General features: G+C 37.2%; 47 protein-coding genes, 1 tRNA gene and 7 pseudogenes (1 of these 55 running past the window's edge). 26 read left to right on the forward strand and 29 right to left on the reverse strand.

All coding sequences use genetic code 11. From position 1 onward, the window contains the following. The 5 genes and pseudogenes from BN67_RS11700 to BN67_RS06085 all read left to right on the forward strand — a co-directional run. Positions 1-240, forward strand: a pseudogene (locus tag BN67_RS11700) (DNA adenine methylase); the annotation flags it as partial. Positions 241-501: 261 nt separating this feature from the next. Next, positions 502-1668 (forward strand): M23 family metallopeptidase, encoded by a 1167-nt coding sequence (locus BN67_RS06065; protein ID WP_019223253.1) that lies wholly within the window; start codon positions 502-504, stop codon positions 1666-1668. 394 nt (positions 1669-2062) lie between these two features. Beyond that, a complete protein-coding gene (gene yajC, locus BN67_RS06075) occupies positions 2063-2488 on the forward strand; it encodes a preprotein translocase subunit YajC (protein ID WP_019223255.1) in 426 nt (141 codons plus the stop codon). A gap of 472 nt (positions 2489-2960) precedes the next feature. After that, positions 2961-3347: an Mth938-like domain-containing protein gene (locus tag BN67_RS06080; protein ID WP_019223256.1), complete on the forward strand. Its 387-nt coding sequence runs from the start codon at positions 2961-2963 to the stop codon at positions 3345-3347. Positions 3348-5279: 1932 nt separating this feature from the next. Beyond that, a complete protein-coding gene (locus BN67_RS06085; RefSeq protein ID WP_019223257.1) occupies positions 5280-6140 on the forward strand; it encodes a phytoene/squalene synthase family protein in 861 nt (286 codons plus the stop codon). Between the two features lie 775 nt (positions 6141-6915). Here BN67_RS06085 and BN67_RS06090 read toward each other — a convergent pair. Continuing rightward, positions 6916-8805, reverse strand: a complete 1890-nt coding sequence (locus tag BN67_RS06090; protein WP_019223258.1) for a peptidyl-prolyl cis-trans isomerase — start codon at positions 8803-8805, stop codon at positions 6916-6918. A gap of 153 nt (positions 8806-8958) precedes the next feature. On the opposite strand from BN67_RS06090, the gene tpiA reads away from it, so the two are divergent. From tpiA to BN67_RS11710, 8 genes and pseudogenes are all read left to right on the forward strand, one after another. Beyond that, on the forward strand, positions 8959-9723 hold the full coding sequence (tpiA, locus tag BN67_RS06095; RefSeq protein ID WP_019223259.1) for a triose-phosphate isomerase: 765 nt from the start codon (positions 8959-8961) through the stop codon (positions 9721-9723). Between the two features lie 81 nt (positions 9724-9804). After that, positions 9805-10251, forward strand: a complete 447-nt coding sequence (gene secG / locus BN67_RS06100; RefSeq protein ID WP_019223260.1) for a preprotein translocase subunit SecG — start codon at positions 9805-9807, stop codon at positions 10249-10251. Between the two features lie 127 nt (positions 10252-10378). Next, a complete protein-coding gene (locus BN67_RS06105) occupies positions 10379-12007 on the forward strand; it encodes a CTP synthase (RefSeq protein ID WP_019223261.1) in 1629 nt (542 codons plus the stop codon). A 37-nt stretch (positions 12008-12044) separates the two neighbouring features. Next, on the forward strand, positions 12045-12881 hold the full coding sequence (gene kdsA, locus BN67_RS06110; protein ID WP_019223262.1) for a 3-deoxy-8-phosphooctulonate synthase: 837 nt from the start codon (positions 12045-12047) through the stop codon (positions 12879-12881). A 67-nt stretch (positions 12882-12948) separates the two neighbouring features. Then, the gene (gene eno / locus BN67_RS06115) at positions 12949-14217 is read left to right on the forward strand and encodes a phosphopyruvate hydratase (protein ID WP_019223263.1); all 1269 of its coding nucleotides are present in this window, start codon (positions 12949-12951) and stop codon (positions 14215-14217) included. Between the two features lie 100 nt (positions 14218-14317). Continuing rightward, on the forward strand, positions 14318-14734 hold the full coding sequence (locus BN67_RS06120; RefSeq protein ID WP_019223264.1) for an NINE protein: 417 nt from the start codon (positions 14318-14320) through the stop codon (positions 14732-14734). A gap of 896 nt (positions 14735-15630) precedes the next feature. Continuing rightward, complete coding sequence (locus tag BN67_RS14845; protein WP_244427039.1) at positions 15631-15741, forward strand: hypothetical protein; 111 nt, start codon at positions 15631-15633, stop codon at positions 15739-15741. 321 nt (positions 15742-16062) lie between these two features. Next, positions 16063-16848, forward strand: a pseudogene (locus tag BN67_RS11710) (DnaB-like helicase C-terminal domain-containing protein); the annotation flags it as partial. Positions 16849-17275: 427 nt separating this feature from the next. Here BN67_RS11710 and BN67_RS06135 read toward each other — a convergent pair. The 4 genes from BN67_RS06135 to BN67_RS06150 form a co-directional block, all read right to left on the reverse strand. After that, positions 17276-17351: transfer RNA gene (locus BN67_RS06135), tRNA-Thr, on the reverse strand. Between the two features lie 217 nt (positions 17352-17568). Further along, entirely contained in the window at positions 17569-18927 is a 1359-nt protein-coding gene (gene accC / locus BN67_RS06140) for an acetyl-CoA carboxylase biotin carboxylase subunit (RefSeq protein ID WP_019223267.1), read from the reverse strand. Positions 18928-18941: 14 nt separating this feature from the next. Next, positions 18942-19433 (reverse strand): acetyl-CoA carboxylase biotin carboxyl carrier protein, encoded by a 492-nt coding sequence (accB, locus tag BN67_RS06145; protein WP_019223268.1) that lies wholly within the window; start codon positions 19431-19433, stop codon positions 18942-18944. A 242-nt stretch (positions 19434-19675) separates the two neighbouring features. After that, complete coding sequence (locus tag BN67_RS06150) at positions 19676-20545, reverse strand: DsbA family protein (RefSeq protein WP_019223269.1); 870 nt, start codon at positions 20543-20545, stop codon at positions 19676-19678. Between the two features lie 327 nt (positions 20546-20872). On the opposite strand from BN67_RS06150, the gene glpD reads away from it, so the two are divergent. From glpD to cobT, 3 genes are all read left to right on the forward strand, one after another. After that, entirely contained in the window at positions 20873-22405 is a 1533-nt protein-coding gene (gene glpD / locus BN67_RS06155) for a glycerol-3-phosphate dehydrogenase (RefSeq protein WP_026088196.1), read from the forward strand. A gap of 476 nt (positions 22406-22881) precedes the next feature. Then, on the forward strand, positions 22882-23862 hold the full coding sequence (dusA, locus tag BN67_RS06160; protein WP_019223271.1) for a tRNA dihydrouridine(20/20a) synthase DusA: 981 nt from the start codon (positions 22882-22884) through the stop codon (positions 23860-23862). 396 nt (positions 23863-24258) lie between these two features. Then, complete coding sequence (gene cobT / locus BN67_RS06165; RefSeq protein WP_019223272.1) at positions 24259-25266, forward strand: nicotinate-nucleotide--dimethylbenzimidazole phosphoribosyltransferase; 1008 nt, start codon at positions 24259-24261, stop codon at positions 25264-25266. A 31-nt stretch (positions 25267-25297) separates the two neighbouring features. On the opposite strand, the gene BN67_RS06170 is transcribed toward cobT, so the two are convergent. The 10 genes and pseudogenes from BN67_RS06170 to topA form a co-directional block, all read right to left on the reverse strand. Further along, positions 25298-25789 (reverse strand): Lrp/AsnC family transcriptional regulator, encoded by a 492-nt coding sequence (locus tag BN67_RS06170; protein WP_019223273.1) that lies wholly within the window; start codon positions 25787-25789, stop codon positions 25298-25300. A gap of 16 nt (positions 25790-25805) precedes the next feature. Next, the gene (locus BN67_RS06175; protein ID WP_019223274.1) at positions 25806-26441 is read right to left on the reverse strand and encodes a uracil-DNA glycosylase family protein; all 636 of its coding nucleotides are present in this window, start codon (positions 26439-26441) and stop codon (positions 25806-25808) included. Between the two features lie 50 nt (positions 26442-26491). Continuing rightward, on the reverse strand, positions 26492-27037 hold the full coding sequence (locus BN67_RS06180; RefSeq protein ID WP_019223275.1) for a thermonuclease family protein: 546 nt from the start codon (positions 27035-27037) through the stop codon (positions 26492-26494). 364 nt (positions 27038-27401) lie between these two features. Beyond that, positions 27402-27569, reverse strand: a complete 168-nt coding sequence (rpmG, locus tag BN67_RS06190) for a 50S ribosomal protein L33 (RefSeq protein ID WP_019223277.1) — start codon at positions 27567-27569, stop codon at positions 27402-27404. Positions 27570-27612: 43 nt separating this feature from the next. Further along, positions 27613-27933: a hypothetical protein gene (locus BN67_RS12735; protein WP_083871977.1), complete on the reverse strand. Its 321-nt coding sequence runs from the start codon at positions 27931-27933 to the stop codon at positions 27613-27615. 53 nt (positions 27934-27986) lie between these two features. Continuing rightward, positions 27987-28540, reverse strand: a pseudogene (locus tag BN67_RS12740) (phage integrase central domain-containing protein); the annotation flags it as partial. Between the two features lie 353 nt (positions 28541-28893). Continuing rightward, complete coding sequence (locus BN67_RS14850) at positions 28894-29043, reverse strand: hypothetical protein (RefSeq protein ID WP_244427037.1); 150 nt, start codon at positions 29041-29043, stop codon at positions 28894-28896. Positions 29044-29070: 27 nt separating this feature from the next. Then, entirely contained in the window at positions 29071-29307 is a 237-nt protein-coding gene (locus tag BN67_RS14855; RefSeq protein WP_244427038.1) for a hypothetical protein, read from the reverse strand. Positions 29308-29837: 530 nt separating this feature from the next. Further along, positions 29838-32117, reverse strand: coding sequence for a ribonuclease R (rnr, locus tag BN67_RS06225; RefSeq protein ID WP_019223278.1), 2280 nt, complete (start codon positions 32115-32117; stop codon positions 29838-29840). 3 nt (positions 32118-32120) lie between these two features. Next, positions 32121-34708: pseudogene (gene topA / locus BN67_RS12750) on the reverse strand (type I DNA topoisomerase). A gap of 240 nt (positions 34709-34948) precedes the next feature. Here topA and BN67_RS14860 point away from each other — a divergent pair. Next, entirely contained in the window at positions 34949-35155 is a 207-nt protein-coding gene (locus BN67_RS14860) for a hypothetical protein (RefSeq protein ID WP_083871978.1), read from the forward strand. Here the strand turns inward: BN67_RS14860 and dprA are convergent. Genes dprA through BN67_RS06250 form a run of 4 tightly spaced genes read right to left on the reverse strand, consistent with a single transcriptional unit; the run spans position 35085 to position 39171 of the window. Next, positions 35085-36299 (reverse strand): DNA-processing protein DprA, encoded by a 1215-nt coding sequence (gene dprA, locus BN67_RS06235; protein ID WP_019223279.1) that lies wholly within the window; start codon positions 36297-36299, stop codon positions 35085-35087. The genes BN67_RS14860 and dprA overlap by 71 nt on opposite strands. Next, positions 36289-36909, reverse strand: a complete 621-nt coding sequence (gene plsY, locus BN67_RS06240) for a glycerol-3-phosphate 1-O-acyltransferase PlsY (RefSeq protein WP_019223280.1) — start codon at positions 36907-36909, stop codon at positions 36289-36291. Before plsY ends, dprA begins: the two co-directional genes overlap by 11 nt. Next, on the reverse strand, positions 36902-38209 hold the full coding sequence (locus BN67_RS06245; protein ID WP_019223281.1) for a dihydroorotase: 1308 nt from the start codon (positions 38207-38209) through the stop codon (positions 36902-36904). The genes plsY and BN67_RS06245 overlap by 8 nt, the downstream gene beginning before the upstream one ends. Continuing rightward, positions 38206-39171, reverse strand: coding sequence for an aspartate carbamoyltransferase catalytic subunit (locus BN67_RS06250; protein ID WP_019223282.1), 966 nt, complete (start codon positions 39169-39171; stop codon positions 38206-38208). Before BN67_RS06250 ends, BN67_RS06245 begins: the two co-directional genes overlap by 4 nt. Before the next feature lie 125 nt (positions 39172-39296). On the opposite strand from BN67_RS06250, the gene BN67_RS06255 reads away from it, so the two are divergent. Next, positions 39297-40913, forward strand: a complete 1617-nt coding sequence (locus tag BN67_RS06255; protein ID WP_019223283.1) for an acyl-CoA dehydrogenase family protein — start codon at positions 39297-39299, stop codon at positions 40911-40913. Here BN67_RS06255 and ruvX read toward each other — a convergent pair. Beyond that, positions 40898-41377 (reverse strand): Holliday junction resolvase RuvX, encoded by a 480-nt coding sequence (gene ruvX, locus BN67_RS06260; RefSeq protein ID WP_019223284.1) that lies wholly within the window; start codon positions 41375-41377, stop codon positions 40898-40900. The two genes, BN67_RS06255 and ruvX, sit on opposite strands and share 16 nt — an antisense overlap. 130 nt (positions 41378-41507) lie before the next feature. Between ruvX and gatC the strand changes: the two genes are divergently transcribed. Together gatC and gatA are read left to right on the forward strand one after the other, a co-directional pair. Further along, positions 41508-41795 carry an Asp-tRNA(Asn)/Glu-tRNA(Gln) amidotransferase subunit GatC gene (gatC, locus tag BN67_RS06265; RefSeq protein ID WP_019223285.1) on the forward strand — a complete coding sequence of 96 codons (288 nt, stop codon included), beginning with the start codon at positions 41508-41510 and terminating at the stop codon, positions 41793-41795. 30 nt (positions 41796-41825) lie between these two features. Further along, positions 41826-43310 carry an Asp-tRNA(Asn)/Glu-tRNA(Gln) amidotransferase subunit GatA gene (gene gatA / locus BN67_RS06270; protein WP_019223286.1) on the forward strand — a complete coding sequence of 495 codons (1485 nt, stop codon included), beginning with the start codon at positions 41826-41828 and terminating at the stop codon, positions 43308-43310. A 2458-nt stretch (positions 43311-45768) separates the two neighbouring features. On the opposite strand, the pseudogene BN67_RS12755 reads toward gatA, so the two are convergent. Continuing rightward, positions 45769-46336 (reverse strand): annotated as a pseudogene (locus BN67_RS12755) (helix-turn-helix domain-containing protein). 164 nt (positions 46337-46500) lie between these two features. On the opposite strand from BN67_RS12755, the pseudogene BN67_RS12760 reads away from it, so the two are divergent. Both BN67_RS12760 and BN67_RS11745 read left to right on the forward strand, forming a co-directional pair. Then, positions 46501-46756 (forward strand): annotated as a pseudogene (locus BN67_RS12760) (helix-turn-helix domain-containing protein). A 40-nt stretch (positions 46757-46796) separates the two neighbouring features. Beyond that, positions 46797-47471: a DNA adenine methylase gene (locus BN67_RS11745; RefSeq protein WP_019223295.1), complete on the forward strand. Its 675-nt coding sequence runs from the start codon at positions 46797-46799 to the stop codon at positions 47469-47471. Between the two features lie 289 nt (positions 47472-47760). Here BN67_RS11745 and BN67_RS06315 read toward each other — a convergent pair whose 3' ends face one another. The 5 genes from BN67_RS06315 to BN67_RS06335 form a co-directional block, all read right to left on the reverse strand. Further along, positions 47761-48471 carry an ABC transporter ATP-binding protein gene (locus BN67_RS06315; RefSeq protein ID WP_019223297.1) on the reverse strand — a complete coding sequence of 237 codons (711 nt, stop codon included), beginning with the start codon at positions 48469-48471 and terminating at the stop codon, positions 47761-47763. Continuing rightward, complete coding sequence (locus BN67_RS06320) at positions 48458-49240, reverse strand: ABC transporter ATP-binding protein (protein ID WP_019223298.1); 783 nt, start codon at positions 49238-49240, stop codon at positions 48458-48460. Before BN67_RS06320 ends, BN67_RS06315 begins: the two co-directional genes overlap by 14 nt. Continuing rightward, the gene (locus BN67_RS06325) at positions 49237-50295 is read right to left on the reverse strand and encodes a branched-chain amino acid ABC transporter permease (protein ID WP_019223299.1); all 1059 of its coding nucleotides are present in this window, start codon (positions 50293-50295) and stop codon (positions 49237-49239) included. The genes BN67_RS06320 and BN67_RS06325 overlap by 4 nt, the downstream gene beginning before the upstream one ends. Continuing rightward, positions 50295-51371 (reverse strand): branched-chain amino acid ABC transporter permease, encoded by a 1077-nt coding sequence (locus tag BN67_RS06330; RefSeq protein WP_019223300.1) that lies wholly within the window; start codon positions 51369-51371, stop codon positions 50295-50297. Before BN67_RS06330 ends, BN67_RS06325 begins: the two co-directional genes overlap by 1 nt. 143 nt (positions 51372-51514) lie before the next feature. Beyond that, positions 51515-52657, reverse strand: coding sequence for an ABC transporter substrate-binding protein (locus tag BN67_RS06335; RefSeq protein ID WP_019223301.1), 1143 nt, complete (start codon positions 52655-52657; stop codon positions 51515-51517). A gap of 301 nt (positions 52658-52958) precedes the next feature. On the opposite strand from BN67_RS06335, the gene BN67_RS06340 reads away from it, so the two are divergent. The 4 genes and pseudogenes from BN67_RS06340 (at position 52959) to BN67_RS06350 (ending at position 55864) form a co-directional block, all read left to right on the forward strand. After that, positions 52959-53534, forward strand: a complete 576-nt coding sequence (locus BN67_RS06340) for a cold-shock protein (RefSeq protein WP_019223302.1) — start codon at positions 52959-52961, stop codon at positions 53532-53534. Positions 53535-53850: 316 nt separating this feature from the next. Further along, positions 53851-54242: pseudogene (locus tag BN67_RS14865) on the forward strand (DUF192 domain-containing protein); the annotation flags it as partial. Positions 54243-54254: 12 nt separating this feature from the next. Next, on the forward strand, positions 54255-55028 hold the full coding sequence (locus BN67_RS06345; protein WP_019223303.1) for an alpha/beta fold hydrolase: 774 nt from the start codon (positions 54255-54257) through the stop codon (positions 55026-55028). 623 nt (positions 55029-55651) lie between these two features. Beyond that, entirely contained in the window at positions 55652-55864 is a 213-nt protein-coding gene (locus BN67_RS06350) for a DUF3126 family protein (protein ID WP_019223304.1), read from the forward strand. Between the two features lie 43 nt (positions 55865-55907). Here BN67_RS06350 and radC read toward each other — a convergent pair whose 3' ends face one another. The 3 genes in view from radC to sfsA are tightly spaced (at most 17 nt apart) and all read right to left on the reverse strand, a layout consistent with a single transcriptional unit that may run on beyond the window. Continuing rightward, positions 55908-56702, reverse strand: coding sequence for a RadC family protein (gene radC / locus BN67_RS06355; protein WP_019223305.1), 795 nt, complete (start codon positions 56700-56702; stop codon positions 55908-55910). 17 nt (positions 56703-56719) lie between these two features. After that, entirely contained in the window at positions 56720-57550 is an 831-nt protein-coding gene (gene map, locus BN67_RS06360; protein ID WP_019223306.1) for a type I methionyl aminopeptidase, read from the reverse strand. Beyond that, on the reverse strand, positions 57543-57671 hold the 3' end of the coding sequence (gene sfsA, locus BN67_RS06365) for a DNA/RNA nuclease SfsA (RefSeq protein ID WP_019223307.1). Its footprint extends 588 nt past the window's final position; only the last 129 of its 717 coding nucleotides appear in the window; its start codon lies beyond the right edge, outside the window; it ends in the stop codon at positions 57543-57545. Before sfsA ends, map begins: the two co-directional genes overlap by 8 nt.

Raw genomic sequence — 57671 nt, forward strand, 5'->3', positions numbered from 1 at the left:
GAAGAGGATTTTGTCCATATGGCAAAAGTTCTCAATGGGCTGCGAGGCAAGTTTGTTTTAAGCCTGAATGATTGTGATGCGGTGCGAGATATCTTTAAGGATTTTGACTTTTTAGAAGTTGAGACAGTTTGGATGGCAGGTATGGCAAAAAAAGCTCCTCGAAAAGAGCTGTTAATTCACAATAGTCTTTGTGATTCTAACAGTTGTGACTTATTTAGCCGCGTATGCTTGGCGCGTTAGAGAATGTTTTTTGCACTTAAAAATATGGGTCAGTAAGGGCTAGGGTCTATGATTCTTTTCCTCTAAAACGAGTAGCCAAAATGTGGTTACGGAGTATAGTATTCAAAATCCTATTCCCAAACGTAAACTTAGAAATCCCAAACTTCTAATATATATAAAGAAAACAAAAAATTATATTTCGTGTAATGTGGTATTTTAACCCTTAAGTAATATTAAAAAGTTTTAATAGGGTGAATTGAGTATTGGTAAGTGGGCAAAACTATGTATTTAAAAGTTTTGGGTAGTTTCTTTCTGTGTTATTTTCAGAGAGTGGCTTTTTTAGTGGTGGTTACGGTTTTGGCGGGCTGTAGTTCTGGTACGCAACGTTTTTCCCATATTTTTCCTAATCGTTCGGTTTCTACACGGTCGAATATGCCTATGGCTACAGATCCACAAATGTTATCGTATGGTGGTGTGATAGAAAGCACTGAATTGCCACCTGTGGAGCCCAGTGATGATTCATGGATTGATGATAATGCTTCGTATAACTCTTCACGACAAAATGAGATGTTTGCTACTGATAGTCGAATTATGGGGGCACCACCAAGGAATCTTGGAACACTTTCTCGCTCACAAATGGATAACTCTCCTGTTCTCCAGAAAAATTCTTACATTGTGCAGAGTGGGGATACGCTGTTAAGTATTGCACGGCAAATAGGAATAAGTGTTGAGGCATTAAAATTAGCAAATAATATAGGTAACGATTCCATTTATATTGGTCAGGTCCTTATGGTCCCAAATAGGCGTACAGTAGCTTCTTCGAGCCTCTATAGTGGTCATTTAGTGGCCTCAACGGCAGAATCTTCCCTCCAATCTCAAGCTACATCTTCCGTAAGGCATAAGGTTAAACCTATCTATAAAGCTCCTGTAACAAGCACACCTTCTGCAAAAACAAATAAGCAAAATATTGAAAAAAACTCTTCCAGACAGATGATACAGTCGAATCATAGAACTGATTCGTCAGGTATTATTACAAATACAGATAATGGTATTCTTCCACAAGCTACGGGTATTTCTAAGATGCGTTGGCCAGTGCGAGGGCGTTTATTAAGTCAATTTGGTCAAAAACAAGGGATAACAACGAATAGAGGAATAGATATTGCTGTGCCTGAAGGGTCATCGGTAAAGGCGGCAGAAAATGGTGTGGTTATCTATGCGAGTGATGGGTTAAAAGAGCTCGGTAATGTTGTGATGATTCGACATGAAAACAATATTATTACTATTTATGGATGTAATAGTAAGCTTGTTGTAAACAAAGGGCAGAGAGTGCGACGTGGTGATGAGATTGCTAAATCTGGTATTTCAGGAAATGTGAATACTCCACGCGTTTATTTTGAGGTGCGTAAAAATTCACTCCCTGTTGATCCTATTAAATATTTAGAAAACTAGTTTATGATGCCTTTATTTTAAAAATCTATAGTGTATTTTTCAAAAAAACAAATAATGTCATTAAAATCAAATGGTATTCAGCAAAAAAAAATCACTTCTTTGAGTGAGTGTGATGAGTTTGGCTTTATGAGAAGGAAGAAAATTGTTTTGTATTATTTATTTTCCGATGTGTGAGAGTGCTCATATTTATGCTATATCAGAGAAGAAATGGATCTATTTTCTGCGTTCTTTCTTGTTGCTTTCTCGCTCTTAAGGAGGTTTATTACCTTTCTTATAAAATTATGAGTACAGTGTGTAGCTATCACTTTGTATAAGTGGTTCTATGGGATTTTTTGAGCTGAAAATTTATTGAAGTAGAGTGAAATATTTGAAGTTTAGTCTATAGGAGATTAAAATGTTTAATACGAACGCTTATGCTCAAGCTGCAGGCGGTGTTTCTAATGGGTTCTCACTTGTTAATTTTGTCCCATTCATTCTGATTTTTGCAATTATGTATTTTTTTATCATTCGTCCACAGCGCGCACAAATGAAAAAACGTCAGGAAATGCTTAATGCTGTGCGTCGTGGTGATACTGTTATTACAGGCGGTGGTGTTATCGGTAAGGTGACGAAAGTTTACGATGAAAGCGGTGAATTAGAGGTTGAAATTTGTGAAGGTATGCGTATTCGCATTATCCGTTCAACATTGTCTGAGGTTCGTGTTAAAGGCGAACCCGTTGCAGAAAAGAAGTCAAAACCAGTAGTTAAAACAAAAGCAGTGCAGAAGTCGAAGTCTAAAACCACAACAGAAAAAAATGTGAGTGCCTCTAAAGAGGAATGAAGAGACATCAAAAAAGAGCCAATCTTAAGCTATAATTACGGTTTTATTATGTCCTTTTATAATGAGTTATATACAAAGGGGGGATAAAAGTTATTTCACTGTATGAATGGTGTGAGAGTTGATGAACGGACGTGATCATTTTGTTTTTATAGAATTAAAGAACAGTTATTTCCATAGGGGGTGATGGTTGTCTGTTTGTTTTGTATAAGAGAGGTTTCTTGTTTTTAGAGAATAGGCAGAGTTCGTTAATTCAATGGACGAGAGTATGAGATTGCATTTTATTCATAATATCTCAGATAACTTTTATTGAGTGCTTATTGTGTTTTAGAGTGATATTCTTGTATGAAAAGAGTTGTAGTTAATATTGCTATGTGGGTTATTATTGAGATACCAATGCTTGTGACTGTTTTTTGCTGATTTTGATCGATGGAGAAAAAACGCAATTGAATTTAAAATGAAGGATACTTAATTTATGTTCCATGCAATTCAAGTTCGAGAGGCACATTTTCCAAGGCGTGCACCGATTGATGCTTATGGAAATGGCGGTTTTCGTTTTGCTGATATGTCACATAGAGGTTCTATTATTTGTGTACCATCAGGTATTTATGGTATCGATATGGTAAGGCCTATTCCCACGAAAGAGGATATGTCTCGTATTTTAGCAGAATCATCTGAGATTGAGGTTTTGTTAATAGGTACTGGTGTTGAATTATTGCGATTACCCGAAGAGTTACGGGTGCTTTTAGGGGAAAAGCGTATTTCATCAGATACAATGAGTACGGGAGCTGCAGTGCGGACATTTAATGTTTTGCTTGCTGAAGATCGTGCAGTTGCTGCATTATTATTTGCGGTAGAATGATGGATCATTTAATGAAATGAATCTCCTCATTAAAACGAGGAAAATTGAATGGCCATTAGGTGCTATTGAATTTTATCTATGTTTTTAATTTTGAGGGCTTTTTATTCTCTAGCGATTCTTTTGATCAATCGTCTTAAAGAAATTCCATAATTTTCTGGAAAGATGGAGTTTCATGACGATCTTGTATGGCAATAGTAACTTTGGAATAATTACTGCTTGTTTAATGATTTTGCTAAAAAATATTTTAAATTCATAGCTTAGGGAGCAGAAAGTATTTCATTCACCGCTGTAAGTTTTTGTCTTTGTTTTTATCTAAAAGGGGATGTTATGGCATAACGGTACTTGATACAAATATACATCATCAAGATCAGATTTGCTTCTCATAAGATACCTTGGATTTCAAGAGGAATATTTTTCATTGGTGATATTGTTGTTGTCAATCACAAGACGGCTCTTTTTTATTTGATTTTTGCTAACAAATTTTGTTTCCGTCATGTTAAAATGAATTTTTTATACTTTGTGAATTAAACGAGACTTTGTCATTTAAAGTCTTTCACTTCTAAAGCGATATCATATGTTGTTTTTTTAAGATAAGATATTGATTTATAATCATAGTTTATTGTTTTTCATATTGAAAGCGAGCTTCAAACGAAGTACTTTTTTTCATTTCTTCTCTTATGATACAATAATCAAAATTATTTTTTATATTTTAAAAAGAAGGCTCAGTGTGTGGGTAAAAACATTGAAGAAAAGAATAAACGCCTTTTGTGAATGATCTTAATGTAAAAGCTGTCATAGCATTGGAGTTGACAGATATAATCACCGGCTTGCAGATTAGAAAGAAACAGAAATTGAGAAGGAGATAATAAAGAAATCTCTATATATTGAAAGCTATTATAGGATTGGGAGCGATATTATCACATTATACCATATGCAGAAAATGCAAACATGGTCTCATAATTACGATTATGAAGGTGTTTTGCCGCAAACAGGCTTTTGTTAATCACATGAATTTCAATATAATAAAATACCGGCTAGTGGTAGGGGAAAGTTTAATATGGGGATGCTAGGAGTATACTCAAAAAAGTAACTTATTGAAAGCAGTTGGTATGAGATTTTTTTTTGAGGGCTACATAGTGGAAGATATAAGAGAAGAGTTATAAGAAGGAATGAAATTCTGTTAAATGAAAAGAGAGGAAATAATGAAAATAAGTCTTAAAAGGTTTTGCATTCTTTAATGTGAGCATTACAGTTCCCAGTTCCCAGTTCCCAGTTCCCAGTTCCCAGTTCCCAGTCTAATATTTAGAAGGTGGATGCGATAATGTTTCAGTGACAGCCTTTTTGTGATCAACAAGTTTGATAACGTTTGAAGAGTATTTATCTTTTGCCGCGTTTTTTATTTTGTGTACATTGTGTTTGAGTTACTCTGAACAAACAGGTAGCAGTATATTGGACTTTTAAATCATGAAAGAACGCATCAGTATTTTACTTCGTTTCTTCATAACGTTATAGTACACGTTTATTGGGCATGGTGACTTTAAAAAGCAAACAGCTTTCCTTATGAATATATAAAAATATTGTATGAATAAAATTTGACGCATGTAACTCCACGCATTTCAAGATAATCACTGTTCATTTTAGTAGAAATATGTGTGTGAACAATAAACTTTTATAACTATTTATTCATTTATAAGCCTTCACGATTAAGTACTTATACTATAGTTTAAAGATGGTTTTTTAGAAGTATAATGTTTTCGTATATTGGTGTGCATAAAATGCACCTAGAAAATAAGCATTAAATTATAATATTTGTAAGAGGATGAGAATAGGTTTGAAAATGTTATTCCAGCTATGTTGGTTCATCACCCATTTTTAAATGTGCAGAAAAAGAGAAGATGAAGCGCTAAAAGGGAACCCCATAGGTATTGTAGAATGATACACTCTCTTCCTTATTGTTTTGATATTTTACGTGTTGCAGATCGTGATCGCTATATATCAGTTTTATTCGCACCTAAAAAAAAGCGCAGAGCATTGGCTGCACTTTACGCTTTTAATGTAGAGATTGCGCGTATTCGTGAAACTGTACACGACCCACTTATTGGCGAGATACGATTACGTTGGTGGTATGATACTATCGCGAGTGGTAAAATACAAGATGGTATAAATAATCCGATTTTAAGTGATTTATTTACAGCAATGCAGCGGTTTAATTTACCTAGAGAAAGCTTTTTACGTTATTGTAATGCACAGATTTCAGATCTTTATCACAATCCAACTGCAACGCTTCATGATCTTAAAGTTTACTGTAGAGAGACAGCGAGTATAGTTTTACAGCTTTCGTGCCAGATATTAGATCCTGATACTGCAAAAGATTTTACAGATATTTATAAAGATGGAGGAATTGCTCAAGGGTTAAGCGGTGTGTTGCGTCTTTTATCATTCATACAATCACGATACCAATATTATTTGCCTGATGATATGCTCAAGACTGTAGGAGTAGGTAGGGAAGAGTTAGAGACCAATCGTGTGAATGACAAACAAAAATGCAATATTATTGAAGTGATGGTAGCGTTATCGCAAGATCATTATAGCAAGTTTTATGAGCACTACATGACGATACCTAAAACGCTGAAACCAGCATTTCTTCCATTGGCAGTTATACCTGCATCTCTTCAAAAAGCAGTACAGTTGGGAGCAATCGTTTTTCAAGAAAGCGCAACCTTATCATTGCTTCATCGCTATTGGTTGATAACAAGAGCAGCAATAAGCGGTCATCTTCCAAAGATAGGATAAAAGAGTATTATAAGAAACGAAAACACAGATACATCTGTTGGAGGCAATGGAATGTTATGAATCCCAATTCTTCTTTTTATTTGACAAATATTGCTTATGTGTTGATGATACCGGACTTAGAGTCGTAAGAAATCATTCTCATAAGATAAATGGCGTCGTATATTTTCTTTATTGATGATGCATTTTATTATTGAGTGCTTTGTATTCGTAATCTTATGTGCGCTTCTTAGTAAAAGGTAAACAAGATATACAAAAAAATCCATTGCAGAGAGAGCGCGCACTTGCTCAAGAGTTTTGAGTGACTTTGATTGAGAGAACACAATACACCGAATAAATCTGCAAAATACCTTGCTTATTTCTGATGGTATTGGTTTTTATGTTCACTGTTTTAACAGATCAATGTTACATAATCATTTATAAAATATAACTCCTCTCTTTATTAAGAAAAGTCTACTTCTAATGGTTATAGAAAAATCTGAATTTTGAGATAAATGTTTCCTGTATAGACTTATAGAATGATACATCATTGCTGTTTGTGATGATAACATCATAGAGGTTAGGGCCGTTTATACAGGTTACCTTATTTTATATACTTCTTTCAATCACATCTTATTATTTTCTGCAAACTCGTAAGTTTGCAGAAAATATTATTGTTTATACAGCTGTTGTTCACTTTGATGTGAACAAAAAAGAAGTCTCATTTATTTTTTAATCGTAAAAGAAACTTTTATGACGATTTTATCATCTAAAGAGCACAACGCATTTACAACATTGTTTACTGAAGAGTGTTGACGATTTGATTATAAAGAGTGCTATTAATTTCTAAAGGGTGTTCTTTATGAGCCACTTGCAGCATTTCTAATTTTAGATCTTCTCTTATCATCATATCTATATTGGTACGGATATCAGGCGAAAGAGTATGAGAAGTGATATCGTTAGGCACGGTTATGGTTTTTATTTGATAAATGATGCGGTTTGTTGCAACTGGGCTTTTGACTATACCATAATGATTTTTAGGATGAGAAAATAATGCTTTCATACCTTCAGTTCCGAGAACTTCAGATGAATCTTGGCGCCGTAAAGCCTGTGTTGTTTGTTTTGTGATACCAAGAGCATGGGCGAGGGAAACAAGACTTTTTCCTTCATGAAGTTGTTTGAGAATATCTTTGGCTTTTTCATCAAGAAGGCGTTGGGTTTCTTCATTTTTCCACTGAGAAAGTACATCTTGCTTGGCTTCTTCAAGTGTTTTATCACGAGCAGGAATAATTTTGTCTACTTTATACCAAATATATCCACCTTGCTGAAGAAAGAGTGGATCAAGATCAACCTCTTCCTTTGCTTGATAAAGTGCATTGAGCAAAATATCCTTCTGAGGTAAATCCGTGAGTATCATTCCTTCAATTGTTTTTCCTGTGTTATCAATAGTGATTGTACGCAGAGATAATTTATACTGATCAGCGATTTCTTTGAGAGAAGCGCCCTCAAAACGTGCATTTTCAATTGCTGTATAATCGTTACGGATCTCATCCATAGCACGATTTTTTGCAAGTGTTTGGCGAATATCTGCTTCTACCTTTTCAAAAGGAATGGAGGTTGAAGGTTCAATATGGGTTACACGAACGATAACAGGACCTTGTAAATCATTGATCACATGACTGATTTGCCCTTGTTTAAGTTCAAAAATCTCAGAGGCAAGATGATTAGGAAGTTCACTTTCTATGAAAGGCCCTTTTTTGATGTCATCAAGAGTCTTTTTTTCAGCTTTAACCAGTTCATCAAAATTTAATCCATCTGCTATTTTTTTTGCTGCATGATCAGCAGCTTCGCGTGTAGGGAAGCGTAGCTCTTCAATAGTACGTTTTTCAGGAGTTACAAAACGCAAAGTATTTTGGGTATAATAAGCTTTAGCCTCATCAACTGAGATATCATTGGGTTTTATAATATCTTTTACTGTCATAGATAATAAAGAGACGGTACGGTATTCAGGAGTCCGAAATTCATTGTGATGCGTTTCAAACCATTTCTGTAATACTTCTTGATCGGGGTCGGGAATTGTTTTCTTCTCTTTTAGATCAATAACGAGATAATCAGCAATGCGTGTTTCTTGTTGATAAAGAGCGAGTGCTTTATAAAAGAGGTCTGGTGCTTTCATTCCGGATAGTGAAGCTGAAATGAGCTGGTGACGCTTCTGTTTTTGGGTGTAATAATGCAGGAAATTATTTTCGTTAACACGTAAATACTGAAGATAGTTGCGAAATAAATTTTGATCAAAAGTGCCATTCATTTGAAAAATATGATCAGTCCCAAGAAGACGCGCTATTGTATCTTTTGAGAGGCCAATTTTCATTTTACGTGCTTGTTCATCAAATAAAACATTTTGTTGTAACTGATTGAAAACAAAGGCGGGAATTCTGTATTGCTGGATTTCATTTGTTGTGAACATCCGTCCAAGGTGAGAGGCAAATGCTAAACGTGTGCTTTGATCAGCGAGTGCGAGACGATAATTATCGACAGTGATAGTCGATTTTCCAGAAGTAATCAGATCTCTTTCACTTTTTGTATGTAATTGTGGGATTCCCCATAAAAGGATGAAGCATAAGAGTAAAATAGCAAGAAAAATCCTGGAAATCCAAGAGTTTGTGGCATTTCTTATGATGTCAAGCATCGTTTAATTCCATTTTTTATCATGAGTTATCATCAAAACAGTAACAGAATTTGCAATAAAGATACGAAAGATGCAAGTTTAAAGACTTGCTTTCATTTTATAATTTGATAGCTAAAGATAAACAATATGATGGATCATTTTTGAGGTGAAGATATGTCTCCAAATATTCGGCCTTTTATCGCTGGAAATTGGAAAATGAATGGAACAGGTGAATCATTGGGAGAGTTGCATGAAATTGCTTTTGGTATTCGCTCGGATTTAGACCGTTTTTTTGAAGCACTTATTTGTGTTCCAGCAACACTTTTATCGCGTGCTTTTGATACACTTGGTGAGGAATCTCTTCTCTTAGGGGGGCAAGATTGCCATTTTGATGATTATGGTCCTTATACGGGAGATATTTCAGCTTTTATGCTGAAAGAAGCAGGAGCTAGCCATGTGATTGTTGGGCATTCAGAACGTCGCATAATTTATCAGGAGAGTGATGTGCTTGTTTGTGCTAAAGTGCAGGCGGCGTGGCGGGCAGATCTTGTTGCGCTTGTTTGTATTGGTGAAACATTGGAGGAGCGTAAAAACAAGAGCGTATTGGATGTGCTCACACGGCAGCTTGAGAGATCTTTACCAGATGGTGCAACAGCACAAAATATCATTATTGCTTATGAGCCTATATGGGCTATAGGGACTGGAAATACGGCTACTTCAGCAGATATTGCAGAGGTACACAGTTTTATTCGTGACAAAATACGTTCTCGTTTTGGCGATGAAGGAAACAAGATGCGACTGCTTTATGGTGGTTCAGTCAAGCCATCCAATGCATTTGAGCTTTTGAGAACGGAGCATGTTAATGGTGCTTTGATAGGAGGGGCAAGTTTAAAAGCAGTCGATTTTTTAACAATTTGTGATGTTTGTCACAAATTGTAACAGAAGAATCTTGGTTCCCCCTTGGATTATGTGTTATTTATGTGTAAATAGCCGTGAATATCTATTTGAAGAGCAGGGTTTATGCAAACAGTACTTATCGTTATCCATTTTTTGATTGTTATTACTTTGATCGGTGTTATATTAATTCAGCCTTCAGAAGGTGGCGGGCTTGGTGTGAGCAGCGGTTCAGGATTAATGAAAACACGTGGGACCAAAAATCCGTTAACCCGTTTTACGGCTATCTTAGCATGTTGTTTTTTTGCTGTGTCTATTGGACTTACCGTGGTAGGGAGTATATCGAACTCCAGTTCTGATATTCTCAAGCGTGTTCCAGTGAATTCAAAACAAACGACAGAGAAAGGGGCTTTAGAATCAACGCCACGATCAGAGAGTGGGGCGCAACCTTCTATTCTTGAGCAATTAGGAGATGTTCCACCTCAAGATCAAGATAAGGCTACGGATTTTGAAATTGAAAACCCAGTTCCACCCGCCCTTGAAAATCCAGTGCCAGAGAGTGATGCAAAATAGTTTTTTAAGAAAGTATAGATTTGAAAAAGGTGTTTTTTACACCTTTTTTATTTTGGAAAAGAAAAATTGTTTCTTTTTGCATTTTTTTCTGGAAAAATCATTATAAACGACTTATCATCGTAATCCCATGGCACGTTATGTTTTTATTACTGGTGGTGTGGTTTCTTCTCTTGGAAAAGGCATCGCAGCTGCGGCGTTAGCTGCATTATTGCAAGCTCGTGGCTATCGCGTACGGCTTCGCAAACTTGACCCTTATTTGAATGTTGATCCAGGTACGATGTCACCCTACCAACATGGTGAGGTGTTTGTCACCGATGATGGTGCAGAAACGGATCTTGATCTTGGTCATTATGAACGTTTTACCGGGCGTTCTGCGAATAGCCAAGATAATATTACGACGGGGCGTATTTATCAAAATATTATTGAGCGAGAACGACGTGGTGATTATTTAGGCGCTACAGTTCAAGTTATTCCTCATGTTACCGATGAAATTAAGAGATTCATAACTAAAGGAAATGACGAGTTTGATTTTGTTTTGTGTGAAATAGGCGGAACAGTTGGTGACATTGAGGCAATGCCTTTTCTTGAAGCGATTCGTCAGATTCATAATGAATTACCAAAGCAAAGTGCTGTTTATGTGCATCTGACCTTAATGCCTTATATTCATTCGGCTGGTGAATTAAAGACGAAACCAACACAACATTCCGTCAAGGAATTACAATCAATTGGTATTTCTCCTGATATTTTGCTGGTGCGCGCAGATAGGCCTATTCCGGAAACAGAGCGGGGAAAATTATCACTTTTTTGTAATGTGCGTCCAAGTGCTGTGATTCAGGCATTGGATATGCCAACAATTTATGATGTGCCCATAGCATATCATAAAGAGGGACTAGATTCAGAAGTTCTTTCTGCTTTTGGAATAAATCCTGAGCGTGAGCCCCAAATGGATCGTTGGAAAGATATTTCCCATCGAATTCATCATCCCGAAGGGGAGGTTACAATTGCTGTTGTTGGGAAATATACCGGACTGAAGGATGCTTATAAATCTCTTATCGAAGCAATTGCACATGGTGGTTTAGCCAATAAAGTAAAGGTTAATATTGAGTGGATTGATTCAGAGCTTTTTGAAAGAGAAGATCCTGCTTCTTATCTGCAAAAAGTTCATGGCATTTTGGTTCCTGGTGCTTTTGGATCGCGTGGCACAGAAGGTAAAATTCAAGCGATTCAATTTGCACGTGAACGTAAAATTCCGTTTCTAGGGATTTGTCTTGGTATGCAATTGGCCTGTATAGAGGCTGCACGCAATATTGCACATATTGAGAGTGCTTCATCAAGTGAGTTTTATGAGACTCAAAATCCGATTGTGGGCCTCATGACAGAATGGCTGAAAGGGGATGTTCTTGAGACGCGTACAAAATGTGGAAATCTTGGTGGATCGATGCGTCTTGGTGCTTTTGTAGCCAAACTAGAGGAAGGCAGCCATATAGCAAAAATTTATGGAACAACAAAGATTTGCGAGCGGCATCGTCATCGTTATGAAGTCAATACTGATTACAAAGATATGTTGGAAAAATGTGGTTTAATTTTTTCTGGTATGTCGCCTGATGGTGTTTTACCAGAAACAATAGAATATGCAGATCACCCTTGGTTCATTGGTGTTCAGTATCATCCAGAGTTAAAATCACGCCCATTTAATCCGCATCCACTTTTTTCTTCTTTCATTGAAGCCGCTGTGGAACAGAGTAGATTGGTTTAATGTATAATTTGGGTTATTTGCTTTTTTGAGGGATAAAATGTCGAAACCAAATGCTGTTGTGAAGGTAAAAAATGTTGCTTTTTCAAATGAATCTCCTCTTTCATTGATTGCAGGACCGTGCCAGATGGAAAGTCGTGATCATGCTTTTGAAATGGCTGGCAGGATTAAGACGATTGCAGATCAGGTTGGCATTGGATTTGTTTATAAATCCAGTTACGATAAAGCCAACAGAACGTCCTTGAATGCAGCACGTGGTATTGGTCTTGAAAAAGCAATGGCTATTTTTTCTGATCTGAAGAAGGAATTTGGTTGTCCAATATTGACAGATGTGCATACAGAAGAGCACTGCGCGATTGTTGCCTCCACGGTTGATGTTTTACAAATACCAGCTTTTTTATGTCGTCAAACGAATCTCTTGGTGGCAGCAGCAAAAACAGGGCGTATTATTAATATTAAAAAAGGTCAATTTTTGGCGCCGTGGGATATGGAGAATGTTTTAAGAAAGGTTACGCAAAACGGGAACTCTAATGTTATGCTTTGCGAACGAGGAACATCATTTGGTTATAACCGACTTATTTCTGATATGCGTTCATTGCCTATTTTGCGTTCATTTGGGGCGCCTGTTATTTTTGATGCGACGCATTCTGTTCAAGAACCTGGTGGTCAAGGTGATTCCTCTGGGGGACAGCGCCAATTTGTGGAAGTTTTGGCGCGTGCAGCTGTTTCTGTTGGGGTGGCAGGTGTTTTCTTAGAAACGCATCAAGATCCTGATAATGCACCTTCTGATGGGCCGAATATGATTAAAATTGATCATCTCCAAAGATTGCTTGAGACTTTAATGGAATTTGATTATCTGTCGAAAAAAATGAATTGAATAAAGAAAATGTTTCATCCTCATTGCATTAAGATGAAGTGAGATTTTTGTTGGATAGGAAAAGCACATGACGATAATTGTTGATATCATTGGACGTGAAGTTCTTGATAGTCGAGGGAATCCAACAGTAGAGGTTGATGTTCATTTGGAGGATGGAGCTTTTGGACGCGCTCTTGTTCCTTCAGGAGCCTCAACAGGGGCACATGAAGCCATCGAGATTCGTGATGGAGGTCCGCGCTATCAAGGAAAAGGTGTTGAAAAAGCGGTTGCTGCAGTCAATGGCGAAATTCTTGAAGAACTTGGTGGGTGGGATGCAAGAAATCAGATCGCTATCGATCAAGCGCTGATTGCTTTGGATGGAACGCCAAACAAAGCGCGTCTTGGTGCCAATGCACTTCTTGGTGTTTCATTGGCTGTTGCAAAAGCGGCGGCAGAATCATTGAACTTGCCCTTATATCGTTATATTGGTGGGACACAAGCACATGTTCTTCCAACACCAATGATGAATATCATTAATGGTGGTGTTCATGCTGATAACCCCATTGATTTTCAAGAATTTATGATTATTCCAGTTGGAGCACCTACTTGGAAAGAAGCCATTCGTTATGGTGCTGAAGTTTTTCATACGTTAAAAAGACGTTTAAAAGATGCCGGGCATAATACCAGTGTTGGTGATGAAGGTGGTTTCGCACCGCAATTTAAAAGTGCCGAACAGGCAATCGACTTTATAATGGAGTCTATAATAGCATGTGGCTATAAACCAGGTGAACAGATTGCTCTTGGTTTAGATTGTGCTGCGACCGAACTTTATAAAGATGGTTCGTATTTTTATAAAGGTGAGGGAAAGTGTCGTGATGTTGGGGAACAGGTCGATTATTTGGCGCAGTTGATTAAGGCCTATCCTATTATTACAATTGAAGATGGGATGGCTGAAGACGATTGGGATGGTTGGAAGTTGCTTACGGATTCGATTGGTCAACAGTGTCAGCTTGTTGGCGATGATTTGTTTGTGACAGATTCCGTGCGGTTGCATGATGGTATTAAAATGGGGGTGGCGAATTCTATTCTTATCAAAGTGAATCAGATTGGCACATTGAGTGAGACACTTGATGCTGTAGAAACAGCACATAAAGCAGGCTATCGTGCGATTATCTCTCATCGTTCAGGTGAAACAGAAGATTCTTTTATTGCAGATCTTGCAGTTGCAACCAACTGTGGGCAGATCAAGACCGGTTCACTTGCACGCTCAGACAGATTAGCAAAATATAATCAGCTCATTCGTATTGAAGAAATGCTTGGAAAACAAGCTCGTTATGCTGGTAATTTGCAGCGTTGATAGTTAAGAATCGTAAGATTTTTAGATTGTTGTATTCATTATGGATTATATGATTCAGTTTTTGTGTGAATATATGAAGTAGATTTTGTAGGTGTTAAAGATGAAAGGTATAATTATTAGTCAGGATCAAGGGACTTATCTCGTTTCTGGTGAGGATGGTAAGCGTTATCAGTTTGCGACTTGGGATTGGTTAGGCAAGAAGCCACCTAGAGTTGGGGATTCCGTTGATTTTGTGTGTGAAGGAGATTCTGTTAGTTCTGTTTTTCCATTATTGCAGCAAGAATCGATGACTTCATCTGGAACTTCAAAAGCGATGCTTGCACTCATTTGTTGGGTTGCTGGTCTATTTGGTGTTCATCGCTTTATGGTTGGTAAAACTGGCACTGGTGTTTTGATGCTTGTTCTATCCTTAACACTTTTTGGGTTGATGATTACGGGGATTTGGGTAATTGTTGATTTTATAGTTATTGTTGCGGGGAAGTTTACGGACAAGGACGGGAATCAAATTACAAATTAGTAAAAATATACATTCAATACAAAGTATATAAAGTAGGTCATGTGGTCTACTTTATACTATAAGTGTGTAATGCCATATGGCTGAGATATATTTATTTTACGATTATAGGTTCATAAAAATAGAGAGTGCAGAGTTAGGTAAAAATATTGCAAGAGATTGTGCTATTTTCCTATTAACAGGATAGAGATATGAATCGATAAAGGTGTATTTTGTATCTTTGTTTATAGAAGTGGGGAAATTGGACCATTAGGGGCAAGCTATTTTAATTTCACATTTATCACGGTGAGTACCAATTGTATTTATGCCGTGGCATTCATTAGCATATTATCAAATAAAAAATAACTTCTTTATAGGTGGCATGTTTTTTTATATAAAATAACCGCTTTATTTGATATATCGAAGAGCAGTGTGTTGATAAAAATCATGCATAGTTGATAAAAAATGAATGCCTATGTTATTCTGTATGGATAAAATAAAAGTCCATATCAATTAAAGTTTTACTTATTTTATAGTAGGGGAAGTTTTAATTAATGTGTTTATGATGGTGAATACATCTTGTATTTACGCAGTATGTTTTATCAATACATTATCGAATGAGAAGAAAAGCTTTTTTATGTATAACAATTTTATAGCTTCTGAAGGTAAGAAGTAAAATTATTGGTCAGAGCAAGAGACTTATCTTGTTTCCGGTGATGATGGTAAGCGTTATGGGTTTACGACTGCGGCTTGGTTAGGAGAAACTGCACCTAAGGTGGGGGGTGTCATCGGTTTTGTATATGAAGGTGATACCATTAAATTCATCACCTCTATTTCTCTTGCAAATCGATCAGAGCAATCAAGAAGGACGCTAGCGGTTGTTTGTTTTTTTGGGAGGAGTATTGGGTATTCACCGTTTTATGGTCAACAAAGTAGGAATAGGTATCTTAATGCTTCTTTTAATTACAAGCATTTTGGGGGCTTATATATCTGTTCCTTGGGCATTTATTGATTTTATAGTTGTAGTTTGACAGTAGGTTTTGCAGTAAGTGAGAAGAGGTGGGATTAGTTAGGAATAGGTGGTAATTTGTTGTTTTTATGTATAATTTTTACCATTAAATGCGTATTTTGTCAAAATAGATTTTGATACCTAAAATTGGAAAAAAATGCGAAAAATGATAAAAATTGCAATTTTGTAGCAAAAATGAAAGAAGGCTTTGAAAGGTCTTTGAAAACCCTTTGAAAAAAATCAATTCAAAAGTTCAATTGATGCCAAAATCAACCCAAAATGCTCCAAAAACAAAAAAGATTTTCACCTATTGATGATTATCTATTTTTAGAGGCAATATATAACAGCCATTGCAAAAGCACTGAACATGGCGAGCGCTGCTAAAAAGCGCTCCTCAAGGCTTTCAGGATTAGCGACCCATATAAAAACATTGGATGAAAAAATGGGAGGGTTGCAGCCATCCGATTTGATTATCATAGCTGGGCGCCCAGGGATGGGTAAAACTGCATTTGCTACCAATATTGCCTTTCATATTGCCAATGCTCATTATCGTAGTGAGAAAATCAAAGATCCCTCGCAAGACCATGAAGGAGGGATTATTGGCTTTTTCTCATTGGAAATGTCATCAGAACAACTTGCAACCCGTATTATCTCTGAACAAACAGAGGTCTCTTCTTGTGATATTCGACGAGGCAATCTCTCAGAAGAGCAATTGAGCAAAATTATTCGTGCAACGCATCATTTACAAAAAATACCCCTTTATATCGACCAAACTGGTGGTATCTCCCTTGCCCAATTATCCGCCCGTGCAAGGCGTCTCAAACGCCAACATGGTTTGGGTGTCTTAGTCATTGATTATATCCAGTTAATGACAAGTAGCGCAAAACGTTCTTCAGAAAACCGTGTTCAAGAAATCACAGCGATTACCATGGGGCTTAAAACTTTGGCAAAAGAACTCAATATCCCCATCATTGCTCTTTCACAGCTCTCACGCCAAGTTGAAAACCGAACAGATAAACGTCCCCAGCTTGCCGATCTACGAGAATCAGGTTCCATTGAACAAGATGCCGATGTTGTGCTGTTTGTTTATCGTGGAGAATATTATCTCAAAGGTGATTTTGTTGAAGAGGATTTTGTCCATATGGCAAAAGTTCTCAATGGGCTGCAAGGCAAGTTTGTTTTAAGCCTGAATGATTGTGATGCGGTGCGAGATATCTTTAAGGATTTTGACTTTTTAGAAGTTGAGACAGTTTGGATGGCAGGTATGGCAAAAAAAGCTCCTCGAAAAGAGCTGTTAATTCACAATAGCCTTTGTGATTCTAATAGTTTTGACTTATTTAGCCGCGTCTGCTTGGCGCGTTAGAGAATGTGTTTTGCACTTAAAAATGTGGGTCAGTAAGGGCTAGGGTCTATGATTCTTTTCCTCTAAAACGAGTAGCCAAAATGTGATTATGAGGTACAGTATTTAGAATCCTATTCCCCCACTTTTATTCGGGAATCCCTCACTTCAAAAAACATATGGAGAATCAAAAACTTAATAGAAATATAAAAGCATATGGTGCCCCCAGAGAGACTCGAACTCCCGACCCCCTGATTACAAATCAGGTGCTCTACCAACTGAGCTATAAGGGCATGAACATATAGGAGGTAGCACAAACTTATCAAAAGGAAAACAGAAAATTATCAGTTTTTGTATATATTTTTAAAAACTTACGTTATAAACTGTAAAAATAATCAATTCCTTTCTCTTTTTCAGTCTCATTTATACTCCTTCCATGTTGTTTCTGATAAAAGCTTTGATAAAAATCTATCATTTTCTTATCAGGTTATGAATCTGATAGCGCTCTGGCTACAAATCTAAAGATTCTGATTGACGAGAAAGATATTTTTCTAGCCAGTGGATATTATAATTACCATCTGCAATATCCTGATTGTTAATAAGATCGCAAAAGAGAGGTAATGTGGTTTTTATCCCATCAACGACAAATTCATCTAACGCACGTCGTAAACGCATCATGCATTCTAAACGGGTTCGTCCATGAACAATGAGCTTTCCGATCATACTATCATAGTAAGGAGGGATGCGATAACCAGAATAAACACCTGAATCGATGCGAATTCCTAAACCACCAGGCGTATGAAAATGTGTAATGATTCCGGGTGATGGTGTAAAATTAATAGGATCTTCTGCATTGATACGGCATTCAATAGCATGGCCAGAGAAGCAAACATCATCTTGTGCAATTGAAAGTTTGCAGCCTGAGGCAATATGAATTTGCTCATGCACTAAATCTATACCTGTAATCGCTTCAGTTACAGGATGTTCAACTTGTAAGCGTGTATTCATCTCAATAAAATAAAATTCACCATTTTCATAAAGAAATTCAATGGTGCCCGCTCCGCGATATCCAAGTTGTACACAAGCATTGGCAACAATATTCCCAATTTTTTTTCGTTCAGTTTCATTCAGTGCAGGTGAGGTCGCTTCTTCCCATACTTTTTGATGACGTCTTTGAAGTGAACAATCGCGTTCTCCTAAATGAATAGCATTCCCTGTTCCATCACCAATAATCTGAATTTCGATATGGCGTGGTTTTTCTAAGTATTTTTCAATATAAACGGAACCATCTCCAAAAGCTGCTTTTGCTTCTGAACGTGTTGTTTTGAGGGCCATAGCAAATTCTTGTTCGGAATGGACAACTTTCATACCACGTCCTCCACCACCGGCAGAGGCTTTAATAATAACGGGATAGCCAATTTCATGAGCAGTGCGCAAAGCCTCTGATTCTTCCGTGACAGCGCCATCTGAACCAGGAACTACTGGAATTCCAAGTTTTTTTGCTGTTTTCTTTGCTTCAATTTTATCGCCCATGATTCGAATATGTGCAGCCGTTGGGCCAATGAATGTAATATTGTGGGCTTCTAAAACATCTGCAAATTTTGCATTTTCGGAAAGAAAACCATAGCCAGGATGCACGGCATCGGCTCCAGTAATCTCACACGCTGCAATAATTTGATGGATACTCAAATAAGAATCACGTGCTGGAGGTGGACCAATACAAACACTCTCATCCGCTAAGCGAACATGCATGGCATCAGCATCAGCAGTGGAGTGAACAGCAACAGTTTTTATGCCAAGCTCTTTGCAAGCTCGTAGAACACGAAGAGCAATTTCTCCCCGATTAGCAATGAGGATTTTTCGAATCATAGCTGCCCCTCGCTTTACTCAACAACAATCAGTGGTTCACCAAACTCAACAGGTTGACCATCCTTAACCAAAATAGTCGTCACCGTGCCGGAACGTGGTGATGAAATTTGATTCATTGTTTTCATTGCTTCAATGATAAGTAAAGTGTCTCCTTCAGAAACACTTTGCCCGACCTCGACAAAAGGCTGTGCGCCTGGAGAAGGTGCAAGATAGGCTGTTCCAACCATTGGAGATGTCACTGCGTTTTTTGATTTGTCTTCTTGTGTAGAAGTTTCGGTTATTGGGGCAGGGGAAGAGGTTACGGCAACAGGAGGGGCGGAGACGGGAGCATAAATTGTCTGCTCGGGAGCAGTAGATGTATTTTGACGTGAGACACAAATACGAAGTCCATTTTGTTCAAGTTCAATATTCGTTAAATTTGTATCATTCAAAATTTCAGCAAGGTCGCGGATAATTCCCGTATCAATTGTGGTATTCTCTGTCGCGTCCATTTTTTGGGTTGCCATTTTATTTCTAACTCCTTGATCAATGAAGATTTTCATTATTTCTATAATTGAACATCTCTAGACTACGGCTGCCTTTATTTTGAAGGCTCTAAAATCTGTTTACTTTTTTAGAAACCTATTTTGCAATTTAAAATCGTTATCTGTTACGCGAGATCGCATTTATAAGCTTGTTGTCAAAAAAGAGAAAGCACAAAATGACTCCGTTTACAGTGCTCTTTATAAAATTGGCAAAATAAAAAGATTTATTCCATATTTTCCAATGCTTCTTCTAGAATATCTTGCTTTGCTGCTCCAACGAACACTTTATCTTTGATAATGTAAGCGGGAGTACCGGTAATATTGAGTTGAGAGGCAATTTGAATATTCCTTTCAAAGGAGTTTTGAAGATTAGGATCTTTTATCATATCGCGCAATTTTTTTTCATCTGCTCCCAGTGAAACCGCTATTTTGATGGCTTTAGCTTCATTTGCACGTCCTTCACTGGTTAAAAGCGTTTCATGAAACTGCGGATATTTTTTTGGAAATTGTTTCCGAAAAGCATAAGCAACAGTATGGGCAGCTATAGAATCATGTCCTAAAATGGGTAAATCTTTTATAATGACCCGTAGGTCTGGGTATTTTTTAATTAAGTTTTCTATGTATGGATAGGATGTTTTACAATATCCACAATTGTAATCGAAAAAATCAACAAGCACCTTTTTACCATTGGGATTCCCTAAAACAGCGTCATACGGAGAGTGGAAGATCTCTTTTTTAAATAAATTGAGGATAAGAGCTTGCTCTTGAGATTTTTTTTCATTTTGCTTTTCTATTTTTTCTTGAAGAGCAAGCTGCATTTCAATCAGAATTTCTGGGTGAGACAGCAGATACTCTCTTATAATCTTTTGGATAGCATGATGATCAATGCGTGGTGTGATCTTTTCTTCAAGCTTTGATAAAAAAGTAGGATCTTCTAGAAGTTGTGTTGCGACGGGTGTTTTATCGCTTGATTTTGCGTGTGATAAATCTGTGAGTAATAAAAAAGAGGATACAAAAATGAGAATGCTCACTATAAATTTTGCTGAAAAATCTGTTATGAGCATTGTTTTGGAGTGCTGAGACTGATGGGTCATTAATACGTCTTCATATTTCTATTGTAATATTGGAAAATGATATGAGAACTATTGCTTATACGCAATAAAATATTCAACTTTAGCTTATAGGTTGCAGAGCCCCCCCTATTTTTTCTTTAAAGAAAACTTCATATAACGCATTTTTACGATGATTATCATTTTTTATAGCTGAATTTTTTGTCAAATATTGTTTTCATGTATAGTGGAATGAGAAGCTTTTTGATTCCTATTTTATTGTGGAAAAAATACGTTGATAATCCAATTAAGAGTGTTTGTATTGATTTTCTACGGTTTCTGTATTGAGCACTGTGGAACAGATTAAATTGAATGATGACAAGTAAAATGATGAAAACCACAACACATTATGATCTGTTTATTATTGGTGGAGGGATAAACGGATGTGGGTTGGCGAGAGATGCAGCTGGGCGCGGATTTAAAGTGGGGTTGGCTGAAATGAATGATCTTGCCTCAGGGACATCAAGTGTCTCGACGAAGCTTATTCATGGTGGTCTTCGTTACCTTGAACATTATGAGTTCAAATTGGTTCGTGAAGCGTTAAAAGAACGTGAGGTTATTTGGCGTATGGCTCCCCATCTTGTACGTCCTTTGCGTTTTCTCCTCCCTTATCATAAGAAATTGCGTCCTGCTTGGATGTTGCGCGTGGGGCTTTTTATTTATGATCATCTTGGAAGCTGGAATCAAAAACTGTGGCGCAGTAAAACGGTTTATTTTTCAAAGCAGTTTGCCTCTATACTTAAGGAAGAGTATAAGATAGGTTTTGAATATTCTGATGCGAGAGTTGATGATGCGCGTTTGGTCATTGCGAATGCTCGTGATGCAGATATGCGGGGCGCTGATATAAAAGTACGGACAGAAGTTCTTTCTTTAAAAAGGGAAGATAAGAAATGGCGTCTCATTCTTCGAGACAAATTAAGTGGCAAAGAATATTGCGTAACGGCTGCTTATATAGCAAATATGACAGGTCCTTGGATTAATCACATTCTAGCAGACATATTGGACTGTAAAAAGCATTCGCCAGTACGACTTGTTAGGGGATCTCATATTTTGGTTCCCAAGCTTTATTTCCATGATCGCGCTTATATTTTTCAAAATGGTGATGGGCGTATTATATTTTCCATTCCATATCAGGAAGAGTTTACATTGCTTGGAACAACCGATTGTGATTATCAAGGGGATCCTGCCGATGTCCATATTACGGATACAGAGATTGATTATCTTTGTACAGCAGCAAGTGCGTATTTTATACAACCCATATTGCGTGAGTCCATTGTTTGGACTTATTCTGGTGTTCGGCCTCTTTATGATGATGGAACTTCAAAAGCACAAGAAATTACGCGTGATTATGTTCTCAAAGAAATGGGGACAGAAAGTGTGCCGCGGATTCTTAATCTTTATGGTGGTAAGATCACAACCTATCGCAAATTAGCAGAAGATGCCATGAAATTTGTTGAAAAGGCTCTTGGGACAAAAGGAGCGCCATGGACAAAAAAATCAACACTTCCTGGAGGTGATTTTCCATATAATAGGTTTAATATTATTGAAAGTAAGATTGCTCTTTTGCTTCCAGATCTCAATGCTTTTACACACCGCAGACTTGCACGGTCTTATGGTTCTGAGGCATTGATGATATTTCAAAATGGTACGGCAGATAAAGGAAAAGATTTTGGTCATGGACTCACTGAAATAGAAGTCAAATGGTTAATAGAAAAGGAATGGGCGAAAACATGTGAAGATGTGTTGTGGCGCCGTTCAAAACTTGGGCTTTTGTTTAATGAGAAAGAGGTTGATACTCTTTCTGCTTATATGCAAAGCCAAAAAAAATGCGAACAAAATTTATGATACCCTCAGTTTTACTAGGATGTTTAGTGTCTGTTTATGTCAAAAATTGAAAAACATTTTTTGAAAAAAATGCGTTATAATGATGTGCTATAATGAAATGGGTTACGGAGTATTCTCATTTGTTGTTTATCAGACTGGCAATATTTAGATCCTTTCTGGATAGGTGCATCTGTGGCTTTTAAAGGTAGCATATGAGTGGTAAAAAAGACCATTCAAACAGATTTTTTACATTTCATATCTTCTAGAATCATATAGTCAGAATATTTGGTTGTTGTTGCGTTATAGCAGTCTCTTTTGTCTTTTCTTGGTATTTGTATTGGTTTTAATAGCATTTTAGGTCAATGGAAAAGACAAGAGGAGAAAAACCATTTGTATAATAAAATGGGCAGAAAGTAAGCTTTTTGTGAAGTAGAAAAAGCAAAAATTTGTATGTATGAATGAGAAATGTTTTAATGGGGATATAAGAGTAATACTCTATGATATTTTATAATCCTCCATCGCCAATAAAATTTGCGGTTGCACCAATGTTAGATTGGACAGACCGGCATTGTCGATTTTTTTATCGTCTTTTAACAAAAAAGGCACTTCTTTATACTGAAATGATTGTTGCTGATGCTGTCATTCATGGTGTTCGTAAACAATTACTATCTTTTAACCACGAAGAACATCCCATTGCGTTACAATTAGGGGGAGCTGATCCGAAAAAATTAGCAGAGGCAGCGCGAATCGCTGAAGATTTTGGTTATGATGAAATTAATCTTAATGTTGGTTGTCCATCAAATCGTGTTCAAGCGGGTGTTTTTGGTGCTTGTCTCATGCTCCATCCCGGCATTGTAGCAACTGCTGTGGAAGCAATGAAACAAGTGGTTGCTATCCCTGTGACCGTTAAATGTCGCGTTGGTGTGGATGAGCAAGATGAAGAATTAGCTTTAGATTCTTTTGTTCATCAAATTTGGAATGCTGGGTGTGATGCACTCTGGATACATGCACGCAAAGCATGGTTACAAGGATTAAGCCCAAAAGAAAATCGTGATATTCCTCCACTAAATTATGAAAGAGTTTATAAATTAAAGCGTAAATATCCTCATAAATTCATTGGGATAAATGGTGGAATTAAATCAATTAATGAAATTAAAGAGCATTTGACCTGGTGTGATGCTGCCATGGTTGGTCGACAAGTTTATCATGATCCAGCTTTGTTAAAATATGTTGATTTTGAAATATACGATGAGCAACAAAATGATCTTAGTGATCATGATCTTATTGAAGCTATGTGCGATTATATTATGCGACATACCGCATCAGGAGGGCGTCTTTCTCATGTGACACGTCATATGATTGGTTTGTTTCACAGTCGGAATGGGGCGCGTCAGTGGCGGCAAATATTATCCAATGAAGCAACAAAAAAAGATGCAGATGCCTATGTTTTAAAAAAAGCGTTTTCTACTCTCTCTTAAAAATAGTTTTACAAGATAACATGTGTTATAGTTTTCACTTCCTCAAGTTTTACGTCTTTCGAAATTTGAAATAATCTCAAGGCGTGAATTTTTCTAAAATTATTTTCATCTATCATGAAAAGCATATTCGCTACACGTATGAGGATAATATGTTGATGAAGACGACAAAATTCTCATTTAATATATAAAGTTTTATGAGACAATAGTTTAAAGAGTTAATTTAAAAATAGAATATAATAGTTTGATAAAAGTTGTAAATTTAATATAGTACTTCTCATTGTTATTCTAAATAATATTTAATGCTTTTAGAATATAGCTAAACAAACAATGAATCGTTCATATCCTATGAATATAGTGCAATTTTACGATACAGTGCAGATTTGAAAAGGTGTTTTCATGACCGTTAGTCCATTTGATGATTTTCGTGCTTTACTCACCAATTTACCTGTTGCCGATGCGTTTTCTATAACTTTAGCAAAAAAGCGGCAAGCAGAATTAACGAAAACTCAAGGAACCTTAGGAAAATTAGGAGATATCGCAGTTTGGTACGCAGGATGGAGAGGAGAAGAAAAGCCTCTTGTAACGCGTCCTTTGGTGGCTATTTTTTCTGGTAATCATGGTATCACCGATGAAGATGTTACGCCATTTCCACAGTCAATGACGCAAAAAATGGTACAAAATTTTGCTGCTGGTGGTGCTGCTATCAATCAAATTTGCATAGCTTATGATCTTGGATTAAAAATTTTTGACTTAGCGCTGAAATATCCAACAATCAATATTACCAAGGATGCAGCAATGGATGAGCGTAGCGCAGCCGCTACTATGGCATTTGGAATGGAATCCATTGCTGGTGGAATAGATCTCTTGTGTATCGGTGAAATGGGAATTGGAAATACAACCATAGCTTCAGCTTTATGTTTAGCATTATTTGGTGGAGAAGTTGAAGAATGGACAGAAAACGGTATGGAATCTGAAGGAGATTTTTATCAACGTAAAATAGCTGTACTCAAAAAAGCAGTTTCTTTACATAAAGATCATTTTCATGATCCTTTCGAAATTATGCGTCGCTTAGGAGGACGTGAAATTGCTGCTATGGTCGGTGCTATATTAGCCGCAAGAATGGAAAAAATACCCGTTATTTTGGATGGTTTTGTCGCAACAGCCGCAGCAGCAGTGCTTTATAAAATGCATCCAAGAGCACTTGATCATATTCTTGTTGGACATGTTTCTTCTGAATCAGTGCATCGTAAACTGCTGGCAAAAATTGATAAAGAACCGCTTTTAGATTTGGGGATGTGTTTTGGTGAGGGAACAGGTGCAGCCATGGCGGCTGGTATTGTCAAGGCTGCTGTTTTAACACACGCAAAAATGGTGACTTTAGAACAATTAGATCTGACTGCCTAAAGATGCTAGAAGATTAAAAATAAAAAAAACTTTAAGATTCTTGTTCGCTCATTTTTTCGCGCAATTTTATGTAATTGAGTGGAAGTTCCGTTGTATATTTAATCTGTTCCATTGCGAAAGAGGACGAAACATCACGGATATCAATTTTAGCGATTAATTTTTTGTAAAAAAGATCATAAGCTTCGATATTAGGAACAACAACACGTAATAAATAATCGATATCTCCGCTCATTCGATAAAATTCAATGACTTCACGAAATTCCTGCACAATTTTTGAAAAACGCTTAAACCATTCATGGCTGTGTGTGTTGGTGCGAATAGAAACAAAAACCGTAACATGTGCGTTTACTTTTTCTGGAGAAAGAACAGCAACACGGCGTTGAATAACACCATCTTCTTCAAGTTTTTGAATTCTGCGCCAGCAAGGTGTTGTTGAAAGCCCAACTTTTTTAGCAATATCAGCAACAGAGAGTGTTGCATTTTCTTGCAAAAGATGCAGGATTTTTCGGTCAAGTCTGTCCATATTTTTTCAACATTCCTTATAAAAATTGACGCACTAAACGACGAAGATAGACAATAAGTTCATCGTTAAACCATGGATTTTTTTGTAACCAAGCAGTATTTCTCCATGAGGGATGAGGCAACGGCATAACATTATATCCTCGAGGTTGACATACGGAAAGAATGTTTCTCCAATCACTAACGGTTTCTGAAACTGTTTTATGTTTTAATTCTGTAATATGCCACTTTTGTGCATAACTTCCAATAGCAAGAACAAGCTTTATTTGTGGCATAGCTTGAAATATTTTTTCATGCCATATTTCACGACATTCACGTCTTGGCGGTAAATCAGATTTATTTTTATCATAACCTGGAAAACAAAACCCCATAGGAACAATAGCAAAAAGAGATTTATTATAAAATTCATTCTTTGTGACATCAAGCCAATCACGCAATCTTTCACCAGAACGATCATTAAAAGGAATGGAACTTTCATGTACACGCAAGCCTGGTGCTTGCCCTGCGATTGCAATCAAAGCTGTGTGAGATAAATAAACAACAGGGTTTGGTTCATGGGGAAGGGGAGGGGGATAGTGTGGTTGTTGGATACAAATACGGCAGGAATAAATTTTCCTTTCAAGTTTTATAATTTGACTGCAATGCGGTTGTTTCATCAAAAAAATAGGTGATTAAAGAAATATATTATTGAAATAAGATATTTTTCTTATTCTGTTCTAGGGTGTGCTTTTCGCCATTTTCTCGGTTTTTGAAAATTTGACTGCCATATCCCTTTTTTTTGCTTTCTCGCTTCTTTTTCTTCTTCAGGATAATTATAATAACTTACTGCCCAACCATTACGGACAAGTGTTGCATTAATATTGCTTACTTTTTTTGTTCTACATGTTGCAAGAATACGGTGATATTTATCTCTTTTGTGCCAACGACATGTAACAGGCTGATTTCCTATGAGCTGTTCTAAATATTTTTTTGCTTCAAGTCCACACGGATATTGTGCTTTCTTTGTACCACAAGATTGTTGAAGTTCCGGAGCGTCAATTCCTACAAGTCGAATCTTGACAGAAGAAATCATAATGGAATCGCCATCAATAATAAGTGCCTGACCTTTAATGGATCTTTTAGAAATAAAATCTGCCTCATGAGAAGGGACTTGAGTTCGTTTAAGATAAATGATGACAGCGACAAAAAGAGCAGCAGTGGCAAAAATGCTAAAACTGATAGTCTTTGGATTAAAATGAGATTTCTTTTTCATAAAATAAAAAAATGATAACCAATCAATTATTTGTTTTAAAGAATTATTTATTTTTTACAAAAAAGCTTTCTTCTTCTCAATCAAAGAACATTTCCTTAATTTTATGAGGGAAACCTTCTATTCTTATCTTTCAGAAGCAAGCATTCTGTTCTACAAAAGTAATTTCGCACAATATCACAATTAATAATTTAGGATGATGAGGAATAAAAGCAATCGAAAAAGCAAGTCCTCTAAAACATACAAAATATATGGATGAAAGATGCATAATCTTCTTCTAAAAGAAAACGCGCTCCAGAATATAATTTTGGAGAGTAAAAATCATACTTTTGGTTTGCAGAAGCTGTCAATGAAATGGCAAACTCATTTATTTGATTTTTGTTTCTTTAAATTCGACATGTTTTCTTACAACTGGATCATATTTACGTTTGCTCATTTTGTCTGTCATTGTACGGCTATTTTTCTTTGTAACATAGAAAAAACCAGTATCTGCTGTCGATAAAAGCTTAATTTTAATGGTCGCTGCCTTAGCCATAATTTAGGAATCCTATTTATATTGAAACAATATCATCTTGTGATCAAAATTCACTTTTAGTGTAATCAGATTTTCGAGGCAACACTACGGATGTTCTAAAAAAAGTCAAGAGCTGATTAATTTTCTCATGAGTTGAACAAAGAGCAAAAGAATATATAGCAAAAAAACAAGCTATTGCTATCGAAAAAACAAATGGTTTAAAGATATCCATGGTTTGTCCGATAATGGTCGGACCAGCAAGCATTCCAATTTCATAGCAAAAGATAGTAGCAAGTTCATGTCCTTTGAGGCGGTTCCCTAGGTGAGCAAGTCTGATTGTATAAAGGCCGGCAGATACATCCCCAAGCAGAAAAAGATCAAACATGATGATCCATGGATACTGAGTGATCCATGGTATTATAAAAGTTCCAAGAAAGCCCAAGATGGCACATCTCTCCAATCCATTGCAGGTCTGTTAATAGCTTTATGGGGTTGTTTACCTAAAAGAGCGTGTGCTTTGGCTGTGACTTGTAAATCAACATCTATTCCCAATGCAGCAGCATGTTTGAAACAAGGATTAAGACGGTTTAGCGCTTTCTCTGCTGTTCCTGCTTTTGTATGTCTGGATGGCAAGCGTATTGCGTATATCTGTTTGGGTAATCTCTGAAACGGGTAGACAGCCTAATTTGGGAAGAATGTAAAGATGCAAAGGTAAAAACCAATGTTCATCTTTAACATCTCCTTTTAATTCGGCTTTACGGCTTTCAAAAGCATCCACAGCAATGTCTTTAATAATGAAGATTGCGCATTGCCTCACACTTTTATTTCTCACGTTTTTTAATGGGGGCACGACCTTCACGAAAAACAGAACGCCACCGTGTTGCAGTTTCACGGGCTTGTTTTAAAGAAACATCTCTCAAGGCACCATCATTATATTTACCAGCACCCAATGTTGCGACAGCCCTTGCATTAAGGCGATTCATGAGAGGCATTTTTCCTCCTTTTCTTATTAATTTTTATCCACATGCCAATCCCGCTTATGGTGTAAAACCAAGTGAATAAAATTGATTCAATATGAAGTGATTTGAGATGAAAGAGTCTTACAATACTCGGGAGTGTAATTCAAAGTGAGAAACGATAAAAACTCTTATGAATCAATGTGTTGATATAAAGTGTGCTGTCTCATTTCCGTTGTATCCAATGGAGAGATTAAAAGGCGTTATAAGAGTCAATGCCCCATTTGGATAGCACCATAAACAAGTACTGCCATCATGGAGCTTGGGACTTGGAAAAGGTAGGAAATAAACGGTGTATATTGATCTTCTTTAAATTCTGGGCTTAGTTTTCAAGCAGCAAGAATTGGTATAGCAGCAAGCACAATAAGAACACAGCTTGTGGCAAAAGGCAAAAAACCTTGTGTTTCTACTTTCGTTAATAGCATTGGACCTATCGCGAATGCTAATCCTAATGTAATAGCATAAATGGAAAGTACCAAACTACGTTTTTTATGGGGTGCATACTGTTAATCCAAAACTCCGATAGGATAAATGTCACACATCATAGTGAAATGTAAGATAAATCTTAAAACAAACCAAATCCATATTGCTTCGAAAAAATAAAATCCTAAAAAGCTCAAATATCCTATAGCCATCATAAACAATAGTGTTTTAGCAATCTCTAAATGTAAGGCGATTCGAGCAGTAAAAATGGCAGCGATCATTGTCGCAATTCCCCCAACTGTTCCACTATAGCCGATCATACTATTTGAAATACCTTTTTCGGCCATCAGAAGTGAGACAAGCTGTGTTTCCATTCCCTATGCTATTCTAACGGTATCAATCGTTGTAATAACTGCAATGATTGCGCGAAAAGAATTATTTTGAGAGTTTAAAGACTTTTTTATCATGAGAATGGCTTACTATCATCTATTTAAACTGATGAAAAGTTGATTTGAAATAAAAAAACGAACCTGCTTCTTACAGATTTTCTCATTTATTTCATATAGGAAGTTTTTAGATTTTTTATATGATTATTATTGCTAAAATAACAAAACATGTGACGTATTTATATAATAGAGAAAAATGATATTGTATACATAAAATAACAAAACGACTGTACATGATAAGTTTTTTTAATTTAAAATTATTTTTATCTTGTGTTTTTATTATGCATCTTTATCCTAAATATAATTAAAGACAATTCTATCGTTTTTTTATAAAACTTTTTAATGACTTCAAATAAAAAGCAATGCAATAAAGCTATTAAAAATGGTTTTAATTTTCGTTTCTATTATTTCCTACCATAAGAAAGATGTTTTCGTTTCTTATCCATAAATTTGCTTTTATGGTAGGATGTCGGTGAAGAACTTATCGGGCGAGGTTTAGTCAAGAGCTCAAAGCACACGGCTCCAGCAAGAGGCTGTACTGTTATAAGCTTTGCCTCTACTTTATCACTCAGCTGATAGCCTTTATGGCTACGTTTTCCTATAAGAACATGTTGTAGTTCGTCAAAGTGATAATAATCATTTTTAAGTGTAGAAATATGGACAAAACCATCTGTATTGAGTTTGTCAAGTGAGATGAAAAGCCCGGCTTTTGTGACTCCAGAAATACGACCAGTGAAAATACGACCGATTTTGTTGCTCAAATAATGTGCAACAAGCCGATCAATCGTCTCTCTTTCAGCCATCATTGCACGACGTTCATAGAGAGAAATCTGTGTAGCAATTTCTGCAAGATTTTGTTCTTGTATTTCTGTTAATGGATCACTTCCCAATTTTAAGGCTTTAATAAGAGCACGATGAATAATAAGATCAGCATAACGACGAATTGGTGATGTAAAATGTGTATAATTTTGTAAATTCAACCCAAAATGTCCAATATTTTGGGGATGATATTCTGCTTGAGACTGTGAACGCAGAATAACTTGATTGACCAATTCTTGCTGTTCAGTGTTCATGACTTTTGCTAAAATATTGTTGAGACGTGCTGATGTGAATTCTGCACCGCGAGAGAGCGATATTCCCAAACTTTGGAGAAAACTTCGCAATACTTCTTGTTTTGCAAGAGAGGGTTTATCATGAATACGATAGATGAGGGGGTGATGATACTCTTTTAATGTTTCAGCAGCAGCAATATTTGCTTGTATCATGAACTCTTCAATCAAACGATGTGCTTCTAAATGTTGTTCACTGACAACATCTTTAATGCTTCCACTTTGATCAAGAATAATCTTTTTTTCCGCTATTTCTAATTCCAGTGGCTGTCGACGATCCCGCGCGTTTTTAAGGCACTGATAAGCTTCCCATAATGGCTGTAATGTGCTCTCAAAAAGGGGAGAGATTTTCTCATTTATCTTTCTTTCAATTGCTGATTGTACTTCTTGGTAAGAAAGCTTGGCTATCACACGAATTATAACACGATGAAAACTGTGTTTTTGTTTGTTCCCATTTGCATCAAAAACCATACGAACAGCTAAAGCTGGTCTTTCTTTTCCTTCACGCAGAGAACATAAATCATTAGAAATCCGTTCGGGCAACATTGGCACAACGCGATTAGGAAAATAAACAGAGTTTCCTCGTTTTAATGCTTCTTTATCTAAAGGGCTTCCCGTTTTTACATAGTAAGAAACATCTGCAATTGCGACCGTTACAATCCAACCACCACTATTTTCAGGGGACTTATCCTTTGTTGCATAAACGGCATCATCATGGTCTTTTGCATCTGGTGGATCAATTGTAACAAGCGGTAATTGCCGCCAATCTTCACGATTATCTGCGTTGGCAGGTTTTATATTTTTTACTTGTTCAAGAACATCTTCAGGAAAAATATAAGGAATGCCTTTTGAGAGAAGAGCAATCACTGACAATGTTTTTTCATTATCAATATGTCCTAAAATATTTTTGATTTGTGCAGTTTTCAGCCCATAGCCAGTGTTTTTTTTAATTTCAACTTCGACAAAATCACCAGATTTTATCTCTATTTTTGAAGATGTCTCAGAGAGTTCAAGAATTAATTCGTTCGTTTTTCGGTCTATGGGTTCAAGCCGCCATTGATTTGTTGTTAATTTTCGTACAATACCAAATGCACTTTTGGGAGATGCATCAACTTTACGAATAACACGCCCTGTATAAGAGTCGCTTTGAGACGCTTTATTTCTAAAAACTTTTATAAGAACATGATCTCTAACGCCAACGCTCTCTCCTTTTATGCGGTGAAAAGAGCGTATTTCAATATTTGGTTTTGAATCATCATCCCACTTCAAAGGTTGTGCAATTAAACTGCCATCTTTGTTGCGTCCAATAATTTTTACCAAAGCAACGGGTGGTAGTTTTCCTTTATTTTTTGTCTTTTTACGCTGTTTTGATATGAGATCTTCATTTTTTAATTCGCGTAATATATCTCTTAACCAAATACGAGAATCGCCCTTTAAATTAAAAGTTTTGGCAATTTCACGTTTACTTGATCGGTCAGGATTTTCATGAATAAAGGAAAGAATTGCATCCCTATCGGGCAATCGTTCCCTATTGAACGATTGGAAATGTTCTGTTTTTTTTTCGCCTTTAGCCAAAACTTATGTCTCTTTTCCTTTGGAAGAAGCTCTTTTTGTGGTTCCCTTTTTACGAGAAGTTTTTCCCGTTCCTTTTTTACTTGATTCTTTTGCAGATATCAGTTCCAAAGCTTCTGAAAGTGTTACACTAATTGGTTCTTTCTCTTTTGGCAATGTTGCATTAATTTTGCCCCAATTAACATAGGGTCCATAACGTCCATTGCGCACTGTGACAGGTCCTCCATCAGGATGCTCTCCTAATGTTGCAAGGGCAGCAGATGTTGTTCTAGCTTGCGTGGTTTTATTTTCTCGCTTTTCGGCAAGCACTGTGACAGCGCGATTGATGCCAATGTCAAAAACTTCATCTGCGTAGAGCAGAGGGGCAGACTTGCCATCATGTGTAAGATAGGGACCATAGCGCCCAATGGTTGCTGTGATGACTTTTCCTGTTTCAGGATGAATACCAATTTCACGGGGGAGAGAGAGTAAAGCTAAAGCTTTATCGAGAGTTACATTTTCTGCTTTCCATTCTTTTGGTAGTCCTGCACGCTTATCTCCTTTACTTTCGCCGAGTTGAACATAGGGGCCAAAACGACCCTTGCGAAGAGAAATCTCTTTTCCTGTTTGAGAATCGACACCAAGCACAACAGGCTCATCACTCTGTATGGCTTCATTTTCTTCTCCTGTGTCTGTTCCAAGTTGGCGCGTATATTTACATTCAGGATAATTAGAGCAACCAACAAATGCACCATAACGCCCTAGTTTTAATGATAATTCCCCATTTTTACAAAGAGGGCAGGAGCGAACATCACTTCCGTCTTCACGAACAGGGAAGGCAAGAGGTGCTAACGTCACGTTTAAAACATCAAGGACATTGGTTATACGCAGTTCTTTGATATTGGTAATAGACGCGTTAAATTCATCCCAAAAATCACGCAATACATCTTTCCAAGAAAGTTTTCCATCTGATATAAGGTCAAGTTTTTCCTCAAGGTTTGCTGTAAAACCATATTCTACATAGCGATTAAAGAAATTTTCAAGAAATGCTGTAACGATACGTCCTTTAGCATCAGGAATAAGTTTTCGTTTATCAATAGCAATATACCCACGATCACAAAGTGTGGATAATGTGGAGGCATAGGTTGAAGGGCGACCAATTCCCAGTTCTTCAAGCTTTTTAATTAAGGAAGCTTCAGAATAACGGGGGGGGGGTCTGTCGTATGTTGTAAAGCTTCAACTTTTTCTTTGGTAAGCGTTTCGCCAGTGTTTATTTGTGGCAAACGCGTTGTTTCCTTTTCTTCACCTTTTTTTTCTTCTCGTTGATCGGCGTGAACAGAAATAAAACCATCAAAACGAATAACAGAACCTGTTGCACGTAAATTTGCGTGACTTTCTCCCTGTTGTGCTTCAATTTCAACAGTTGTGCGTTCAATGTCGGCAGAACGCATTTGACTGGCAATAGCGCGTTTCCATATCAATTCATAGAGTTTTGCTTGATCTTTCTCGAGAAAATGGCCCATTTGATTGGGGAGGCGTTGAAAATCCGTTGGGCGGATAGCTTCGTGGGCTTCTTGTGCGTTTTTTGCTTTTGTTGCGTAAAAATGTGGCTTTTCAGGAACATAGTTCTTGCCAAAGGATTCATGAATCACTTTTCGTGCTGAATCGATAGCTTCTGGTGCCATTTGTACACCGTCGGTACGCATATAGGTAATAAGACCGGACATTTCCCCATTAATTTCAACACCTTCATAAAGTTTTTGTGCAACTTGCATGGTACGAGAGGCCGAAAATCCTAATGTTGAAGAAGCTGCTTGCTGTAAAGTGGAGGTGGTAAATGGAGGAGAAGGGTTTCTCTTTGTCGGTTTTGCTTCAACACTGAGTGTGCGGTATTTTGCATCCTCCAACATAAGGCGAATTTGATCGGCTTGTTCTTGAGATTGAATATCAAGCTTGCCAATCTTGTTGTGGTTAAACATTGTTAATCTTGCTTGAAAACTGTCATTTCTTATGGTTTTCAAGTCTGTTGTAATGGACCAATAATCTTCTTTGATAAAATGTTCTATTTCTGATTCACGGTCACAAATAATCCGTAAAGCAACAGATTGAACACGACCAGCTGAACGTGCGCCAGGAAGCTTACGCCACAAAACAGGTGAAAGTGTAAAACCAACCAAATAATCAAGAGCACGACGTGCAAGATAAGCATCCACGAGTGACGTATCAATATCTCGCGGATTATTCATGGCATCAAGCACAGATTTTTTGGTGATAGCATTGAAGACAACGCGTTTCACCGGTTTGTCTTTTAAAACTTTTTTTTGACGAAGAACATCCAGAATATGCCATGAAATAGCTTCTCCTTCACGATCAGGGTCTGTTGCTAAAATAAGGCTATCGGCTTCTTTAACTGCTTTTGCTATTTCATTCAAACGTTTAGCAGAGGCAGAATCGACATCCCACTTCATAGAAAAATCTTGATCAGGAAGAACAGAACCATCTTTTGCAGGCAAATCACGAACATGTCCAAATGATGCGACTACTTTATATTGAGATCCAAGATATTTATTAATTGTTTTTGCTTTTGCTGGAGATTCAACGATGACGATATTCATAATTTTACCCGAATGTTGAAATAAAAAACTTTTTTATAAACCCCTTTCACGCGAATGGCTAATAGCAATTGGTTAAGAGCACATAAAAAACATTAATTATACAAGTGGTGATTGTTATTATTAAAGTACACCCTATATGGAATTATACTATTTATTTTCCACAGTTAATACAAAGTATACGGCGAAATACTAAGATGACGTCTATTGAGAGGTGGGGAGATTACTCAAGGATAGAAGGTTATGTTTATAAATCATTTAAAAGTTATCCAATATATCACAGATATGTCAAAACAGATGAACCAGATGGCTCGCCAAGCACATAGTCCTCTTTTAGCACTCCTTTTAGATATGGTCGCCAAAGAAGGACAAAGCATTATTAATAGTGCTGAGACTCTTGGAGAGGATTCGGACTCGACAATGACACATAACCACCAGAGTGTCGAATAAGCTTTCCAGCAAGTTCGAGTTCTACCAGCAAGAGGTAGAGGTTTTGTAATGAAACGCCTGAATGGGTGCTGAGTGTGTCTAAATCTATTGGGGTTGTTGAGAGGACGGAGAGAACAGCTACGCGTTCTGCATCATCTCCAGGTGAAAGTGGAATAGAGATCTTTGCATCAGAGGAAGAGAGGCTCTCCTTTTCAAGTTGAAGAAAAGGTGGTTCTTCAAAAAAATCGCGTTGAGAATATGTAAATGGTGAGATTAAGGGTGTAAGTGTTTCTATGATGTCAGAAGGATGTGTGGTGAGCAGGGCACCATCTTTGATGAGATTGTTTGTTCCAACGGATCTTGGATCAAGGGGAGAGCCAGGAATGGCAAAAGTTAACCGTCCCATTTCAGCTGCTTGACGTGCAGTGATGAGAGACCCTGATCGTAAGGCCGCTTCGACAACCAAGAGACCAAGTGATAAACCTGCAATGATACGATTTCTTCTTGGAAAGTCGATAGCACGTGGCTTCCAAGAAATGGGCATTTCACTGATAATGGCGCCTCCGTTGCTTGTAATATCTTCATGCAATTTTTTGTTTTCAGGAGGGTAGATATGATTAATTCCACCAGCCATGACTGCGACTGTACCTGTTTGCAAACTTGCTTGATGCACAATACTATCAATCCCACGAGCGAGCCCGGAAACTGTTGTAAAGCCAGAATTCCCAAGAAAGTGAGCAAATTGAGTCGCAAGCTTTTTTCCTGCTGCTGAAGCATTTCGAGATCCAACAATTCCAACAGAGGGTTTCTGAAAAACTGAAACATTGCCTTTTATAGCAATCAGTGGTGGTGGCGCTTCTATCATTTTAAGAAAATTGGGATAGTCTGGTTCTCCTACACAAACAAACCGAATACCTAATTTTTCGGCTTCTTGCATTTCTTTTTCAGCCTCTTCTATCGTTGTTATGCGAAGAGTCGCAGAAAGCCCCCCTTTTTTACCAAGTTCAGGAAGAGCAGCTAAAGCACTTTCTGCTGTTTTATAATGATCAATAAGATTGCGAAAACTAACCGCTCCAATATTTTCACTTCGTAACAACCGTAACCAGTTTAGACGTTGATGATCAGTCAGTAGAATCCCTTTATTTATCCTTGTTTCAAATGCCAATCTTGTTTTCTTTCCCCGTTAAGAGCCTCCTGATATTTGCGTGATGTTTGATAATCACGAATATACTCATCGCGATGAGCATACAATAGATATAAAAATAAGGATAGGAAAAATAAACGAATATTGGCGTGATAATAACCGCCATAAGTGCGGATAATGAGGAGTAGCGTGTAAACAGAAAAAGCACTATCCACACTATAATAAAAACAATTGCTGAGGGCCAGTATATCCCTAAAATGATACCCAAATAGGTCGCAACACCTTTTCCACCTTTAAATTTAAGCCATATGGGAAAAAGATGTCCTAAAAAAGCAAAAAAACCTACTAAAGAAACAATGATACTGTTTTCTATCGGATTATTAAAGAACTTGATAACAAGGATAATAATCGTTCCCTTCAAGATATCGCAAACGAGCGTGAGAGCAGCAATTTTTTTATTTCCTGTTCGTAAAACATTTGTTGCTCCAATATTTCCAGAACCAATTGCTCTCACATCGCCAAGTTTGGCTAATTGCGTAAAAAGCAAACCAAATGGAACAGAACCAATAAGATAGGATATCAAAAAGGTAAACCATGTATAGAATTGAAAAATGACTTCTATTTTATCCATTAAAAATCTCATTGAGCTTAAAAATTAATTGTCCCTTAACAAAGGTTTGAAGAACACGTCCTTGAAAACGTGCATTTTCAAAAGGGGTGTTTTTTGAACGTGAAAAAAGCTTTTCTGCAGAGACAATCCATGGCGCATCAAGATCAACTAAAATAAGGTCTGCAGGGGCTCCTTTTTTCAATGTACCTGCGTTGAGCCCAAAGAGTTTCGCAGGCGTTGTTGACAAAAGCTCAGTAAGACGGAGGAGTGAGATGGTTTCATTATGATAAAGGCGTAAGGCTGCACCCAATAAAGTTTCCATCCCAATGACACCAACTGCAGCATCGTTAAATGGTAAAAGTTTTGCATCAGTGCTGTGAGGATCATGGGAAGAAACAATAACATCTACCGTCCCATCTTTTATGGCTTCAATCATTGCTATACGGTCTTCTTCTGCACGCAATGGCGGTATGAGACGGAAAGCAGTACGATATTCACCAATATCATTTTCATTAAGAGATAAGTGATGAATGGACACACCCGCTGAAATTTTTTCATTTTGTTGTTTGCTTAAGCGGACTGCATCAGCAGAGAGTGCTGTCGATATTTGTGCCGCATGATAGCGTGTTTGCGTTAATGCGGCTAGGCGTAAATCTCTTTCAAGTGGGATAATTTCTGCTTCGCGTGGTATTCCAGAGAGTCCAAGCCAACTCGCTATCAAACCTTCATTCATAACGCCTTGTTCTGTGAGGTCTTTGTCTTGTGTTTCGTGTATTAATGGAACATTAAAGTCGCGTGCATAAGTCATTGCACGTCGCATAACAGATGAATTTTGAAGAGTTTTTTTTCCTTCACTAAAAGCTATAGCTCCTGCATCTTTTAGTAAGCCAAATTCGGTTATTTCTTGTCCCTTAAAACCTTGTGTGATCGCAGCAACGGGATAAATATTGACCGATGAAATTTCTTGCGCTGTACGCACAATGAATTTAACAAGTGCCACATTATCGATGATGGGATTTGTGTCTGGCATCATAAGGAAAGAAGTAATACCACCTGCTGCCGCAGATTGACTTGCCGATATAATTGTTTCACGACGTTCATTCCCTGGTTCTCCAACAAAAACACGGGCATCAACAAGCCCGGGTAAAATTGCTTTGTTTTGTGTATCAATAATTTCTGCTGATTCGGGTATTCCCTGATTTAAAGCTTCTCTTCCAGCCGCTGTAATGAAACCATTTTCAACAATAACGGTGCCAATTTCATCAATTGTGCGTGAAGGGTCAATAATACGGGCATTTTGGAAAACAATGGGCTTTGTCATTTCTTTTCTCCACTTGCTTTAAGGCGTGAATCCAATAAAGCCTCCATGACAGCCATACGCACAGCAATTCCCATTTCTACTTGTGTATGAATCATACTTTGTGGTCCATCTGCTATGTCAGATGCGATTTCTATACCACGGTTTATTGGGCCAGGATGCAGAATTATGCAATCGTTTTTGGCATAAGCTAAATTTTTTTTATGTAAACCGAAATAATGAAAATATTCATAAACAGACGGAATGAAGGAACCTGTCATACGTTCATGTTGCAAGCGTAGCATCATGATAACGTCAGCATCTTTAAGACCTTCCTCCATCGTGTTAAACACTTCAACGCCCATATCGGCAATTCCTGTTGGTAAAAGGGTTGAAGGCGCGACAGCACGAACACGTGCGCCCAAAGCATTGAGACTGAGGATATTGGAGCGCGCAACGCGTGAATGCAAAATATCTCCGCAAATTGCAACAGTTAATCCTTCAATACGGCCTTTTGCTCTTTTAATGGTCAGAGCGTCTAATAAAGCCTGCGTTGGATGTTCATGGGCACCATCGCCTGCATTAATGACGCAGCAATCAACCTTTTGAGCGAGTAAAGCAGCTGCTCCAGCACAATTATGCCGTACAACAAGGATATCTGGTTTCATTGCATTGAGAGTTGTGGCTGTATCAATCAATGTTTCTCCTTTCTTGACTGATGAGTTGCCAATAGCCATACTCATTACATCTGCTCCTAAGCGTTTACCAGCTAACTCAAAAGAAGATTGTGTACGTGTGGAAGCTTCAAAGAAGAGATTAATTTGTGTACGTCCATACAATATGGATTTTGTTTTATCAATTTGGGGGGAGAGAACAACATTTGCATCTGCGCGATCAAGCAATGTTTTCAGGTCTTGTATACTCAAACCTTTAATAGATAAAAGATGTTGATGGGGGAAAAGGGGAAAAAAAGTGTTTCGAGTCATGGCATTCTTTTCTATCTCTCTTTAAACAGATTAAACAAGAGTTGGTTTGAATATGATAAATATTTTTAACTGCAAAAAGACAAATAGTCTATGATATGAATGATTTGAATAATAGGAATATGCCTATGACTGCTCCATTTGTGCAAAACGCTCGTCGAAAAAATGCATTTCTTAGTGATACACTTATGTTTCGTATTGCCTCTACTTTGCCTAAGTTTTTATTGGCTAGCTTTGAAGAAATAGGAGATTTTGTATCCAATCATGAAGCACGGGAGCTTTCTTTTTTGGCGAATCGTTATCGGCCAGTTTTGCATTTTCATGATGAATGGGGAAAACCAACAGAAAAATTAGAGATACATTCTTCTTACCATGCTCTTCAAAAACATTCCAGACAGGCTGGTTTGGTGACTTCACTTTGGGAAAATACGACTTCGGAAAACGGGGTGCGCTATCAAGCACGTGCTATTCGCTTGGCTTTATCTGCTGGTTTAGAAACAGGGCATTTGAATGAAATTGTTGTCACAAGTGCAGCTATTGCAGTCCTCATTAGTGATATGGAGCTTTTCAAACAATGGCAAAATGCCCTTTTGTCACGCCAATATGATCTATCATTAAAGCCTATTCATAACAAAAAATCTGCTTCCCTTACTTGCGCTTTTGATGATGTTGAAAAACACTCTTCTTTTACAAGTGTTAGAAAAATTTCTTTTGATGAAAAGATGGGACGAGATCTCTATTGCCTCAATGTTGTAAAAACCAATGTTATTAATCCTATGGCTGATGGATATCTTGTGAGTGCGGAGTTAAATGGTCGTTTAAGCTGTTTTTTAATCCCACATGTACAAGAAAATGGTGCGTTAAATGGGACCATATCAATTCATCATTTAGTGCTCCGTCCCGGAGAAACTTTAACGCCAGAGGGTATGGTTGAATTTCAAGGCAGTTGTGGGTGGCTTTTGGGAGAACCTGGAGAAGGACTGAAGGTTATTAAGGATATCGAAACGATGATGCGTTTTGATCAATCTGTAATATCAGCGGGTGTTCTACGATCTGCGCTTCAGTTTGGCATAGATTCTTTTCGCCAAAAGTTGCCAAATCAGCCTTTACCACCACTCACAGAACGTATCTTTGCAGATATTGCACTGGATATTGCGGCTACACAAGCCTTGGTTTTACGTCTGGCGCGGGCGTTTGACAATGCTGCAAATGATCGTTCTGAAGCAGCTTTTGCACGAATCATGACGCCTATTATTGCTTATCATGTGAGCCAATTGGTCGTTCCCATCCTTGGTGAAGTTATTGCACAGCTTGGCATTGAAAACTTTGTAGAGGGTAATCCCTTATCACAGATGTTGTGTAATGGGCCGGCACGGATTGTGAGAAACAGTTCTGCAAATAAATTAGTAAAAGATGCGATTCTTATCGCGGAAAAAGCACCGGGGCTGTTCCAAAAATTGTTAGAAAAAATTGCTGTTGATATTGGACCAGCGGGACCACGAGCAATTGAAATTATCAAATCTGCTGCAGATATGGCTTCAGCCAATGAAGGAGCAGGAAGATTTTTTGTTGAGCAAGTGGCATATGCAGCAGCAGCGGCAGCATTACATTCTGCAGATATAGAACATGTTGCACATGCTTATATGGAAAGTCGTCTTGGAGGGCAATGGAGATCTTCCTATGGGATGCTCATTGCGCGATATAACGCAGGACATTTATTAAATGTTCTTTATCCTTCTATATGATGAAGGCTTTGAATCCTGTTGAGGACACCTTGCAATATGAAAGCAGCAGCTGCAGAGTCAATTCTAGTTGCTCTTTTAGCACGCGATATATTCATTTCTAGAAGGGAGCGTTCTGCTGCGACTGTCGATAAGCGTTCATCCCAAAAAACAAAGGGGATTTTTGTATGTTCTTCCATATTTCTTACAAAAGTCCTAGTTGATTGAGCACGAGGACCACTGCTTCCATCCATATTAAGAGGTAAGCCAATAACAATAATTCCTACATTTTCATGATCAAAAATTTTTATCAGTTTTTGGGCATCTGTCATGAATTTTTTTCGTTGAAGCACAAGACGTGAATTTGAAAAAGTCAAGCCCCTATCAGAAACAGCAATTCCGATTGTTTTTGTTCCCAAATCTAAACCCGCTATTATTTGTCCGGGCAAAAGATGCGTCATAACTTCATTTATGTTAATAATAGCCATGTACTTTAATAATTTAAATCTTTGCGTATTTTACATTCATACTATACTCTATCAATATTCTTGTGCTTGTAAACATAGCCTTGTATAGTTAGTAAAGGAATATAAAAATAACAAGGAGAAAGGCCGTAATATGTCTGTTGATCAAGAAACAGTCAAACGGGTGGCGCGCTTAGCGCGTATTGCTGTCCACGATGATGAAGCAGAACGTATGACAAAAGGACTTAATGTCATTTTAAGCTTTGTGGAGCAATTGAATGAAGTTGATGTCAGCGATGTTGAACCATTAACATCAGTGGTGCCAATGTCTTTACGGATGCGTAAAGATCGTATCACAGATGGTGATAAAGCCGCAGACATTATATCAAATGCACCTGTTACAGAAGAAAAATTTTTTCTTGTTTCAAAAGTTGTCGAGTAACTTTTTATATTTAAAAATTTGAGAATCAATATGACTGATTTAACCACTTTTACAATTGCACAAGCGCGTGATGCTCTCGTAAAAAAAGAATTCAAAGCAACTGAATTAACAGACGCTTATTTGAAAGCAATGGAATTGGCTAATCCAACTTTGAATGCTTATGTGGCGATAACAGCAGAACAAGCAAAAAAAATGGCTGCGGCATCAGATAGCCGTTTAGCAAGAGGCGAGGGCGGTATCCTAGAGGGGATTCCACTGGGAATTAAAGATCTTTTTGCAACAGATGGTGTTCATACTCAAGCTTGTTCGCACATCCTTAATGGTTTTAAACCGCACTATGAATCAACGGTGACCGCTAATTTATGGCAAGATGGCGCTGTGATGTTAGGCAAGCTCAATATGGATGAATTTGCTATGGGCTCTTCTAATGAGACGTCATATTATGGTCCTGTTATTAGTCCATGGAGGAAAAAAGGCTCTCATGAGAGGCTCGTGCCTGGTGGCTCTTCAGGTGGTTCTGCAGCCGCTGTTGCAGCACGGATTTGTGCAGGTGCAACAGCAACAGATACAGGTGGATCAATTCGTCAACCAGCGGCATTCACGGGGACTGTAGGAATAAAGCCAACTTATGGACGTTGTTCACGATGGGGAACTGTCGCTTTTGCTTCTTCTCTTGACCAAGCAGGACCCATTGGGCGGGATGTTCGTGATTGTGCTATTTTACTCAAATCAATGGCTTCTTTTGATGAAAAAGATTCCACTTCCGTGAATTTACCTGTTCCTGATTATGAAAGTTATCTTGGTAAAACGATTAAAGGAATGCAAATAGGAATTCCGAAAGAATACCGTACGGAGGGAATGTCTTCTGAAATTATTGAGCTTTGGCAAAAAGGGATAAATTGGCTTAAAGAAGCAGGTGCTGAAGTGAGAGATATTTCACTTCCCCATACGAAATATGCTTTACCTGCTTACTATATTGTTGCTCCTGCGGAGGCGTCTTCTAATTTAGCGCGTTACGATGGTGTCCGTTTTGGTCTTCGTGTACCGGGAAAAGATATCATTGAAATGTACGAAAATACCCGTGCAATTGGTTTTGGTGATGAAGTTAAACGGCGTATTTTAACTGGTACTTATGTGCTCTCATCAGGCTATTATGATGCCTATTATATAAGAGCTCAAAAAGTACGAACATTGGTAAAGCGTGATTTTGATCAATGTTTTGCTTCCGGTGTTGATGCTATCCTCACACCAGCAACCCCAACAGCCGCTTTCCGTATCGGTGATGAAAAAATTAAAAATGATACTGTTGCAATGTATCTCAATGATATTTTTACGGTGCCAGTTAATATGGCTGGTTTACCAGGAATCTCTGTTCCTGCGGGACTCTCAGAAAATGGTTTACCCCTAGGATTACAGTTGATTGGTAAGCCTTTTGCTGAAGAAAGCATTTTTCAAATAGCATATATCATAGAACAAGCCGCTGGAACATTTAGTGCAGAAAAATGGTGGTTATGACATAAAGAACTTGGTTTTTTGTAAAAAATTTATTTTTAAAAATTTTAATGAGAGGACTATCGTTATCATAAAGATAAGGTTTCCTTTTTACTCCTTAAATAAAGACTTTCAATCTCATAAGATTCTGTTTTTTTAATCTCTTAAGCAGAATGTTTTGGTTATAGATATCACTATGTTGTTGCAGAGAAAGCTATTATTGGTATGAAAAATGTTCCATAATATCTGAAACACTCCAGATCATATAAAATTCTAAAAATATTGTTGTTACTTTTTCACACAGCTGTGAATCTTATGCGTCATAACGTAAGGGAAACTACATCATAACAAATGAATGATCAATTCCTTTAAAAAGGAGATATTTTTTATACGTAACAGGTGCATTTTTATGTGCCCAAATAAAAATGTGATCAGTATGGATGTTTCTCCATAGTGTTTTCAACCCTGTAATCAAGATATTACTTTAAGACAGTATTTGGGGATGTTAGGATACAAGCCAGCACTATCATTCTCTTTATCAGCTCTCAATCTATTTACCAACTCATAATAATGAAAACATCTTCTTATGAAGTGGCATATTCTTAGCTTGTTTTATAGCTTTTTGTTATTGCTTATTCCTTTAAAGCTGTTGCGGGAAGTCTATTCTTGAGAGGCATTTTTCCTCTTCTCTTCCCTCGTTTTTATCTTTACGCCAATCCTGTTTATGGCGTAAAGCCAAGTGAACAAAATTGATTCAACATAAAGATATTTGAAATAAGAGGAATTTATAATATTCAGGGTATGTTTTAAAGTCAATGATGATAAATTACCATTATAAATCAATATGTTGATAAAATTTCAATACTACTAATACTCCTGAGTATGCTCCAATTGAAATTAAGGAATAAAAAAAGAGGGAGAGAATTCACCCATCAAAAGAAGGTTTGTACCTTAGGTCAAGAGTTTACTTTTTATGCTAAATGAATGAAAGAGTGCAGGGCTAGCCCCAAGAAAGCACACGATCATTCAGTTCGCAATTAATCACTGACATCAAAAGAGAGGTGTATTTACTTCACCCTAGATTTATGAAGTTGAAGATTATACGTATCGCTGAAAATTAAGAGCAGAAAACACAGAAACTAAAAGTGGAAAGCTGTTAGTGGCACCTATTTTTCTTAAAAGTGATATAAAACATTCTATTTTTGAATCTGTTTCTTTTGCCAAAGCATTTATATTTTCAGTTCGTAAAATAATACTAAAGGTATCGGCAATAGTAAGAGGCGTTAGATGTTTAAGAGAATTCATTTCAAAATGATTTTTTAAAATGTTAATTTTATGAAAGATTCTTCAAAGTTTAAGGGTTTTCAATTTCATTTTTAGGCTTCCCTAAAGCAGATTGAAATAAGAGAAGATGTTATATTGAAAGCTCTCATATGAAAATCATAAAAATGTTATAAATCAAATTGTTCCCATTATTATAAAAATACATATCAGAAAAATGGAGAGATCTTTTTAAAAAATAATCATGCTGTTGTTATCTCATAAGTGTAAAAGAGAATGTTTCTCAATGTATTTTTCGTGAAAGACTTTTTTATAGCCTTCTCATGAGAGGGCTGTTTCTTTTTTTCTTAAACGTTTTTGTCTAAAATTGATCTGTGATGAGGCGACAATCAAAATTATTTCTTTGCGTGCCATAAGTTGGATTAATGATGTATGGGGATATTTCTTGAGACATAAGAATGCCTCTTATAAATCATCTTAATGTAAAAGCTTTTGTGATCATGGAAAGTTGATAAATATAAAAATGCAGTTTATTACTTTCATAAAAGATAATGATAGCAATAGTTTGCATTATATCTTTCATAGGTAACTTCATGAAGTAAACTTAGATATAACGAGGGAAGTCTCTTTAAAAATACTTGTCATAGATCGTTAGTCCTCCCGATATTGCGCCTCATTCTTTAGGTGTTTTATGAGAGGGGTGAGAAAGAATTTTTAACATGCGCGTGGATGAGCTGCATAAAAGGATATTGCTTTGGTACAAGAGGGGTATATTTCTCTTAACGGATATGCTCAATAAAATGTGCAAAAACCTATAATCTTTATGACTAAAAGATGTTGCTAGAATCTCTTTGTAATGTGACAGTAGGTTTTGCACTAAGTGGGAAGGAGGTGGCATGAGTTAGGAATAGGTAGTAATTTGTTGTTTATACTTGCAATTTTTACCATTAAATGCGTGTTTCGTCAAAACAGATTTTGACACCTAAAATTGCGAAAATTACCGAAAAATGATAAAAATTGCGATTTTGTAGCAAAAATAAGAAAAGACTTTGAAAGGTCTTTGAAGATGTTTAAAAAGTTTGTAAAAACCCAGAAAACCGCCTTTGAAGAGGCTTTGAGGATTTTTGCATTATGCGTGTGTTGGCAACGAAAATAAGGAAAAATTTATCAAAAAAACAAAATAGATTCCCGCCATCATTTTTCAAAATTGAGTAGTTTTAGTCCCTATTTTGGATGGATGCGGGATCATTTTTTCTTCCTTGATCTGTCGCTTAAGCTGGAGTTGCAAGATGGGCAGAAAGGCGTCTACCTCCTCGGTATCATTTATATCTATAACCATTGTTTGCAGCTTTCCATAAAGCTGAGCTGCACATTCCACTATGTCTTCAGGGGAGGAGTTTTATATTTGCATCGCGATAGGTTGTATAAGCTATGCGAGCAAGCTTTTTCATGAGTCCAGTAGGAATGGTAGGTGTTTTTAAAACTGCTGTTTTCTCTTTTGCTACGTTTGGAAACATTTCACCTTCACCTGTAGCTAGCCATTCCACAGATGCACCACAAATATTTTTGTAAGTTATCAACATCGATACAGGTGGTTCGCGCAAGCCAGTTTCTTAATTATTCATAGTACTTTCAGGTACCGCAAGATGATCAGCAAGCTGTTTGCGTTCCCAAAAACCAGGGGCAAGTCGTACTTCACGTAATCGTTTTGCAAGTTCTGTTTTAGGTTCTTTTTTAGGTCGTTCCCAAAAATCACTCCCAATCCACATTTAGACTTACCAATTCACAAAAGCTAATTATATATCCTATTATACCGCTCGTTATTGAGGGCATTTATTGTACATTTAACCCCACAAAAAACGGATATGGGAACATCTGTTTAAAGCAGGAGCGAAACCTTATGACAACCACACAAAAATGAGATCGCCATAGTATTTTTGCCGAGCTATATCCGTTGCCGTAACATGACCTTAGCGGAATTTGCAAAAGCATATCAACTCCCCTCATCCAGCGTTCAGCATATCTGGACACGACCCAATGAGAAAGCCGAGCGTGCTATTGCAGACTTTATCGGCTTGCCCGTCGAGCAAGTTTTCTTTGAGCGCTACCCCAAAAGTCGCCGTCGCATTTTTAAAGCAGCAAAATACGCGCATACAGATTCCATCAAACATTTCCCATTGCGCCGGTAGTGCTGCTTAAACTTCGTTGTCAGGCTCTGCATATTAGCGAATGTGCCATGAATTTCATTACCATAAGATAAAAAGGTTTATCTGTGAAGTGATCAATGATCGTTCAGGTGATGTGGTGAATTTTTTTCGGGTGTTGCAACGGCATTATTACCCTTTCATGGATCTGTTGGAGTTCCAGGTGAGTAGCCGTGAGGCGTTTGAACGGTTACGCACCCAAGATCCAAAGAGCCTGACAGATTTAGAGCGGGCATTGCGTTTTTTATATCTGCAGCGGTTGAGTTTTGGTGGCAAAGTGGCCAAACAGACGTTTGGAGTAAGTCCACACCGTGGTGCACGGTTTAATAGTCTCAAACTTGAAGCCTCCTTAAAGCTTATTTACCGTCGTTTAGCGGGTGTTACCATTGAACATTTAGATTGGTTTGGGTTTATCAAGCGCTATGACCGGAAGGACACCTTGTTTTACCTTGATCCGCCTTATTGGGGTGCTGAGGATTACTATGGAAAGGATTTGTTTAAGCGAGAGGATTATCAGAGGATGTCCGCACTGCTTGCACAATTAAAGGGGAAGTTTCTTCTGTTTCTCAATGATGTGCCCGAGATCCGTAAAAGCTTTAGCCCATTTAAGATAAAAGAGGTCACCACTTCTTATACCTGCTCTTCATCAAATAAGCCGACTCCGGCTCAAGAGATTATCATCTCAAATTGCGATTTTTAGTAAAGGAGAAAAAGCTGCCTTAAAGGGGCTTTAAATGATCTTTGAAGACCCTTTGAAAACCCCTTTAAAACTCTTTGAAATAGGGGGTAAGCAAAGCTAAAAGGAAGTAATAATAAAACCTTGAAGAACGCCTTCCACTTTTGCCTCCTTAATTTTTCTAAAAGAAAATTGTATATGCTTCTTTTAAAGGTAAGAAAAAAGCACATGTAATATTTTTTGCAAATTTAAAAAATATTCCTCAGGGGACAATCGCTGTTTTGAACTTTCGACTATCTTATATTATCGTTCTTTAACCACCAAGATATGCTTCTTTCACACGGGGATCAGACAGCATGGTCTTGCCTTCACCGTGAAATAAAACACGCCCTACCTCTAAAATATAGGCATAATCAGCAATGGAAAGTGCTGCAAATGCATTTTGTTCAATGAGGAGAACAGTTTTTCCCATATCATTAATTTTTCGAATAATCGAAAAAATTTCCCGAACAAGAAGTGGTGCTAAGCCTAACGAGGGTTCATCTAGTATGATCATAGATGGGTTGCTCATAAGTGCACGCCCAACAGCAAGCATTTGTTGTTCACCACCTGACATCGTTCCTCCCAATTGTTTTGCTCTTTCACGCAGACGTGGAAAAAGTTCAAATATCCATTCGATATCGCGAGAAATTTCGGATTTATCATGACGGATATAAGCCCCTAGATGCAGATTCTCTAAAACAGTGAAATGAGGCATAATGCGTCGTCCTTCAGGACTAAGAGCAATACCTAAACGCAAAATCTCCTCTGGTGTTTTTTTTATAATTGATTTGCCTTTATAGGTAATTTCTCCGTGAATAGACTGATTCAATCCTGTAATAGAGCGTACAATGCTGCTTTTTCCAGCTCCATTTGCACCGATTAAAGTGATTATACTTCCCTTTTTTATAGACATAGAAAGGTCTTGGATAGCTTTAATGGCGCCATAGTGAACGTGAAGATTTTTGATTTTAAGAATATCCATAAACATCTCCGCCAAGATAAGCTTCAATAACCTTAGGGTTATTACGAATTTCATCTGGTGTGCCATTGGCAATAGGACAGCCGTGTTCCATTACCCAAATATATTGGCAAAGTCCCATAACAACTTTCATATCGTGTTCGATAAGCAAAATCGTTAGATCAAAATCTTTTTGTACTTTCGCGATAAATCTTCGAAGATCCTCGCTTTCTTGTGGATTCATGCCAGCAACAGGCTCATCAAGAAGAAGTAATTTTGGTTTTGTTGCTAGCGCACGCGCAATTTCTAAACGTCTTTGCACACCATAAGGCAGTGTCATTGCTGATTGATGCGCAAGATGATCAAGTTGTAATTGCTCGAGAAGTTTCATCGCATTTTTATGAATTTCTCTTTTTTCTTTTATTGCCTTTGGAAAAAACAAAGCGGAAGAAAACCATGGGTATTTTTGTCGAACATGGGCTCCTACCATGACATTTTGTAAGACTGTTAACCCTGAAAAAAGACGAATATTTTGAAATGTTCGTGCAATATGGTGTCTACAAATAATATGAGGAGGTGCTCCAGAAACCTTTTTCTCATTAAAAAGAATCGTTCCACTTGTAGGTGCATAAAACCCAGAAATCATATTAAAAATAGTTGTTTTTCCAGCGCCATTAGGACCAATTAATCCAGTAATTGTACCTCTTTTGATCGCCATATTCACGTTATTGACAGCAACCAATCCGCCAAAGTGCATTACAATATCATTGAGTGAAAGAATGGTATCGTTCATAGCTTTCCCTCAGTATTAGAGAGCCTCTTGCGTATTAAAAAGTTATAAATCCCGTTCCATGAGAATTCACGTTGTCCTAACAAACCTTTTCTCCAAAATAAGATAATAACAAGCAACAAAAGAGAAAAAATAACCATACGGAGCCCTGGTGTCTCTGGAATATGTATAAAACCTAAATCAAATGGACTTTCAATAATGCGCAACCATTCAAGCATTACTGTAACAATAATGCTTCCAATAATGCTTCCAGTTATTGAACCAAGACCACCAGCAACAACAATCATCAAAATGTTAAAAGTAAGAAGAAAGTTGAACATTTTGGGGTCAATCGTTGAAATAAGAGCAGCCATTAATGCCCCTCCGATACCTGCAAAAAATGCGCCAACGGTAAAGGAAAAACTCCGGTAGAAAAAAGCGTTAACGCCCATGGTTTTTGCGGCGATTTCATCGGCACGAATAGCACGTAGCACATTGCCAGTATTGCTTCGCAATAAAAGAAGAATGAAGACCACCGTAAATGCTAACCAACCATAATTCCACCATAACGTCGCATTTTGAGGTATCCCTTTGATTCCTAGAGAACCATTTGTGAGAGATGTTGCGTTTGTAATAACAATACGAATAATTTCTGCAAATCCCAATGTTGCAATTCCAAGATAATCACCACCAAGACGTAAAATGGGGAGAGCAATCAATAAACCTACTACTGCAGCACATAAACCACTCACAACCACAGCCACGAAAAAAGGCAACTGTAGGTGATTTAATGGCTCAACCATTGGTTCAAGAATCCACATCATTTCCTTTTGTTCAGGAGACAAAAGTAAAATGGCACATACATAAGCACCAATGGCCATAAAACCAGCATGTCCAAGAGAAAACATACCCGTAAAACCGTAAATCAAATTAAGTGAAACGGCTAATATTGCATTGATAGCAATGAGATTAATAACGCGAAGTGTATAGTCATTAAAATGGCTGTCAGCGTAAAATAAAAAACCGATAAGGATTAAAATACTGATATACGATAGAAAAGTCGTAACTGATTTTGCCATTAGATTTTCTCCTGACTCTTTTTACCCATTAATCCGGTGGGCATTACCAATAAAATCAGAATCAATAAAACAAAAGCGAAAGCATCTCTGTATCCAGAGAGAGCAGGAAAAAATGCGATAATCATAATTTCAATAAACCCTAGTAACAATCCTCCCAACATTGCCCCTGGAATGGAGCCAATTCCCCCAATAACAGCAGCAATAAATGCCTTGAGTCCAGGAAGGATTCCCATATAAGGTTGGATTTGAGGATAGCGTAATGACCACATAATGCCGGCGATAGCAGCAAGTGCAGAACCTATCCCAAATGTAAATGCAATCACTTTATTAACAGAAACCCCCATCAAGCGTGTCGTTTCAATATCATGGGAAATGGCGCGCATTGCAAGGCCCGGTCTTGTTTTGTGAATTATCCATAGCAATAAAATAATAAGAATAAAGGCAACAATGGGAACAATGAGAGACATAGGAGCAATTCTAATGATTCCATCTGCTTCTGGTCCTAAATGCCACAAAAATGGTACCACAAGAAAATCTGGTTGTTTTACACCCTTTGGAACACCACTAAAGACGACAGTAGCTAGGTTTTCAATGAAAAAAGAAACCCCTATTGCTCCGATAAGCGCTGAAATACGAGGAGCATGGCGTAAAGGTTTATAAGCAAACTGATCAATCGTAACGCCCACTGCACTTGTGATAAAAATTGAAAAGCAAAGGGCTAATATCCAAGGTGGCGTAAAGTCTTGTGGAGAAATTTTCAAATAATAAATGAGCGCTAAAATAAGAATTAAAAAAACAGCCATCAAAAAAGTTGGAGGACGTTTTTTAAACCCTACAAATACCGAATAATAAATAAGAAATGCTAATAATAGAAGAAGAATTGCAGCCCAAGCAGGCATAAAGCTAATGGTGGAAAAGAAAACAAAATATGCCCCTAGCATAAAGATGTCACCATGAGCAAAATTAATAAGTCTCAATATACCATAGACCATGGTGTAACCAATGGCGATAAGCCCATAAAGAGATCCCAATGCCAGTGCATTAAAAAAATACTGGATGAACATTTCAGTGCTCATCTCTCATCCTTCCACATTACGTTAATTTGGATATGCTAACTTACAAAGAATAGAATAAAAGATCCTCAGATTTTAGTTGAGAAAAAAGTCCTCAACCAATTTTTGTATTTTTTTATAATTTGATTAGAAAAATCTTTAATTTCCTAAAAAGCAGGTTTGACTTCATCTAAATAGACACGTTTCCCCCCCTTTATTTCAATAATACCAATAGGAATTTTAGGATTATGATTTTTATCCATAGTCATATCACCAATGGGTGTCTGAAAATCTTTTAATTGGCTCAGAGCAAGAGTGATTTTTTCACGATCGGCACTGCCGGCTTTTTTAATAGCTTCTATAAACATCATATAACTCGTGTATCCAAGAACAGAATTAATATTCGGCTCCTTGTCAGGATATGCAGCTCTCCATTCATTTGTGAACTCTCGTGCAGATGCTGACATATTTGGCATGTTTTCACTGTAGGGAAGCGTTGTATGTAAGAAACCTTCTGCAGCTTTCCCAGCAATTGTAACCGTTTCTGGATTATCCATAGCATCTCCACCCATAATTCGAAACTTTGCACCTAGCTCACGGGCCTGTTTCACGATAATGGCACCTTCAGAAAAGTAGGACGGAATAAACAAAAGATCAGGTTTTTTGGCTATAATCTGTGTGAGAACAGCTGAAAAATCCTGATCTCCTGAATTATAATTTAAATTTGCAATAACTTCACCACCTAATTTTTTGAAATCACGCAGAAAATAACTTGAAAGACCAATTGCGTAATCACTTGATATATCTTTGAGAATAGCGACTTTTTTGACACCTAAAGTTTGGCTAACATAAGTTGCAATTCCTATGGCTTGATAGGAATCAATGAAGCACGCGCGGAAATAGTATTTTTTGTTCTGTGTAACAAGTGGACTTGTTGAGGAAGTCGCAATGCTTGGAGTTTTCGCTTTTTCCGCTATTTCTCCACCAGCCAATGAAAGTGAAGAACCATAACTCCCGATAATTCCACTGACCTTTTCACTTGCAGTTAAACGCATAACAGCATTGGCAGCTTCTACTTTATCTGATTTATTATCGATAACAATAAGCTCCACTTTACGTCCCAATACTTCAGAGGCTTTTTTGTGTGCCAATTCTATACCTTTAATCTCAAGTTCTCCTCCAAATGCATTTTGACCACTCAATGGAAGGTAAACGCCAATTTTGATAGGTTCATTTGCATGGATATTTGCTGCATTTGCTACAAATGTTATGGCAGCTGCGACTGTAGTGAGGATTTTCTTCAATTGCATTGCGCATTTTCCTTAGTTTTGGTTGTAATTTCCGCACTTTATCCTGAACTTCTTTAGCATGCAAGTTACACATTGAAATGAAAATATCATTGTGTAAAAAATATTGTGCATTGTTTTCTGTAAGATATCTGAAGAAGACAATCAAACATTTTTATAAATATCCACGTTGATATCAACATAGGGTGGACGACAATATGGGGAAATCTTATCTTGGGTCTTGCGTGTTGATACAAGAGCAATGTTTACTTAAGCATAGAGAATCAATATCGTACAATTTAGAGCTACAGGGTCACATTTTATTATGACGAGTAAGGATGCATTAAAAGATTATTCCCCATCTGAGGACAGTATAGGTTCTTGTGGTGAAATCATTGAAATCAGTGGTGTCATTAAGTGGTTTGATAGTAGTAAGGGGTATGGATTTATTGTGCCTGATTTGCCTAATTTCCCTGATATATTGTTGCACGTTACAGTAATGCGGAGAGATGGGTTTCAAACAGCTTTGGAGGGCGCTAAAGTTGTCTGTGCTGTGGAGAAAACTGAACGAGGATTAAAGTGTGTTCAGGTGAAGTCCATAGACTGTTCTTCAGCGATTCACCCTTCAGAAATTCCACCCCGTACTCATGTTGTTGTGACACCAGAAAGTGGTTTAGAGCGCGCAATTGTTAAATGGTTCAATCGTGATAAGGGATTTGGCTTTCTTAGCCGCGGGCAGGGTACGGAAGACATTTTTGTTCATATGGAAACGTTGCGTCGTTTTGGTTTAGCAGAGATTCGTTCTGGACAGGTTGTCCTTGTCCGGTTTGGTAAAGGAGAAAAAGGCTTGATGACAGCAGAGATTTATCCTGATATTGGAGTTTCGTTTTCTACGCATTAAGTTGTTCTTTTAAGATTATATGATCTTGTATTTTAATGAAGTGTTGTTATGCAAATACTTAAATGGAAATAGCTATAAGCCAATGTGTCTGAGAAAGGATATCTCTGTGAGTTGCCTTCAATTTCCACGTTCATATTGAAGGAGATGAGAAGATTGTCGTTTTTACTTTCTATTTTATACAACCTTCAAAGGGCTATTTGTTGTGAGGATAAAAGTCTTAAAGTCTTTTATTTAAAAGAAGGTTCATTAGTTGTATCAATGCTCTTTTTTATGTTAGAAGAGTAGTTAGAGTTAAGAGGGACCTGTAGAGGTCCCTATCTATCCTGGTCCTTTAGAGATAGAGACAAAAGAGGGTACGGTTTTTTTAAATGTAGAGATTGCTTTTATAGCATTCTAGGCGAGAACAGGTTTGATGTATCGTACGGACTTTCCCCAAAATTATGTAATGCTCTTTAGGAATCAATTATAAAGATAAAAAAGTTTTTTATGTGGATGGAAAATACGCCTTTACCTTTAGATATGATTTTTTAAACCAATGAAGGAATAATTGTATCAATTGTTGAAAACACATTTTCATTTTCAACGGATGTTATTTCATCGCAAGTTCCTGCAGCTTTTGCAATTGAGATTAATGTCGGTGAAGTTTCTGAAAAGAGAATAGCGAAGGGCCAGCACGTTATTCATCCTGCTATTTGTGGAGAATATGAAAGGGTGACAAAAATGACAGCAGAAGAAATTCGTTTTTTTGAATATGATGGTTTACGTTTTGCTTACCGAGAAGAAGGGCAGGGCGCAGCTGTTTTATTGATTCATGGCTTTGGTTCTTCTGCTCGTGTCAATTGGTATGCAACGGGTTGGTTTGGAATTCTCACACAAGCGGGTTATCGTGTTATCGCTTTTGATAATCGCGGACATGGGGATTCTATTAAAAGTTATGATCCTGCTTTTTATACACCTCAAGCTATGGCTAGCGATGCTATGAAGTTATTGGAACATTTAGGGGTATCCAGAGCGCATGTGATGGGATACTCTATGGGAGCACGGATTAGTGCATTTATGGCTCTTTCATATCCAACATACGTACACAGCGTTATTTTTGGTGGATTGGGTATTGGTATGGTCACAGGTGCAGGAAATTGGAAACCTGTTGCGGAAGCCCTTTTGGCAGAAGATATTTCTACCATTACCAATCCGCGTGGTTTGATGTTTCGTAAATTTGCAGATCAAACTAAAAGTGATAAACGTGCTCTTGCAGCTTGTGTTGTTACATCAAAACAAGAGTTAACAGCATCTGAGGTTTATAAAATTAAGCAACCAGCACTTGTTGCTGTTGGCTCATTAGATGAAATTGGTGGCGAAGCAGAACCGTTAGCAGCTTTGTTGCCTTACGGTGAAGCATTATCCATTCCTGGTCGAGATCATATGCTAGCTGTGGGAGATAAAGTCTACAAAAAAGGCGTTATCGATTTCCTTTCTCGTTATCCACTTATGTGAAAATGATGTTTAAATTTACAATATCTCATATTTTTATTTTGGATAAGGTACAAAATTTATTTAGAGGTTTAGCTGCGGAAATACAAGTTTTATAAAAAAAGAGGAGAAATAACGATATAGTCTCATTCGTTTTGTGTAAGCGTGTAATTCTTTTTCATAGGTTAAATGTGTAGATTTTAAAAATCATTAAAAATGAATTACTTTTCAATCATGCACTAGGAAACTACGATAAATCAAGCAGATCTCAAACGCAGAAATGCTTTTAATTTATAAAAATTTTATTCTTGGATAGAAGATAAAAATATAAGCAGTTGATCAATATTTCGTCAGAATATGTTCGTAAAAGAAATCGCTAAAATGGGGGATAAGATAAAATTCATTAAAAACTTACAATTTTCTACCCATTTTTTTTACTTTTAAATCTATCCGAGTATATTTACGAATGATGAATTCTTTTAACTACTTTGTAAAAATCATTTAGTAAATGTATGGAAATAGTGTTATTTGAATTATAGGTAATATTGAGAGAAGGTTAAGGGTAAGTTTCTTTTTACAGAGTCGTAAGGCTAGCTTATTTACCAAACAAAAATTAATTGAATAGTCTCAAAAAACAGGAGAGCATAGTGAATGCTGATGAAATAAAAAAACTTGATCGTTATTTAAAAAAAATATTCCAAAATTCAGCATTGCAAGTAAAAGCACGGCCTAAAAAAGATGATTCTTGTGAGGTTTATATGGGCGATGAGTTTTTAGGTATTATCTATCGAGATGAAGATGAGGGTGAGCTCTCATATAATTTCTCAATGGCCATCTTAGATCTTGATTTAGAAACTTGATTCTATTGTGAAGCTTTAAGCGAATTTTTCTCATTTCATAAGATTATATGAGTTTTAATGCTTTAAAACTTGTATGTTCATTTCGTGCAATAATAAGATGGTCGTGAAGAATAATGCCCAATGCATTTGCGGCATCTTTTAATCTGTATGTCATGGTTATATCCGCTTTGGAGGGTGTCGAATCGCCTGAAGGGTGATTGTGCACTAAGATAAGCCCTGATGCAGATAATTCTAAAGCACGAGAGATGACTTCACGTGGATAAACAGGCGTATGATCAATGGTGCCAGTTTGTTGCACTTCATCGGCAAGCAAACCATTTTTCTTATCAAGAAATAAGATACGAAATTGTTCGCGTGTTTCGTGAGCCATGACAGCTTTACAATAAGCTAAGACTTTATCCCATGATGAAAAAATATCACGTTTAAACAACTCTGCACGGGCAACGCGTCCAACAACATCTGAAATAATTTTTAAATCTATAGCAGTTGCCGGACCACAGCCTTGAATTTCTTGAAGTCGATGAATATCAGCACCCAAGACATCTGCTAATGAACCAAATCGCGCTATTAAATTCTTGGCTATTGGTTTTGTATTTGCTCGGGGAATTGTGCGAAAAAGCAAGAGCTCCAGGTATTCATAATCTTCAATTGCATTTCCTTTTGATTTTAAATAGCGTTGACGAAGGCGCTCACGATGTCCTTGATAATGTTTATGTGTTTGTAATTTTTTTTGAAGTTTTGTCTGTTGTACTTTTGCTATTGGGTCAAGAAGGGGACTTGATGTTAATAAAAAATAATCACTTTGAATGTCTTCCTTTTTATTTATTTTTTTTACCATAACATTTCTACGTTTATTTAAGCACATGAATTTGGAATATAAAAAATACCTTTAGGAGATTGTGTAAAAATTTCGCACCCCTCATTTGTTACACCAATTGTATGTTCATACTGTGCGGTAAGAGATCGATCACGTGTAACAGCAGTCCATCCATCAGATAAAATTTTAACTTGTGGTTTTCCAAGATTAATCATTGGCTCAATTGTGAACATCATACCTTGTTTTAACTCTATCCCTTTTCCAGGAGTTCCATAATGAAGAATATTGGGAGCATCATGAAAAAGCTGACCAATTCCATGTCCACAAAAATCTCTTACAACAGAGCACCGTTCAGATTCTGCATAGTTTTGAATGGCGGCACCAATATCACCTGTCGTTGCGCCTGGCTTGACAGCAGCAATTCCCCTCATAAGACTTTCATGTGTTATTTTTAGCAGCCGTTCTGCAGCACGTCTGATTTTTCCAACAGGATACATGCGGCTTGAGTCTCCATGCCAACCATCGAGAATAAAGGTTACATCAACATTTACGATATCGCCTTCTTGTAGAGTTCTTTTATTGGGAATACCATGGCATACAACATGATTAATGGATGTACAGCATGAATGTCCGTATCCATGATAATTGAGATCAGCAGGAAGTGCCCCCCGTTTGGCGCCAAAAATAAAGACAAAATCATCAATTTCTTGTGTTGTGATACCTGGTTTAATAATTTCTGTAAGTGCATCAAGGCATTCTGCAGCAATACGACCAACTTCCCGCATTTTCGAAAAAGCGTGTTCATCAAAAATGCGAATTTGTCCATTAGATTTTAAGGGGATTTTATTATATTCAATATAATCAGTCATTGCTTTTTCTGTTTTCTATTTTCACTCGACGAACCGGAAAAATGCCTTCTACACTTACGTGACATTTTACAGCATAAAACTCCACCCCAGATTCTAACGCTAAATTAAATTTACGTCCATA

It is taken from the genome of Bartonella rattaustraliani AUST/NH4, from assembly GCF_000312565.1.
GTDB classification, from domain to species: domain Bacteria; phylum Pseudomonadota; class Alphaproteobacteria; order Rhizobiales; family Rhizobiaceae; genus Bartonella; species Bartonella rattaustraliani.

Bases quoted from the DNA above. Each gene is read 5' to 3' on its own strand.
- BN67_RS06065 (WP_019223253.1), top strand. From the start codon at position 502: ATGTATTTAAAAGTTTTGGGTAGTTTCTTTCTGTGTTATTTTCAGAGA.
- yajC (WP_019223255.1), top strand. From the start codon at position 2,063: ATGTTTAATACGAACGCTTATGCTCAAGCTGCAGGCGGTGTTTCTAAT.
- BN67_RS06080 (WP_019223256.1), top strand. From the start codon at position 2,961: ATGTTCCATGCAATTCAAGTTCGAGAGGCACATTTTCCAAGGCGTGCA.
- BN67_RS06085 (WP_019223257.1), top strand. From the start codon at position 5,280: ATGATACACTCTCTTCCTTATTGTTTTGATATTTTACGTGTTGCAGAT.
- BN67_RS06090 (WP_019223258.1), bottom strand. From the start codon at position 8,805: ATGCTTGACATCATAAGAAATGCCACAAACTCTTGGATTTCCAGGATT.
- tpiA (WP_019223259.1), top strand. From the start codon at position 8,959: ATGTCTCCAAATATTCGGCCTTTTATCGCTGGAAATTGGAAAATGAAT.
- secG (WP_019223260.1), top strand. From the start codon at position 9,805: ATGCAAACAGTACTTATCGTTATCCATTTTTTGATTGTTATTACTTTG.
- BN67_RS06105 (WP_019223261.1), top strand. From the start codon at position 10,379: ATGGCACGTTATGTTTTTATTACTGGTGGTGTGGTTTCTTCTCTTGGA.
- kdsA (WP_019223262.1), top strand. From the start codon at position 12,045: ATGTCGAAACCAAATGCTGTTGTGAAGGTAAAAAATGTTGCTTTTTCA.
- eno (WP_019223263.1), top strand. From the start codon at position 12,949: ATGACGATAATTGTTGATATCATTGGACGTGAAGTTCTTGATAGTCGA.
- BN67_RS06120 (WP_019223264.1), top strand. From the start codon at position 14,318: ATGAAAGGTATAATTATTAGTCAGGATCAAGGGACTTATCTCGTTTCT.
- BN67_RS14845 (WP_244427039.1), top strand. From the start codon at position 15,631: ATGGTCAACAAAGTAGGAATAGGTATCTTAATGCTTCTTTTAATTACA.
- accC (WP_019223267.1), bottom strand. From the start codon at position 18,927: ATGATTCGAAAAATCCTCATTGCTAATCGGGGAGAAATTGCTCTTCGT.
- accB (WP_019223268.1), bottom strand. From the start codon at position 19,433: ATGGCAACCCAAAAAATGGACGCGACAGAGAATACCACAATTGATACG.
- BN67_RS06150 (WP_019223269.1), bottom strand. From the start codon at position 20,545: ATGACCCATCAGTCTCAGCACTCCAAAACAATGCTCATAACAGATTTT.
- glpD (WP_026088196.1), top strand. From the start codon at position 20,873: ATGATGACAAGTAAAATGATGAAAACCACAACACATTATGATCTGTTT.
- dusA (WP_019223271.1), top strand. From the start codon at position 22,882: ATGATATTTTATAATCCTCCATCGCCAATAAAATTTGCGGTTGCACCA.
- cobT (WP_019223272.1), top strand. From the start codon at position 24,259: ATGACCGTTAGTCCATTTGATGATTTTCGTGCTTTACTCACCAATTTA.
- BN67_RS06170 (WP_019223273.1), bottom strand. From the start codon at position 25,789: ATGGACAGACTTGACCGAAAAATCCTGCATCTTTTGCAAGAAAATGCA.
- BN67_RS06175 (WP_019223274.1), bottom strand. From the start codon at position 26,441: ATGAAACAACCGCATTGCAGTCAAATTATAAAACTTGAAAGGAAAATT.
- BN67_RS06180 (WP_019223275.1), bottom strand. From the start codon at position 27,037: ATGAAAAAGAAATCTCATTTTAATCCAAAGACTATCAGTTTTAGCATT.
- rpmG (WP_019223277.1), bottom strand. From the start codon at position 27,569: ATGGCTAAGGCAGCGACCATTAAAATTAAGCTTTTATCGACAGCAGAT.
- BN67_RS12735 (WP_083871977.1), bottom strand. From the start codon at position 27,933: ATGTTTGATCTTTTTCTGCTTGGGGATGTATCTGCCGGCCTTTATACA.
- BN67_RS14855 (WP_244427038.1), bottom strand. From the start codon at position 29,307: ATGATCGGCTATAGTGGAACAGTTGGGGGAATTGCGACAATGATCGCT.
- BN67_RS14860 (WP_083871978.1), top strand. From the start codon at position 34,949: ATGTTTATAAATCATTTAAAAGTTATCCAATATATCACAGATATGTCA.
- plsY (WP_019223280.1), bottom strand. From the start codon at position 36,909: ATGGATAAAATAGAAGTCATTTTTCAATTCTATACATGGTTTACCTTT.
- BN67_RS06245 (WP_019223281.1), bottom strand. From the start codon at position 38,209: ATGACAAAGCCCATTGTTTTCCAAAATGCCCGTATTATTGACCCTTCA.
- BN67_RS06250 (WP_019223282.1), bottom strand. From the start codon at position 39,171: ATGACTCGAAACACTTTTTTTCCCCTTTTCCCCCATCAACATCTTTTA.
- BN67_RS06255 (WP_019223283.1), top strand. From the start codon at position 39,297: ATGACTGCTCCATTTGTGCAAAACGCTCGTCGAAAAAATGCATTTCTT.
- ruvX (WP_019223284.1), bottom strand. From the start codon at position 41,377: ATGGCTATTATTAACATAAATGAAGTTATGACGCATCTTTTGCCCGGA.
- gatC (WP_019223285.1), top strand. From the start codon at position 41,508: ATGTCTGTTGATCAAGAAACAGTCAAACGGGTGGCGCGCTTAGCGCGT.
- gatA (WP_019223286.1), top strand. From the start codon at position 41,826: ATGACTGATTTAACCACTTTTACAATTGCACAAGCGCGTGATGCTCTC.
- BN67_RS11745 (WP_019223295.1), top strand. From the start codon at position 46,797: ATGTGCCATGAATTTCATTACCATAAGATAAAAAGGTTTATCTGTGAA.
- BN67_RS06315 (WP_019223297.1), bottom strand. From the start codon at position 48,471: ATGGATATTCTTAAAATCAAAAATCTTCACGTTCACTATGGCGCCATT.
- BN67_RS06320 (WP_019223298.1), bottom strand. From the start codon at position 49,240: ATGAACGATACCATTCTTTCACTCAATGATATTGTAATGCACTTTGGC.
- BN67_RS06325 (WP_019223299.1), bottom strand. From the start codon at position 50,295: ATGGCAAAATCAGTTACGACTTTTCTATCGTATATCAGTATTTTAATC.
- BN67_RS06330 (WP_019223300.1), bottom strand. From the start codon at position 51,371: ATGAGCACTGAAATGTTCATCCAGTATTTTTTTAATGCACTGGCATTG.
- BN67_RS06335 (WP_019223301.1), bottom strand. From the start codon at position 52,657: ATGCAATTGAAGAAAATCCTCACTACAGTCGCAGCTGCCATAACATTT.
- BN67_RS06340 (WP_019223302.1), top strand. From the start codon at position 52,959: ATGACGAGTAAGGATGCATTAAAAGATTATTCCCCATCTGAGGACAGT.
- BN67_RS06345 (WP_019223303.1), top strand. From the start codon at position 54,255: ATGACAGCAGAAGAAATTCGTTTTTTTGAATATGATGGTTTACGTTTT.
- radC (WP_019223305.1), bottom strand. From the start codon at position 56,702: ATGGTAAAAAAAATAAATAAAAAGGAAGACATTCAAAGTGATTATTTT.
- map (WP_019223306.1), bottom strand. From the start codon at position 57,550: ATGACTGATTATATTGAATATAATAAAATCCCCTTAAAATCTAATGGA.